General features: G+C 65.3%; 50 protein-coding genes and 1 pseudogene (2 of these 51 only partly in view). 31 read left to right on the top strand and 20 right to left on the bottom strand.

The genetic code is table 11. The features are described 5' to 3' along the window. The 5 genes from ACIGJG_RS08965 to ACIGJG_RS08945 form a co-directional block, all read left to right on the top strand. Window positions 1-618: the 3' portion of an HlyD family secretion protein gene (locus ACIGJG_RS08965; protein WP_011297902.1), read on the top strand. The gene continues 528 nt to the left of window position 1, outside the view; the window shows 618 of its 1,146 coding nt (coding positions 529-1,146); the start codon falls outside the window, past its left edge; its stop codon occupies window positions 616-618. Further along, a complete protein-coding gene (locus ACIGJG_RS08960; RefSeq protein WP_011297901.1) occupies window positions 608-1,657 on the top strand; it encodes a DUF2955 domain-containing protein in 1,050 nt (349 codons plus the stop codon). Before ACIGJG_RS08965 ends, ACIGJG_RS08960 begins: the two co-directional genes overlap by 11 nt. Window positions 1,658-1,671: 14 nt before the next feature. Then, window positions 1,672-2,145 carry a potassium channel family protein gene (locus tag ACIGJG_RS08955; RefSeq protein ID WP_011297900.1) on the top strand — a complete coding sequence of 158 codons (474 nt, stop codon included), beginning with the start codon at window positions 1,672-1,674 and terminating at the stop codon, window positions 2,143-2,145. Between the two features lie 65 nt (window positions 2,146-2,210). Then, entirely contained in the window at window positions 2,211-4,235 is a 2,025-nt protein-coding gene (locus tag ACIGJG_RS08950; RefSeq protein WP_235679959.1) for a putative bifunctional diguanylate cyclase/phosphodiesterase, read from the top strand. Between the two features lie 8 nt (window positions 4,236-4,243). Next, on the top strand, window positions 4,244-5,677 hold the full coding sequence (locus ACIGJG_RS08945; protein ID WP_483673039.1) for an HDOD domain-containing protein: 1,434 nt from the start codon (window positions 4,244-4,246) through the stop codon (window positions 5,675-5,677). Between the two features lie 167 nt (window positions 5,678-5,844). Here ACIGJG_RS08945 and ACIGJG_RS08940 read toward each other — a convergent pair whose 3' ends face one another. Then, complete coding sequence (locus ACIGJG_RS08940; protein ID WP_235679960.1) at window positions 5,845-6,480, bottom strand: response regulator transcription factor; 636 nt, start codon at window positions 6,478-6,480, stop codon at window positions 5,845-5,847. A 640-nt stretch (window positions 6,481-7,120) separates the two neighbouring features. Here ACIGJG_RS08940 and tssB point away from each other — a divergent pair. From tssB to ACIGJG_RS08830, 22 genes and pseudogenes are all read left to right on the top strand, one after another. Beyond that, on the top strand, window positions 7,121-7,669 hold the full coding sequence (gene tssB, locus ACIGJG_RS08935) for a type VI secretion system contractile sheath small subunit (protein WP_011297896.1): 549 nt from the start codon (window positions 7,121-7,123) through the stop codon (window positions 7,667-7,669). Window positions 7,670-7,712: 43 nt separating this feature from the next. Continuing rightward, window positions 7,713-9,215: a type VI secretion system contractile sheath large subunit gene (gene tssC / locus ACIGJG_RS08930; RefSeq protein ID WP_011297895.1), complete on the top strand. Its 1,503-nt coding sequence runs from the start codon at window positions 7,713-7,715 to the stop codon at window positions 9,213-9,215. Between the two features lie 101 nt (window positions 9,216-9,316). Next, window positions 9,317-9,799 carry an Hcp family type VI secretion system effector gene (locus ACIGJG_RS08925; protein WP_011297894.1) on the top strand — a complete coding sequence of 161 codons (483 nt, stop codon included), beginning with the start codon at window positions 9,317-9,319 and terminating at the stop codon, window positions 9,797-9,799. A gap of 41 nt (window positions 9,800-9,840) precedes the next feature. Continuing rightward, a complete protein-coding gene (gene tssE, locus ACIGJG_RS08920) occupies window positions 9,841-10,305 on the top strand; it encodes a type VI secretion system baseplate subunit TssE (protein WP_220631624.1) in 465 nt (154 codons plus the stop codon). Beyond that, window positions 10,298-12,058 carry a type VI secretion system baseplate subunit TssF gene (gene tssF, locus ACIGJG_RS08915; RefSeq protein ID WP_220631623.1) on the top strand — a complete coding sequence of 587 codons (1,761 nt, stop codon included), beginning with the start codon at window positions 10,298-10,300 and terminating at the stop codon, window positions 12,056-12,058. The genes tssE and tssF overlap by 8 nt, the downstream gene beginning before the upstream one ends. Next, on the top strand, window positions 12,013-13,086 hold the full coding sequence (gene tssG, locus ACIGJG_RS08910) for a type VI secretion system baseplate subunit TssG (RefSeq protein ID WP_245001950.1): 1,074 nt from the start codon (window positions 12,013-12,015) through the stop codon (window positions 13,084-13,086). The genes tssF and tssG overlap by 46 nt, the downstream gene beginning before the upstream one ends. 12 nt (window positions 13,087-13,098) lie before the next feature. Next, window positions 13,099-15,795 carry a type VI secretion system ATPase TssH gene (gene tssH / locus ACIGJG_RS08905; RefSeq protein WP_140950544.1) on the top strand — a complete coding sequence of 899 codons (2,697 nt, stop codon included), beginning with the start codon at window positions 13,099-13,101 and terminating at the stop codon, window positions 15,793-15,795. Between the two features lie 4 nt (window positions 15,796-15,799). Next, entirely contained in the window at window positions 15,800-17,728 is a 1,929-nt protein-coding gene (locus ACIGJG_RS08900) for a type VI secretion system Vgr family protein (protein WP_140950543.1), read from the top strand. A gap of 8 nt (window positions 17,729-17,736) precedes the next feature. Further along, the gene (locus ACIGJG_RS08895; RefSeq protein ID WP_011297888.1) at window positions 17,737-18,453 is read left to right on the top strand and encodes a toxin-antitoxin system YwqK family antitoxin; all 717 of its coding nucleotides are present in this window, start codon (window positions 17,737-17,739) and stop codon (window positions 18,451-18,453) included. Window positions 18,454-18,457: 4 nt separating this feature from the next. Then, window positions 18,458-18,844, top strand: a complete 387-nt coding sequence (locus ACIGJG_RS08890) for a DUF4280 domain-containing protein (protein ID WP_011297887.1) — start codon at window positions 18,458-18,460, stop codon at window positions 18,842-18,844. A gap of 7 nt (window positions 18,845-18,851) precedes the next feature. Next, complete coding sequence (locus ACIGJG_RS08885; RefSeq protein ID WP_011297886.1) at window positions 18,852-19,112, top strand: hypothetical protein; 261 nt, start codon at window positions 18,852-18,854, stop codon at window positions 19,110-19,112. Window positions 19,113-19,132: 20 nt separating this feature from the next. Further along, window positions 19,133-20,152 carry a substrate-binding periplasmic protein gene (locus ACIGJG_RS08880; protein ID WP_245001949.1) on the top strand — a complete coding sequence of 340 codons (1,020 nt, stop codon included), beginning with the start codon at window positions 19,133-19,135 and terminating at the stop codon, window positions 20,150-20,152. A 20-nt stretch (window positions 20,153-20,172) separates the two neighbouring features. Continuing rightward, a complete protein-coding gene (locus tag ACIGJG_RS08875) occupies window positions 20,173-21,447 on the top strand; it encodes a dicarboxylate/amino acid:cation symporter (RefSeq protein WP_140950541.1) in 1,275 nt (424 codons plus the stop codon). 22 nt (window positions 21,448-21,469) lie between these two features. Beyond that, window positions 21,470-22,171, top strand: a complete 702-nt coding sequence (gene cuyB / locus ACIGJG_RS08870) for a cysteate racemase (protein WP_140950540.1) — start codon at window positions 21,470-21,472, stop codon at window positions 22,169-22,171. Further along, on the top strand, window positions 22,168-23,601 hold the full coding sequence (locus tag ACIGJG_RS08865) for a dicarboxylate/amino acid:cation symporter (RefSeq protein ID WP_140950539.1): 1,434 nt from the start codon (window positions 22,168-22,170) through the stop codon (window positions 23,599-23,601). The genes cuyB and ACIGJG_RS08865 overlap by 4 nt, the downstream gene beginning before the upstream one ends. A gap of 31 nt (window positions 23,602-23,632) precedes the next feature. Further along, on the top strand, window positions 23,633-24,145 hold the full coding sequence (locus ACIGJG_RS08860) for a hypothetical protein (RefSeq protein ID WP_011297881.1): 513 nt from the start codon (window positions 23,633-23,635) through the stop codon (window positions 24,143-24,145). 66 nt (window positions 24,146-24,211) lie between these two features. Continuing rightward, window positions 24,212-25,540 (top strand): type VI secretion system baseplate subunit TssK, encoded by a 1,329-nt coding sequence (tssK, locus tag ACIGJG_RS08855; protein WP_011297880.1) that lies wholly within the window; start codon window positions 24,212-24,214, stop codon window positions 25,538-25,540. Window positions 25,541-25,565: 25 nt separating this feature from the next. Beyond that, entirely contained in the window at window positions 25,566-26,318 is a 753-nt protein-coding gene (locus tag ACIGJG_RS08850) for a DotU family type IV/VI secretion system protein (protein ID WP_011297879.1), read from the top strand. 37 nt (window positions 26,319-26,355) lie between these two features. Further along, window positions 26,356-30,504, top strand: coding sequence for a type VI secretion protein IcmF/TssM N-terminal domain-containing protein (locus ACIGJG_RS08845; RefSeq protein ID WP_483673038.1), 4,149 nt, complete (start codon window positions 26,356-26,358; stop codon window positions 30,502-30,504). 13 nt (window positions 30,505-30,517) lie between these two features. Next, complete coding sequence (gene tssA / locus ACIGJG_RS08840; RefSeq protein ID WP_308813414.1) at window positions 30,518-31,663, top strand: type VI secretion system protein TssA; 1,146 nt, start codon at window positions 30,518-30,520, stop codon at window positions 31,661-31,663. A gap of 52 nt (window positions 31,664-31,715) precedes the next feature. After that, window positions 31,716-32,630 (top strand): hypothetical protein, encoded by a 915-nt coding sequence (locus ACIGJG_RS08835; protein ID WP_011297876.1) that lies wholly within the window; start codon window positions 31,716-31,718, stop codon window positions 32,628-32,630. Window positions 32,631-32,948: 318 nt separating this feature from the next. Continuing rightward, window positions 32,949-33,209, top strand: a pseudogene (locus ACIGJG_RS08830) (helix-turn-helix domain-containing protein); the annotation flags it as partial. 251 nt (window positions 33,210-33,460) lie between these two features. On the opposite strand, the gene ACIGJG_RS08825 reads toward ACIGJG_RS08830, so the two are convergent. Next, a complete protein-coding gene (locus ACIGJG_RS08825) occupies window positions 33,461-34,294 on the bottom strand; it encodes a TrmB family transcriptional regulator (protein ID WP_011297874.1) in 834 nt (277 codons plus the stop codon). Between the two features lie 112 nt (window positions 34,295-34,406). Between ACIGJG_RS08825 and ACIGJG_RS08820 the strand changes: the two genes are divergently transcribed. Together ACIGJG_RS08820 and ACIGJG_RS08815 are read left to right on the top strand one after the other, a co-directional pair. Then, window positions 34,407-34,772 carry a RidA family protein gene (locus ACIGJG_RS08820; protein WP_011297873.1) on the top strand — a complete coding sequence of 122 codons (366 nt, stop codon included), beginning with the start codon at window positions 34,407-34,409 and terminating at the stop codon, window positions 34,770-34,772. Next, window positions 34,769-35,983 carry an MFS transporter gene (locus ACIGJG_RS08815; protein WP_483673037.1) on the top strand — a complete coding sequence of 405 codons (1,215 nt, stop codon included), beginning with the start codon at window positions 34,769-34,771 and terminating at the stop codon, window positions 35,981-35,983. The genes ACIGJG_RS08820 and ACIGJG_RS08815 overlap by 4 nt, the downstream gene beginning before the upstream one ends. Window positions 35,984-36,115: 132 nt before the next feature. Here the strand turns inward: ACIGJG_RS08815 and ACIGJG_RS08810 are convergent, their stop codons facing one another. Together ACIGJG_RS08810 and ACIGJG_RS08805 are read right to left on the bottom strand one after the other, a co-directional pair. Beyond that, a complete protein-coding gene (locus tag ACIGJG_RS08810; RefSeq protein WP_011297871.1) occupies window positions 36,116-37,276 on the bottom strand; it encodes a monovalent cation:proton antiporter-2 (CPA2) family protein in 1,161 nt (386 codons plus the stop codon). Between the two features lie 136 nt (window positions 37,277-37,412). Further along, a complete protein-coding gene (locus tag ACIGJG_RS08805) occupies window positions 37,413-37,607 on the bottom strand; it encodes a hypothetical protein (protein ID WP_483673036.1) in 195 nt (64 codons plus the stop codon). Between the two features lie 373 nt (window positions 37,608-37,980). Between ACIGJG_RS08805 and ACIGJG_RS08800 the strand changes: the two genes are divergently transcribed. Next, window positions 37,981-39,243 carry a hypothetical protein gene (locus ACIGJG_RS08800; protein WP_011297870.1) on the top strand — a complete coding sequence of 421 codons (1,263 nt, stop codon included), beginning with the start codon at window positions 37,981-37,983 and terminating at the stop codon, window positions 39,241-39,243. Window positions 39,244-39,328: 85 nt separating this feature from the next. Here the strand turns inward: ACIGJG_RS08800 and ACIGJG_RS08795 are convergent, their stop codons facing one another. The 8 genes from ACIGJG_RS08795 to ACIGJG_RS08760 all read right to left on the bottom strand — a co-directional run bounded on the left by ACIGJG_RS08795 (window position 39,329) and on the right by ACIGJG_RS08760 (window position 45,644). Next, a complete protein-coding gene (locus ACIGJG_RS08795; protein ID WP_041679605.1) occupies window positions 39,329-39,721 on the bottom strand; it encodes a hypothetical protein in 393 nt (130 codons plus the stop codon). 259 nt (window positions 39,722-39,980) lie between these two features. Continuing rightward, complete coding sequence (catA, locus tag ACIGJG_RS08790; protein WP_011297868.1) at window positions 39,981-40,898, bottom strand: catechol 1,2-dioxygenase; 918 nt, start codon at window positions 40,896-40,898, stop codon at window positions 39,981-39,983. A gap of 45 nt (window positions 40,899-40,943) precedes the next feature. Then, window positions 40,944-42,002, bottom strand: coding sequence for a 2Fe-2S iron-sulfur cluster-binding protein (locus tag ACIGJG_RS08785; protein WP_483673035.1), 1,059 nt, complete (start codon window positions 42,000-42,002; stop codon window positions 40,944-40,946). A 16-nt stretch (window positions 42,003-42,018) separates the two neighbouring features. Then, window positions 42,019-42,381, bottom strand: coding sequence for a phenol hydroxylase subunit P4 (locus ACIGJG_RS08780; RefSeq protein WP_011297866.1), 363 nt, complete (start codon window positions 42,379-42,381; stop codon window positions 42,019-42,021). 19 nt (window positions 42,382-42,400) lie between these two features. After that, window positions 42,401-43,993 (bottom strand): aromatic/alkene/methane monooxygenase hydroxylase/oxygenase subunit alpha, encoded by a 1,593-nt coding sequence (locus ACIGJG_RS08775; RefSeq protein ID WP_011297865.1) that lies wholly within the window; start codon window positions 43,991-43,993, stop codon window positions 42,401-42,403. A 37-nt stretch (window positions 43,994-44,030) separates the two neighbouring features. Then, on the bottom strand, window positions 44,031-44,303 hold the full coding sequence (locus ACIGJG_RS08770; protein ID WP_011297864.1) for an MmoB/DmpM family protein: 273 nt from the start codon (window positions 44,301-44,303) through the stop codon (window positions 44,031-44,033). Window positions 44,304-44,319: 16 nt separating this feature from the next. Next, window positions 44,320-45,342, bottom strand: a complete 1,023-nt coding sequence (locus ACIGJG_RS08765; protein WP_483673034.1) for an aromatic/alkene monooxygenase hydroxylase subunit beta — start codon at window positions 45,340-45,342, stop codon at window positions 44,320-44,322. A 47-nt stretch (window positions 45,343-45,389) separates the two neighbouring features. Next, window positions 45,390-45,644 carry a phenol hydroxylase subunit gene (locus ACIGJG_RS08760; RefSeq protein ID WP_011297862.1) on the bottom strand — a complete coding sequence of 85 codons (255 nt, stop codon included), beginning with the start codon at window positions 45,642-45,644 and terminating at the stop codon, window positions 45,390-45,392. Window positions 45,645-45,982: 338 nt separating this feature from the next. Here ACIGJG_RS08760 and ACIGJG_RS08755 point away from each other — a divergent pair, with 338 nt between their 5' ends. Beyond that, a complete protein-coding gene (locus ACIGJG_RS08755) occupies window positions 45,983-47,605 on the top strand; it encodes a sigma-54-dependent Fis family transcriptional regulator (protein WP_011297861.1) in 1,623 nt (540 codons plus the stop codon). Between the two features lie 16 nt (window positions 47,606-47,621). On the opposite strand, the gene ACIGJG_RS08750 is transcribed toward ACIGJG_RS08755, so the two are convergent. The 8 genes from ACIGJG_RS08750 to ACIGJG_RS08715 all read right to left on the bottom strand — a co-directional run. Beyond that, a complete protein-coding gene (locus tag ACIGJG_RS08750; RefSeq protein ID WP_483673033.1) occupies window positions 47,622-48,659 on the bottom strand; it encodes a fimbrial protein in 1,038 nt (345 codons plus the stop codon). Further along, the gene (locus ACIGJG_RS08745; RefSeq protein WP_483673032.1) at window positions 48,656-51,274 is read right to left on the bottom strand and encodes a fimbria/pilus outer membrane usher protein; all 2,619 of its coding nucleotides are present in this window, start codon (window positions 51,272-51,274) and stop codon (window positions 48,656-48,658) included. The genes ACIGJG_RS08750 and ACIGJG_RS08745 overlap by 4 nt, the downstream gene beginning before the upstream one ends. A gap of 63 nt (window positions 51,275-51,337) precedes the next feature. Beyond that, window positions 51,338-52,111 carry a fimbria/pilus periplasmic chaperone gene (locus ACIGJG_RS08740; RefSeq protein ID WP_483673031.1) on the bottom strand — a complete coding sequence of 258 codons (774 nt, stop codon included), beginning with the start codon at window positions 52,109-52,111 and terminating at the stop codon, window positions 51,338-51,340. A 64-nt stretch (window positions 52,112-52,175) separates the two neighbouring features. Next, window positions 52,176-52,733, bottom strand: a complete 558-nt coding sequence (locus ACIGJG_RS08735) for a fimbrial protein (protein WP_041679602.1) — start codon at window positions 52,731-52,733, stop codon at window positions 52,176-52,178. An 84-nt stretch (window positions 52,734-52,817) separates the two neighbouring features. Further along, window positions 52,818-53,462 (bottom strand): response regulator, encoded by a 645-nt coding sequence (locus tag ACIGJG_RS08730; RefSeq protein WP_011297856.1) that lies wholly within the window; start codon window positions 53,460-53,462, stop codon window positions 52,818-52,820. 411 nt (window positions 53,463-53,873) lie between these two features. Further along, a complete protein-coding gene (locus ACIGJG_RS08725; protein ID WP_211955797.1) occupies window positions 53,874-55,319 on the bottom strand; it encodes an IS1182 family transposase in 1,446 nt (481 codons plus the stop codon). 305 nt (window positions 55,320-55,624) lie between these two features. Then, window positions 55,625-56,434 carry a 3-oxoadipate enol-lactonase gene (gene pcaD, locus ACIGJG_RS08720; RefSeq protein ID WP_011297855.1) on the bottom strand — a complete coding sequence of 270 codons (810 nt, stop codon included), beginning with the start codon at window positions 56,432-56,434 and terminating at the stop codon, window positions 55,625-55,627. A gap of 33 nt (window positions 56,435-56,467) precedes the next feature. Next, window positions 56,468-57,090, bottom strand: the 3' portion of a protein-coding gene (locus tag ACIGJG_RS08715) for a tripartite tricarboxylate transporter substrate binding protein (RefSeq protein WP_011297854.1). 373 nt of this gene lie beyond the right edge of the window; only the last 623 of its 996 coding nucleotides appear in the window; the start codon falls outside the window, past its right edge — the gene reads right to left on this strand; the stop codon is at window positions 56,468-56,470.

The following is a 57,090-nucleotide window of genomic DNA, read 5'->3' as shown; positions in this document are numbered from 1 at the left end:
GCCGTCAGCCAGGTCGACGCAGCCCGCGCCGAGGTGGTACGCGCGCGCGAGCAGCAGGGCGGCAGCGAAGAGGACAACGCCAAGTTACGCAGCTCCGCCGCGGCGCTGGAGAAGGCCGAACTGGATCTCGCCAACTCCCGGGTCCGCGCTCGCATCGCTGGCCTCATCACCGATCTGCGCACGGAAGCGGGCCAGTATGCCGCGGCAGGCAGCCCCGTCATGACGCTGATCGCGATTCATGACATCTGGATCAGTGCGGACATGACCGAAAACAATCTTGGCCGCGTCGAGCCAGGTACCCCGGTGGGAATTGTGCTCGATGCCTTGCCGGGCAGGGTACTTTCCGGCCGGGTACGCAGCATCGGCTATGGGGTGAGCGTCGGCCAGAGTCCGCCACCGGGCAGCCTGCCGACCGTCCAGAACAGCCGCGACTGGCTGCGTCCGGCCCAGCGGTTTCCGGTGATCGTCGAGATCGACAAGGGGGAACTGACGACGCTGCGGGGTGTCCGCGTAGGCGGGCAAGCCGAGGTGATGGCCTTCCCGACCGATGGCAATCCGCTCAACCCGCTCGGCCGGATATTCCTGCACCTGATGAGCTGGCTGTCCTATGTCTACTGATGGCGGTGCGGCCAGCGCGGCAGGCATCCGCGGGCGGCGAGCGCTGCGGCTGGCCATCGGTACAGCGATCTGCCTGGCGACGAGCTTCGGCCTTGGCTGGGCCATTCCGATGGTGGCACCCGTCATGGGCGCATTCGTGCTGGCTTCGTTCGACCGGCCGTTGCCCGCGAGGGCCGGCGTGGGGCTGGCGTTGGTGGCCATGCTGGCCACCGGCAGCGGCCTGCTGATCGTCCCGTTCCTGCGCCACTACCCGTTCAGCGGCGTGTTGATGACAGGGCTGGGCTTGTTCCTGGCCTTCCGCCATGGCCTGCGTGGTGGCAACAGCCTGGTCGGCACGCTGCTGGCAGCCGGCCTGACCATGATTTCGGTGGCTGGCACCGCGGACATCGGCCTGGCCGTCACCGTCATCGCCGCGCTGGTCAAGGGGCTGCTGCTGGCGGTGGCGGTCCTGGCGCTCTGCTACTGGCTGATTCCGGAACCGGCAAAGAGACCCGCCGCGCCGCGCGGCCCGGCATTTTCGGTGCACGATGCCAATTGGATGGCGCTGCGCTCGGCCCTGGTGGTCATGCCGACCGTCCTGCTGGCCCTGGGCGACCCAGCCGCCTACATGCCGATTCTCATGAAGGCCGTCAGCCTGGGCCGCCAAAGCTGCACGATGGCGCGCGGCGCCGCACTTGAACTGATCGGCTCCACGCTGCTGGGCGGGCTGCTGGCGATCTTGTTCTGGTGGGCCCTGGGCTTGTTCGTGCATCTGTGGATGTTCTTCCTGTGGATGCTCCTGTTCGCGCTGTTGCTGGCGCGCAAGCTGTTTGCAGGGCCACCCGCGCGGCTTTCGCCGGGCTTCTGGCTTAATACGCTGGTGACCCTGATCATCCTGCTGGGTCAGTCCGTCGAGGACAGTGCGGCAGGCAAGGATGTCTACCATGCCTTTGCGGTCCGCATGGGGCTGTTCATCGGGGTGACGCTGTACGCGTGCCTGGTGCTGCGACTGCTCGATCAACGCCGCCGGGACTCGCACGCCGTGCGCCCCACGACCTGACAGGGAAAACCACCGTGCGCATTCATTTGCTTGTCGCCATCCCGGTCATGCTGACCTGCCTGCTACTGCAAAGCCTGGTCGTGGCGCTGTGCCTGCGCCGCTATGCGCGCTTCCGCAATGACTGGCACGGCGGTGAACCGCTCTGGGTGGACGTCGCCATGTTGTCGGCAGTGATGCTGACCACGTTGTGCGGCAACTTCGCGCAAATGGCCATCTGGGCAGGATTGTTCTTGCTGCTCGGCGAATTCACTAGCTTCGGCGTTGCTCTGTACCACTCGGCGGTCAACTTCTCCACGCTTGGCTATGGCGATATTGTCATGTCCGAGAACTGGCGCATGCTGGGTCCGATTGAAGCGGCCCACGGCATCCTGATGTTTGGCGTGTCGACCGCGGTGATGACCGCCGCCGTACTGGACGTGGTGAAAATCAGCGCAGCAAAGTTGTCACGGGACGCTAAAGACGAGACAACGGCTGCCGATAACCACTGACGTACCGAAATCTTTACCCTTGTCCGTGGCGCGCGATATCCACGTGCTTCCATAGATCAAGGGTTTTGTCTACCCCACACCTTAGTGAAACGGGAAGAGTGCGTTGTGAATGTCAATACCGTGACGGGTTTTGCAGCGCGATTCCGCGAGGCCGTAATAGAATTGGATTCCCGTCAATTCACACTCATGGCGGCCAGTCGTGTTTTCGGACCATTAATGCTGTCCTCTTTACCGGCTTTTCATGCGTTAACGCCGACCCCCGGGGATCGGCACGGTGCAGTCGTCAAACAGGCCAGGCCAACAACCACATGACGTCGTTTACGTATGATGCTGTGCACGCAGGCAATGCGCCGGGACCGGTCCGTTCCGGCAGCGTTGCCACAGCGACGACGCTTGCCGGTAACCGGGATGCCTGGGCGCTGCTGGAAGCCTGGGGTGGGTTGGCACTGCATGTCAGCGAGACCGGGAATATTCTCCAGGCCACCAGTGCTTCCGCGGATTTGCTGGCTTTCCCGCGCGAATATCTGCTGGATGCGTCGATCAAGGACATTATTGCCTTCGACGAACGCGAGCGCGCCGCCCATCTGCTGCAGGCCTGTTTTCGCGATGGCGTGTCCAGACAAGCCGATATCCGTTTTGCCAACGCCATAAACGGCACGCGCTGGATCGACCTGCGCATTTGCCGGCATGTCACTGCAGAGGGCAGAGCTTCGCTGCTGCTGTTTGGTGCCGACGTTACCAAATGGGCCCAGAAGCTCCATCAATTGACGGAACAGTCGCTGACCGATCCACTGACCGGTGTAGGAAACCGGGCGCTGATCCGCAACCGGGTGGAAGCGTATTTCACCGGCGATGCCTCGCAGCGCGGCCGCTTTGCCATTGCGCTGATGGATCTTGATGGATTCAAGAAGATCAATGATTCGCTCGGCCATGAGATCGGCGACATCCTGCTCAAGGAGTTGAGCCAGCGCCTGGTGGCAACCGTGCGCTCTCGCGACACCGTTGCGCGCCTTGGCGGCGATGAATTCGTGATCCTGCTTGACGACGTCAGTTCGGAAGAGGCCGCGGTGGGGATGCTCGAGCAGATCATGCGTGTCTGCAGGCAGCCGTTCCATCTGGCCGGCTGCCAGGTCCGTGTGACGACCAGCATCGGGCTGGCGTTTGCGTCGGGCGTGCGCGAGACCGATGCACAGCTGCTGCGGCGGGCCGACCGCGCCATGTACGAGGCCAAGGCCCAGGGCAACAACCGCTATTGCCTGTATTCGTCGGAACTCGACCATCGCCTGAACGAGCAATTCCGCATCGAGCAGGACCTGTTCGAGGCGGTCCTCAACGGCGAACTGTTCCTGCATTACCAGCCGATTTTCAGGGTCGGTCCGGACACGGTCTGCGCGGTCGAGGCGCTGATGCGGTGGGAACATCCGGCCGGATCCATCTCGCCCGAGGTGTTCGTGCCGCTGGCCGAAAGTAACGGCCTGATCAATCATCTCGGCGCCTGGGCCATCCGCTGCGCGTGCGCGCAACTGGCTGCCTGGAAGGCCAACGGTGTCGCACTCGGTTATGTGTCTGTCAACGTGTCGCCGGTGCAGTTCAGGCATCCGGGCTTTATCGACAGCGTACGCACTGCCATCCGCGATACCGGGATCGACCCGCACCGGCTGGTGCTGGAGATCACCGAAGGCGCGCTGATGACCGACCCCAAGGCTGCCGGGGACCTGCTGACCGAACTCGGAGCACTCGGAATCCGTTTCGCAGTCGATGACTTTGGCACGGGCTATTCGAGCTTGTCTTATCTGCGCCGTTTCCCCTTGTCCGCCCTGAAAATCGATCGCAGCTTTGTCGCCGATATGGTCGATTCTCCGCACGCCCGGACCATCGTTTCGGCGGTGCTGTCGCTCGCACGTGAACTCGGGCTCGTGGCGATTGCGGAAGGCGTCGAGACCGAAGCGCAATGCGATCTGCTGGCCGCACAGCGCTGTGAGTTGGCACAAGGCTGGCGCTTTGCCAAGGCAATGGCGCCCAATGATTTCGAGGATGCTGTCCGCACGGGCAGGTTCCGGCTTGACGCCGCGGACGCATTGGCTGGCTGATTGAGACTATGTCAAAGAAACAGTTCCTCGATCAGCTTTGGGCCAGGATGGCCCAGAAAGGCGATTTCCCGACGCTCCAGTATTGCATCGACAACGTCTTCAAGACGCTGAACAGCGACCTGAGCGTTGGTGAAATGGCCAGCACGGTGCTGTCGGACTTCAGCCTTTCCCAGAAAGTCATCCGGCTGGCGAACTCGGCCATGTACCGATCGTTCGGGGGCGAGGTCACTACCGTATCGCGCGCCATCATGGTGCTGGGCGTGGACACGATTACCCACCTCACGCTGGGAGTCCAGGTCCTCGACTTTTTTCAGGGCGTTGCGCCCAACCGGCCTCAAGCGGCGAGGGCGCTCAAGCAGGCCATCATGGCCGGCGAGATCACGCGCGCGCTCAACGATGCGCGCGGCATCCTTGGTGGAGAAGAAGGCGTTGTCTGCACGCTAATGCACCATGTCAGCCGCCTGCTCGTGATCTTCTACTTCCCGGACGAATGGGACCGCATCATGGCGCTAAGCGCCGACGGTGCCATGAGCGAAAACGACGCCTGCCGAGAAGTCATCGATATTTCGCTCGACGATCTGGCGAAAGCCGCAGCGTTTCGCTGGCGTCTGCCGGCACTGATCGCCGACGGCATGCTGGGCCGAGAGCTCCACGAAGAAACCGTACTGGAAACCCATGCCGACTGGCTCGGCGCGGTGGCAAGCCTGTCGTCCGATGCGGCAGCGTCGATCCTGGCCGAGCAGCCCGAGGAAGTCGTCCTGGAACCGCTGCTGACCCACGCGCAAAAGCTGGGACTGGAGCCGTCGCACGTCAACGTGGCGATTCAGCAGGCCGGGACACTGAAGGCGTCGATGGCGCGCTCGGAAGCACCGGATACTGGGGTGAGCAGCCTTCCCGACGACGGGGGCAAGCCCGCCGATACGTTGACGCGGCTGCAGCAGGCACTGGCGGAAATCCGGCAGGAAGGCGCGGGAATGACCGTATCGCAGCTTGCCCCGCTGGTGCTGGAATCCGCCATGCGGGCGCTGAACTTCTCGCACTGTTTCCTGATGCTGCTGCACCCGACGAACAAGCGTTTCGGCGCGCGTCTCGGTTTTGGCGAAGGCATGCGGGACAAGCTTGAGAAGTTATCCTTCGAAGAAGGCTTCGTGCCGGACGTCTTCCATTTCGCGATGATTGCGCCCAAGCCCTTGCTCATCGAGGATTTGCGCGACAAGGCCGTGTCGCACCGCGTCCCGCGCTGGTATCGCGATGCCATGCCCGACACGCGCTCGGTGCTGCTCATTCCCGTCAAGGTTCGCAACAGGTGCGTCGCCATGATCTGCGGCGATTGGGGAGCCACGCGCATCGCTGGCGGGCTGACTGATGGCGAACTGATTGCTGCGGGGGACCTAGCTGGCGAAATTGCCACGGCTGTGTTGCGTTCGGCGCCGCAGCGCTAATGGCGCAAGGGCGCAGATCCCCAATACTGGCTCGCTCCGATGGGCGGCGGGACGCTCCCCGTAGGCCTGCCTCCCATACGTAATGCCCAGCTTGCCACGCAAAGTGAACACAGCGTGCGAGGCGGCATTGCCGGAACTCATCTGCAGCGAATTTTCAGAATGGCGTCTTAGTTTAGCAGCCCATACCGGCGCGCTTCAAAGGTGGCCTGGGTACGCGTCTTGACGCCCAGCTTCTTGTGGATGTTCTTGACGTGCGATTCGATGGTCAACGTGGACAGCGACAGCGCGGCGGCGATTTCGCGGTTGGTCGCGCCGCGGTCGATGCAGCGCAGAATCTCCAGTTCGCGCGTGCTCAGCGGGCTCCTGGCCTCGGGCCCCGCGCAGCCGGCCGGCGGGCTGCAGGCGGCGTGCGGGTCGGCAGGCACGAGCGACCGCAATACTTGCCTGGCGATGAACGGATCGATCGGCATGCCGCCGCGCAGGGCACTGCGCAGAGAGACCGAGAGTTCAGTGTCGTCGCGCTCCTTGAGCAGGTAGCCGCTTGCTCCGGCGCGCAAGGCACTCATTACGTCGGCTTCGGCGGCTGGATCGGAGATCACCACGATCGGCATGCGCGGATCGCGCGCATGCAGCGCGCCGATCAGGTCGATGCCATTGCCGTGGGCCAGGCTGCTGTCGACCAGGACCATGTCGAACGGGCGCTCGACCAGCTGGGCATGGGCTTCCTCGGGGCAGCAGGTGTAGGTGAGTGCGTCTGCCGTGTAGTCGAGATCCGAGAGGATCGCGCAAAGGCGGGCGCGCATACGCTTTTCGTGACCGACCAGCAAGAGGTTCCCCGTCAGCGCAGGCTTCTTGTTGGTAATTGTTGGATTCATTTGGAAATGAGGGTTGACGGGCGAGCCACACTTTTGCCGTCCACGCCGCAGGCAGAAAACTGACATAAATGCATCGCTCTCAGAATACCCAAAAATGAGCAATTCGATGCCATCGACTTTCGCGTTTCTGGCAACTTTGCGCGAACTGTAGAAAATACCGGATTACAGGTATTGTCCTGTCCAAGTCGCACAGCGTAAATTTCGCCTGACTTCCGTTGCGCAACCAACAGAAACACAAAGATTTAGGGGTCAAAAGCGCGGAAGTAGGGGTTTTCCCGGGGATGTCGTGTTGTTTCTGACACAACATGTTCCGGGGCAAAAAGAGAGCCTGACGGGGCGAACGAGCTGGCAGCGCCCGCTGCCTGTGCACGCCGTCCCGATAGGAACGGGTAGCTAAAACACAAAGATTGCCAAAGAAGGCTTGCCTTGCGGCTGATGCGGCGTAGGCCGTCTTCGACCTCGGCGTGGGACGATGATTTCGTCTACGCCGGGGGGCTTTGCCATGCGCACGATATTTGTGCGAATTCGATGATTGTTCGGACGCATTCAAGTCCTTCCGGAGAGTTCCATGTCCAATAGCCTGCAGAAGTGGGTCGGGCGCAATCGCCCGCCCCGTGTCCAGATCTCGTACGACGTCGAAGTGGGTGACGCCATCGAGAAGCGTGAATTGCCCATGGTGGTCGGCCTTCTGGCGGACCTGTCGGGCCATCCCGCCGAGCCGCTGCCCAAGCTGAAGGAGCGCCGCTTCGTCGAGATCGACCGCGACAACTTCGACGAGATCATGGGCAAGATCGCGCCGCGCCTGGAGCTGTCGGTTCCCGACACCATGAAGGACGGCCAGTCCAACCTGAAGGTCGAACTGAACTTCGAGAAATTCAGCGACTTCCATCCGGAAAGCCTGGTGGGTCAGATTCCGCGCCTGGCCAAGCTGCTCGAGGCGCGACAGCAACTGCGCGACCTGCTGGGCAAGCTCGACGGCAACGACGAGCTCGACTCGCTGCTCGAGCGCATCGTGCGCGATGCCGATGAGCTGAAGAAGGTGCGCAGCGAAGCCGACGCCGGCCAGCCGGCCGCAGCGGACGAGCAAGCCGCAGAAACGCCGGCCGACGCCAGCTAAGTCCGAAGCATAGGAAGCAACGAATTCCCTGAGGGTGATCCAGATGGCAAGCAATCCTATCGCCGAAGCGGCGACCGAATCGAAGGCGGCCGCCGCCGCCGCAACCGAACTGACCCTGCTCGAGCGCATCGTGCAGGAAGGCAACATGGCCGTGGAGCCGTCGCAGAGCGTCTACGCGAAGAAGCTGATCGGCCAGCTGGCCTCGCAGATTCTCGACGAAGGCATGCGCACCAGCCCCGACAAGAGCCTGGTGGCAACCATCAACGAGCGCGTGGCCGAGATCGACCAGTTGATCTCCGACCAGCTCAACGCGATCATGCACGACGCGGACTTCCAGGCGCTGGAAGCGTCGTGGACCGGCCTGCATGACATGGTGTACGGCACCGAGACCGGCCAGAACCTGAAGCTGCGCCTGCTCAACGTCAGCAAGCGTGACCTGCTGAAGGACCTGGAGTCGGCGGTCGACCACGACATGAGCGTGCTGTTCAAGAAGGTCTACGAAGAGGAGTACGGCACCTTCGGCGGCTATCCCTACACCGTGCTGATCGGCGACTACAGCTTTGGCCGCCATCCGCAGGACCTGGCGCTGCTGGAGCGCGTGTCGAAGGTGGCCGCAGCCGCCCACGCGCCGTTCATTGCCTCGGCCGCGCCGAGCCTGTTCGACCTCAAGACGTTCACCGACCTGGGTGTGGCGCGCGACCTCTCGAAGATCTTCGAGAGCGCCGAGCTGGCAGCCTGGCGCTCCTTCCGCGAGTCGGAGGATTCGCGCTATGTGTCGCTGGTGCTGCCGTCCTACGCGGCACGCCTGCCGTACGGCGCCAAGACTAACCCGGTCGAGAACTTCAACTTCGAGGAAGATGTCGACGGCACCGATCACGGCAAGTACCTGTGGGCCAACTCGGCCTACCAGCTCGGTCTGCGCATCACCGGCGCCTTCTCGCGCTACGGCTGGGCTACCGCGATCCGCGGCGTGGAAGGCGGCGGCAAGGTGGACGGCATGGTTGCCCACGCCTACAAGACCGACGAAGGCGACGTGGTGCTCAAGTGCCCGACCGAGGTGACCATCACCGACCGTCGCGAGAAGGAGCTGAACGACCTCGGCTTCATCGCCATCGTCAACGCCAAGGGCTCCAACAGCGCCACCTTCTTCGGCAGCCAGACCGCCAACAAGCCCAAGATCTACAACAAGGACTCGGCCAACGCCAACGCGCAGCTGTCGGCTCGCCTGCCTTACGTGCTGGCGGCATCGCGCTTCGCGCATTACCTGAAGGTGATCATGCGCGACAAGGTGGGTAGCTTCCAGAACCGCACCGACGTGGAGAACTTCCTCAACAACTGGATCGCGGATTACGTGCTGATCAACCCGTCGGCATCGCAGGAAGCCAAGGCGCGGTTCCCGCTCAGCGAGGCACGCGTGGATGTGACGGAAGTGCCGGGCAAGCCGGGCGCCTATCGTGCGACCTGCTTCCTGAAGCCGCACTTCCAGATGGAAGAGCTGACCGCATCGATGCGCCTGGTGGCCGAATTGCCGGCCGCAGCCGCCTGATCGACACCGCCGCGCGGTGCAAGGCGGCCGGACGATTCCGCCCCCTTGCACCGCAGCCAGCCTGCTGACATTACCCGAGTTTCTCCGGAGCCAAACAAGCCATGGACACCATCATCCTCGAGATCACTGATATCAAGGGCAACACCAAGATCACCGGCCATGAAGACAAGATCCAGATCATGTCTTTCAGCAATGGTGTATCGATGCACATGAACCGGGATGTCTCGAATTCCGAGCGCACCATGGGTCGCCCGGACTTCCAGAACATCACCCTCAGCAAGATGACCGACCAGGCCACCCCGGGCCTGTACGGCGCCTGCGCCGGCGGCAAGGACCTTGGCGTGGTCAAGCTGCTGATGGGTCGCAACGAGGGCGACACGTTCATGCCGCTGATGACCTACACGCTGAAGAACACCATGGTCAGCAACATCAGCACCGGCGGTGGCGGCAGCGAAGCGATGGACACGTTCTGTCTGGATTTCACCGAGATCAAGGTCGAATACACCAAGCAGGGTTCGGACTCGAAGAAGCAGGGCACGGCCGCTTTCGGCTGGGACCTGGCTACCAACAAGGCCGTTTCCTGAGCGGCAGGCCTGCCTGGCGGACCTGAGCCCGAGGCGATTCCATGGCGACGATCATCAGCGGCGCACCCGTGCCCCTGTTCGAACGGCTGGCGTTCGGCGGCACCGAGCCGTCGGCGCACCTGCTCGACGGGGCGCAGTTGCGCCAATCGGTGGCGCGCGAACTGGGACGCCTGCTCAATACGCGCTCGCGCCTGTGCGCCGAGGCTTTCCTCGCCAGCGAGGGCACGGTGCTTGATTACGGCGTGCCCGACTGCTCTTCGCGTTCCCTGCAGTCCGGCCCGGACCGCGCGCTGATTGCCGCGCTGGTGCGGCATGCCGTGACTTTGTTCGAGCCGCGGCTGCGCAACGTGAACGTGCAATTCAGTACCTCTTTGAACACCGCATTGGCGCAGCCGGTCCTGCTGATCGACGGTGAGCTTTGTCTTGGCCAGGCGCCCGAGCGGGTTTCGTTCGAACTGGCCGCAGGCGACGAGACGGCCCAGCTGCGCGGGGCCGATCATGGCTGAGCTGGGCGAAGGCGACATCCTGCACTACTACAAGCGGGAGCTGTCCTATCTGCGTACGCAGGGCGCGGCTTTCGCCGAACGCTATCCCATGGTGGCGTCGCGCCTGGCGCTGCACGGCACCGAATCGCTTGACCCGCATACCGAACGCCTGATCGAGGCGACGGCCTTCCTGGCCGCACGTGTGCACCGCGATCTCGACCAGTCCTTTCCGCAGGTCGCTTCGTCGCTGCTGGAGAATGTCTGCCCGGCGCTGGTGCAACCGCTGCCCTCGATGACCGTGGTGCAGTTCGCGCTCGACCCGAGCCAGGGCAAGGTCACCGCAGGCTACCGGGTACCTCGCCATACCGGACTGCAGGCCCGTACCGAGGACGATCAGACCTGCCGCTTCCGCACCAGCTGGGAAACGACGCTGTGGCCGCTGACGGTCGAGCAGGCCCAGTTCGACCAGGACCATACCCTGCGCCTGACGCTTGCCTGTGCCGACGGTGTCGACTTCTCGGAGCTGGAACTCACCACGCTGCGCCTGCACCTGCACGGCGACTGGATGGTGACGATGCCGCTTTACGAACTGCTGTTGAGCGGGGTGGCCGGCGTGCGCATCGAGCCGAGCGACGGCGAGGCCTCGCTGCTGCCGGCTTCGGCCTGGCGCGAGGTCGGCTACGATGCCGACGAGGCCGTGCTGCCGCAGCCGCCCAATGCGCAACCGGCTTATGGGTTGATGCAGGAGTACTTCGCCTTTCCGCGCAAGTTCCACTTCTTCGATCTGGCGTTGCCCGCGGGCCGGCTTGGGCGCGGCACGCGCTGCGATATCGTGCTGCGTCTGGCGCGAGTGTCGCGCGGCATGGCGCGCATTGGCGCCGGCAATTTCCGCCTGGGCTGCGTGCCGGCCATCAACTTGTTCTCGCAGACCAGTGAGCCGATCGTGCTCGACCAGCGTCACTACGAGTACCGGCTGGTGGCGGACCAGCGGCGCGAGGCCGCCACCGAGATCCATTCGGTCAGCTCGGTGGTGCTGTCCGATCCGGCCAGCGATCGAACCCAGGCTGTGCCACCAGTTGCCGCGGCCAGCGGCGACGCGGGTGCCGACGGCGTGTACTGGTGGACCCGCCGCGAGCCGACCCTTCGGCCCGGCCTGTCCGGCACCGACACCTACCTGACCTTTGTCGATGCGGGCAAGACAAGCAGCCAGCCGGCAGCGCCAGTCGCCTATGCCAACGTGCTTTGCACCAACCGGCGCCTGGCCGAGCAGGTCCCGGTGGGCGCGCGCATGCTGGTGGAAAACGTTTCGCAGAACGCGCGCGTGCGTTTGCTGTACGAGCCGACGGTTCAGCGCAATCCGCCGCTGGGCGGCGAATCGCTGTGGCGGCTTGTGTCGTTGCTGACGCTGCATCACGGCACGCTGGCAAGCGGTGCCACCGGTCGCCACGAGGTGCAGCAGATGCTGCGCCTGTTCGCCGCCGACGGCAGCCGCGAATTGGAACAGATCCGTGGCATACGCAGCGTGCAATCGCGCGGTGTCACCGCACATATCGGCGGGGATGCCTGGCGCGGCTTCTGCCGTGGCACCGAGATCGCCATCGAGTTCGATGCCGACGCCTTTGCCGGGGGATCGCCGCTGTTGATGGGCGCCGTGCTGGCGCGCTTCTTTGCGTTGTACACCTCGGTCAATTCCTTTGTGCGGCTGGTGGTGCGCCGCGGAGACGAGATATGGAAGCAATGGGAGCCGATGACCGGCTGCCAGACGCTGCTGTGATCGACCGTCTCGCCGCCAACCCCGCCGCGTTCAACCTGTTCCAGGCCATCGGCCTGCTGGAACGGGCCACGCCCGGTGCGCATCCGCTCGGCCACGGCGACGGCAGCGGCGAGGCCGTACGCCTGCGCGGGCTGGTTTCGCTGGCCTTCCAGCCGCGCGATGTGGCATCGGTGGTTGCCGGTGCGCCGCAAGATGCCGACCATGCCGACAACGAGCCGCCCCGTGAGGCCGGCCAGCCGCCCTACACGCTGACCACGCCGGCCCTGTCGCTGGCGGGGGCAAATGGGCCGCTGCCGCTGCCATACACCGAGCTACTGCTGGAGCGGCGCGCGGCGCGCGACCATGCCATGGCGGAGTTGCTCGACATCTTCAATCACCGCTTCCTGTCCTTCCTCTATCGCGGTCGTGTCAAGCACGCGCCGGGGCTGGGCGCGCAGGCACCTGCCACCACGACGCTGGCCGGCTGCCTCGACGCGCTCAGCAACCTGGGCCTGCGTGCCGGCCCGCGCGGTCCGGGCGGCGCTGCGCCCTGGCTGCGCCACGCCGGCCTGCTGGGCGCCGCGCCGCGCTCGATGGAAGGGCTGCTGGCCTTGCTGGGCGACCGGCTCGGGCTGCGGGTGCGCGGCCGCCAGTTCGTCGGCGGCTGGCTGGCGGTGGAGCGCACCGACTCGGTCCGCCTGGGCGCGCGTGGCGCACCGGGGACGCAGCTCGGCGGAGGCGCGGTGCTGGGACGGCGGTGCTGGGACCAGTCCGCCGGCATCGGCCTGGACCTGCAGGTGCCGGACGCGCGCCGGCTGGAGGGGCTGCTGCCCGGTGGCCCCGATCACGGCCTGGTGGCATGGCTGGTGCGCAGCCATGCGTCGCAACCCTTCGACGTGCAGCTCGCGCTGCAGGTTGCCGAGCGGCCGGCCACGCGCCTGGGCGGCGGCGCCCGGTTGGGCTGGACTGCGTGGCTGGCCGGTGGTGCTGCTGCACGTCCCGCACCGGTGCGGCTGTCGCTGCGTGTCGGTGCCGACACGCTTTCATGATCCGAGACAAGCATGGACATCGATATCCGCACACTGCTGAGCCGGCTTAATCCGGAATGCCGCCAGGCCATGGAGGCCGCGGCGCAACTCTGCGTGCGCCACACCCACTACAACGTCGATGTCGAGCACCTGTTGGTGCAGCTGCTGGAGGTCGAGGCGCGCGACCTGCACGTCATCCTCGAGCACTTCGGCATTGCGCGCGAGACGCTGCTGGCGCAGCTGCACAAGGCCATCGACGGCTTCAAGCGCGGCAATGGCCGCACCCCGGCGCTGTCGCCCAACTTCTCGCCGCTGTTCCAGGAGGCCTGGCTGCTCAGCTCGATGCTGCTGGGCGAGCAACAGGTGCGCGCCGGCACGCTGATGCTGGCGCTGCTTGAAGTGGAAAGCCTGCGCGGCCTGCTTCTGGAGTCGGCGCCGTCGCTGCTGAAGATTCCACGCACGGCATTGCGCGAGGCGCTGCCCGTGCTGCTGGGCGCTGGCGCTGGCGGCGGCGCGCCGGCCGATGTAGCCGGGCGCGCCATGCCGGCAATGCCGCAGGCCAGCGCCGGCGGCGCACAGAAATCCGCGCTGAACCAATACACGATCGACCTGACGGCGCTGGCGCGCGAAGGCGCGATCGATCCGGTGCGCGGGCGCGACGGCGAGATCCGCCAGCTTGTGGACGTACTGCTGCGCCGTCGCCAGAACAACCCCATCCTGACCGGCGAGGCCGGCGTCGGCAAGACCGCCGTAGTGGAAGGCTTTGCCCAGCGCATCGTGGCCGGCGACGTGCCGCCGGCACTGCGCAATGTCTCGGTGCGCTCGCTCGATCTGGCCTTGCTGCAGGCCGGCGCTGGCGTCAAGGGCGAGTTCGAGAACCGGCTCAAGTCGGTAATTGCCGAGGTCGCGGCCTCGCCGGTACCGGTGATCCTGTTCATCGACGAGGCCCACCAGCTGATCGGCGCGGGTGGCAGCGAAGGGCAGGGCGATGCCGCCAACCTGCTCAAGCCGGCGCTGGCACGCGGCGAGCTGCGCACCATCGCCGCGACCACTTGGGCCGAGTACAAGAAGTACATCGAGCGCGATCCAGCACTGGCGCGCCGCTTCCAGATCGTCAAGGTGGAGGAGCCCAGCGAGCCGGTGGCCGTGGAGATGCTGCGCGGCATGGTGAAGAAGCTCGAAGCGCACCATGGCGTGGAGATCCTCGACGATGCCGTGCGCGATGCGGTCAAGCTGTCGCACCGCTATGTGTCGGGACGCCAGTTGCCGGACAAGGCGATCAGCGTGCTCGATACCGCTTGCGCGCGCGTGGCGATCGCGCAGAACGGCGTGCCGGCAGAGATCGAATCGCTCGGGCGCAGCATCGAAAACACCGAGAACCAGTTGCGCATTCTTCGGCATGAGGCGGCCACCGGTGCCAGCCGTGCCGACGAGATTGCCACTGCCACGCGCCAGCTCGAGGAGGCACGCAGCCAGCATGCGCGCCTGTCCGACAAGCTGGTGATGGAAAAGCGCGTAGTCGACGAGATCCTGGCATGGCGGCGCAGGATTGCCGCGTGCCTGGCCGGCCAGGCGGGTGGCGAAGCGGGCGTGGATGCACAGGACAGCGAAGACAGCGACGACAGCGCGGAATCGCTGAGCGCCAACCTGCTGCGGCTTGAAAAGGGCCTGGAGGCCGTGCAGTGCGACGAGCCAATGGTGCCGGTGTGCGTCAATTCGGCAGCGGTGGCCGAGGTCATCTCGAGCTGGACTGGCATCCCGGTGGGCCGCATGCTGGCCGACGAGCTTCACACCGTGCTTCACCTGCACGACAAGCTGGCCGAGCGGGTGGTCGGCCAGGACGAGGCGCTCGATGCGATCGCGCGGCGCATCCGAACCTTCCGCGCGGATCTCGACGACCCCGGCAAGCCGGTGGGCGTGTTCCTGCTGGTCGGTCCGAGCGGCGTTGGCAAGACCGAGACCGCCTGCGCGCTGGCGGACTTGTTGTACGGTGGCGAGCGCAACATGATCACCGTCAATATGTCGGAATTCCAGGAGGCGCACAGCGTGTCGGGGCTCAAGGGCGCGCCCCCGGGCTATGTCGGCTACGGGCGCGGGGGCGTGCTGACCGAAGCGGTGCGGCGGCGCCCCTATAGCGTGGTGCTGCTCGACGAAATGGAGAAGGCGCACCCCGACGTGCTGGAGCTGTTCTTCCAGGTATTCGACAAGGGCATGATGGAAGACGGCGAAGGGGTACCGATCGACTTCCGCAACACGGTCATCCTGCTGACCTCGAACGCGGCCCAGGACGTCATCACCGAGGCCTCGCAAGGCGGCCGGCGCCCGCCACCGGAAGAACTTGTAGAACGCCTGCGTCCGGCCCTGCTGCAGCGCTTCAGCCCGGCCTTCCTGGCGCGCATGGTGCTGGTGCCGTACTACCACCTTGGCGATGCGCAGATCACCGCCATCGTCGACCTCAAGCTTGGCCGGATGGCGCAGCGCTTCGAGCGCAACCACAACGCCCGCCTGACCTGGGACGACGCGCTGGCGCGCACCATCGTGCAGCGCTGCAGCGAAGTCGACAGCGGCGCGCGCAACGTCGACCATATCCTGACCCAGTCGGTGCTGCCGGAGCTCGCGCATCAGGTGCTGGAGCGCATGTCGATCGCCGAGCCGTTCGGCGGTGTGCATCTCTCGCTTGACGCGCAGGGCGGCCTGGCCTTCCGTTTCCTGCCGCCTGCGGAGGCCTGAGGCAATGATTCCGGCCACCGCCACCCAGTCCGACAGCTTCGCCACGGTCACCACGCCGTTTGGCGACGATGTGCTGCTGCTCGACGGATTTGCCGGGCGCGAGGCGCTTTCCGAGCTGTTTTCCTTCCAGCTGCGCATGCGCTCGGCGGACAAGGCGCTCGATGCCAGCCGCATCGTTGGCCAGAAGGTCACGGTCAGGGTGCAGCGGCCGGGCGGCTTCCTGCGTTGTTTCAACGGCATCGTGACGCGCTTCGCCCATACCGGCGCCGACCCCAGCCACGCGTTCTACAGCGCCGAGCTGGCGCCGCGCCTGTGGCTGCTGACGCTGGCGCGCGACCGCAGGATCTTCCAGAACCAGAGCGCGCTCGACATCATCCGCACCGTGCTGGGCGAGTTCGAGGTGGCATTCGACGCGCGCGTCACCGCTTCGCGCTACCCGGTGCGCGAGTACTGCGTGCAGTACGACGAAAGCCCCCTGCAGTTCATCTCGCGGCTGATGGAGGAAGAGGGCATCTTCTACTACTTCACCTTTTCCGACGGCGCGCACACCATGGTGCTGGGTGACAGTCCCTCGGCCCACGCCGCGCTGGCCCACGAGGCCGAGCTGTGGGGCGGCCAGCCGGGCGAGCAGGCGGCGGGCCTGCCGATGCTGGCGGCCTTCCGCATGGAACAGGGACTCGGTCCGGCCAACCACGTGCTGGTCGACTATGACTATGTGCAGGCGCAGACCAGCGAGGGCAGTGCGCAGCCGGACTCGAGCGCGCCCGGCGCGCGCCAGTACATTTTCCCGGGGCGCCACAAGGATGCCTCGGATGCCGCGCGCAAGGCGGCGGTGCGAGTGGCCGCACAGCAGGTCGAGGCTCGCTCCGGCAGCGGCGAGAGCAACTGTCACGACCTTGCCGCAGGCAGTACCTTCACCCTCAACGGCCACGTCAATGCGGCACTGAACGCCGAGTACGTGGTGCGCGCGGTCGAGCACTCGGTGGCCGGCAGCCACTATGCCAACAGCTTCACGGTGTTTCCGCTGGCGGTGCCATTCCGCGCGCCGCTGGTAACGCCGCGTCCGCTGGTGGCCGGCACCCATACCGCAACCGTGGTCGGCTCCCAGGGCGAGGAAATCTGGACGGACCAGCACGGCCGTATCAAGCTCAAGTTCCACTGGGACCAGGCGCCCGGCGCCGACCAGGACAGCTCGTGCTGGGTCCGGGTGGCGCAGGGCATGGCTGGCCAGGGCTGGGGCCATCTGTTCCTGCCACGCGTGGGGCAGGAGGTGGTAGTCAGCTATGTCGACGGCGATCCCGACCGGCCGCTGGTGACCGGCAGCGTCTACAACGGCCAGGTGACGCCTCCGGTGACGCTTCCCTCGATGCAGACCCAGAGCGTGATCCGCTCGCGCACTTCCAAGAACGGCAGCGCCGGCAACGAGCTGCGCATGGAGGACAAGGCCGGCGCCGAAGAGCTCTACCTGCACGCGCAGCGCGACATGAACGTGGCGGTGGAAAACAAGCTGTCCACCACCGTGGTCGGCGCTGGCGAGTCGCATGTTGTCCAGAAGGGTGACCGGCTGGTCGAGGTGCAGTCGGGCAACGAAACTCACAAGGTGAGCGGCACCCGTAGCCTCGAGGTGACCGGTGACGAGACCCGCACCAACGGCGCCGCCTTCACCCAGGAGGTCAGCGGGGCCTACAAGCTCAAGGTGTCTGGCGATCTGGTCATCGACGTGACGGGCGCCATCACCATCAAGTCGGCAGGCTCGGTGGCGATTGAGGCTGGCACTTCGCTGAGCAACAAGGCGGGCACCACGCTGGCAAACAAGGCAGGCACTACGCTGAGTGGCGAGGGCCTGACCGTGCAGCAGAAGGCGTCGGCCTCGCACACGGTGGAAAGCGGCGGCATGCTGGAGCTCAAGGGCGCCATGGTGAAACTGAACTGAAGCCGCCGATGCACGCCACCGCCCCCCTGGACATTGCCGCCAACGCGAGCACCGCCCCCGCCGACACGCAAGTCGTCGAGGAGCGCGATGCCGCGGGCCAGCTGCTGTCGCGCTGTAGCGTGGCCGACGGGCTGCCGCACGGCCGCATGGAGCGCTTCGCCCCGGACGGTACGCGGCTGCTGGAAGCCAACTATGTAGCGGGCAAGCTGTCGGGCTGGCTGCGCAACTATGACGCGGCCGGCGAGCCGGTGCTGGCTTCGCACTATGCCGGCGGCCTGCTCCACGGTCCCAGCGAAAGCTACCAGCAAGGCCGTCTGGCCTGCCGCGAGCACTACGTGAACGGCGTGCTCGAAGGCGAGCGCAGCTGCTATGGGCCTGCGGGCGAACTCGTGGCGCAGGCAGTGTTTCGCCGGGGCCTGCTCGAGGGCGAAGCGATCTGGCTGCACGAAGGCGTGGTGGTGCGGCGCAGCCGCTTCCGTGCCGGCAAGCTGGAGGGCGAGACCCGCAGCTATGCGGCGGACGGGACCCTGACGCTGTCCGAGCCCTTTCGCGCCGACCTGCTGCATGGCACCGCACGCCGCTTCGACGAGGCCGGCCGTGTCAGCTGGCAGCGCGACTACACCGATGGCAAGCCGCGCGGCCAATGGCGCGCTGCGGCCGCGACCGACAATGGCGCCGCCGCGCCGAGTTTTTCCCAACGCCTCGAGCGCTGGGTCAGGGGCTGAAACCATGGGCATTCAGGTCAATACCGGCACCACCATGCAGTGCAGCTTTGGCGCAGCGCCGTCGGCGTTGTGCGTGCTGCCGGTCAATCGCGTTATGGCCGGCGCGCCGGCGGCCAACGTGATGGACAACAAGCCGATCGTCAATATTCCGCCATTCGGCAGCTGCAACTCGATGGCCAATCCGGTGGTGGCCGCAGCCACTGCTGCAGCGTTGGGCGCGCTCACGCCGATGCCCTGCGTGCCGGTGACCACCGCGCCGTGGATGCCGGGCTCGCCTACCGTGCTGATCGGCGGCATGCCTGCGCTGCAGAACTCATCCAAGCTGATGTGTGCCTGGGGAGGGGTGATCCAGATTGTGGCGCCGGGCCAGACCACCGTGATGACTGCCTGATACCAATATGACCTACGTCTTTTCCATGACTTCGCGGATGGTAGCCATCGCCGTGAGCTGCGCGGTGGTGCTGTGCGCGCTGTTGTTCCTGATGGGTATGGAGATCGGCGCCCGCCTGGCGCATCCAGCCCCGGCCGCCGCCCCCATGCAGATGCCGGCGCAACAACCGGTGCCGGAGTCAGACCAGATGCCCGCGCAGGCACAGACCAGCGCGCCCGGCGCTGTCGCCGAGGTGGCGACGGTTGCCAGCCCCCCCAAGATTCAATGAAACCGAGCGGATTTCGCCCCATGTCATTTGCTGACTTTCCCGTTGCGCCGACGCTGTCACGCGCATTCTCTTCGCGCCTGAGCCAAGCCGCCGCGAGGCTGCGCTCACCGCTGGCCTGCTTGCTGGCCGCAGTGGTGGTCTGCCTGCCGGTAGCGGCGGCGGCCGCGGGCACGCCGGCCGCCGCCCGCCCGGTGCCGGCAAGCACGTCGGCTAATGCGTCGGCCAATGCGTCGGCCAGCACGTCGACTACCGCCGCATCACCGGTGGTGACCTCCACCGGCCTGGTGCAGATGCCTGACGGCCGCTTGCTGGCGCCGGAGTTCGCCCGTATCTACGAGCGCGGCGAACTGGTGGTGGCGGTGCTCAAGGTCGACCAACCTCCGTTCTTCCAGGAGCGCGACGGCCAGTTGCTTGGGCTCGATATCGACCTGGCCCGTGAACTGGCGCAGAAGCTGAATGTCCGGCTGCGCTTTAACCGCGATGCCACCACGTTCGACGGTGTGGTCAGCCTGCTGGCGCAGGGCAAGGCCGATATGGCCGTCAGCAAGCTGTCGCGTACGCTGCCACGCACCCAGATCATCAGCTTCAGCACGCCTTACCTGCGCCTGAACCGCGCGCTGCTGCTCAACCGCGTCAAGTTCGCCCAGATGGCGCGCGGACGGCCGGTGCCCGACGTCATCCGCGCCTATGACAGCTCGATCGGCGTGGTCGGCAATTCGTCCTATTCCGAATACGTGACAAGCAACTTCCCCAAGGCCTTTGTCACCCGTTACCCGACCTGGGACAGCGCGCTCAAGGCGCTCGACGCCGGCCAAGTCACCGCGGTCTACCGCGACGAATTCGAGGTCAAGCGCGTGCTCAAGGCCGACCCCACCGCGGCGCTGCGCCTGCGCGTGGTGACGCTGCACGATCTCGAGGACACGCTCGGCATTGCCGTTAACGTGTCTGCGCCGGCGCTGCTGGCCTTTGTCAACCAGTTCCTGGCGGAGCGGCCCAAGCACCTCGAAGTGGCTGATGTGCTCGAAGCCGCCGCGCAATAAACACCAGGAGAGAAACCAAGATGAACACGACCAAGCTATATGCCTTTGCCCTCAACCCGTGGGTCGTGATCGGGAGCCTGACGCTGGGCGGCGCCATGGGCCTCCTGTGGCCCGCGATGGCGCAGCCGCTCGGCGTGGTAGGTGATCTGTACGTCGATCTGCTCAAAATGACCACGCTGCCCTTCATGGTGTCGGCGGTGATCTTCAGCCTGCAGCGCCTGTTTCGCGACGGCGGCGCCTCGCGCCTGCTGATCCGGGTGGTGACGGTGTTCGTCGGCGCCTCGGTGCTGGTGGCGCTGGTGGCCGCGGTGGTGCTGATGCTGCTGAGCCCGGGCACCAACCTGTCCGCCGCCACCATGCAGACGTTTGGCGCCATGGTCGGCCATGACAGCAATTCCAGCGATACCGTCATGAACCTGTACGGTGCCGACATTCCGGAGAAGTCGCTGCGGTTTTCCGATGTGCTGACCAGCCTGATTCCGACCAATATCTTTGCCGCGCTGGCCAACGGCGACGCGCTCAAGGCGCTCGTGTTCGCGCTGCTGTTCGGGCTGGCGGTGGGACGCGTGCCGGAACGCATCTCGATTGGCCTGAGCCTGTCGCTGGAGACGATCTATCACGCCTGCCAGAAGCTGATGCACTGGCTGAGCTACCCGCTGCCGGTGATCCTGTTCTGCATGAGCGCGGCCCAGCTCGGCAAGTCCGGCTTCGAGCCGCTGCAGGCCATGCTGCAGTTCGTCATTGCCTTCTTCGTGGCGTCGGTGCTGCTGCTGGCGCTGGCGGTGGCCATCATCTGGAAGCGTTCCAGCCAGAGCCTGAGTGACACCCTTAACGCACTGCGCGCGCCGTTCGCCCTGGCCTTGGCCACGCGCAACAGCGCTGCGTGTATGCCCAGCATGATCGAAAGCCTGGTCGACAGGTTGGGCTTTGCGCGCGCGCGCGTGGAGCTGCTGGTGCCGCTGGCGGTGTCGCTGCTGCGGGTGGGGCCGATGGTGTACTACGTGTGCGCCACGCTGTTCATCGCACAGCTCTACGGGCGTGCGCTCGGCCCGGTCGAGATCGCCACGGTGGTGATGGCCTCGGTGCTGGCGGGCTTTGCCTCGGCTGGCATGACCGGCCTGGTCACGGTGTCACTGGTCGGCATGACCTGCGCCTACCTCGGCCTGCCGTTCGAGGCGGCCTTCATTCTGTTCCTGGCGGTCGATCCCGTCTGCGACATGCTGCGCACGCTGATCCTGGTGATCGGTAATGCGGCCGCGGTCTCGGTGATCTGCCCGCGTCCTCTCAAGATCTGACTCTGACAGCACGAGGCGCGTCATGGCGATGATTGGCATTCTGGGCGGCATGGGGCCGCTGGCGACGGTGGACTTCATGGACCGCGTGGTTCGGCTGACCGATGCCTCCTGCGACCAGGAGCATCTGCCCATGGTGGTGGCGCACCTGCCGCACACGCCGGATCGCTCGCGATCGATCCTGGCTGGCGACGAGTTGCCGCTGCCGCATCTGCTGGCGGGAATCGACCTGCTCAACCGCAACCAGGTCGGGCTGGTGGTGATTCCGTGCAATTCCTCCCATCACTGGTACCGCCAGTTGCGCGAGCGCAGCAGCGCGCCGATCCTGCATATCGCCAGTACCTGCGTGGCGGCGCTGCCGCACGGCACCCGCCGCGTGGCAGTGCTGGCCACGCGCGGCGCACTGGCTTCTCGCATTTACCAGGACGCGCTGGCTGAGCGCGACATTCAGCCGGTGGTGCCGGACGAAGCCGAGCAGGTCCAGGTCGACACCTGCATCCGCTCGGTCAAGGCCGGCGCGCTCGAGGCCGCGGGCGAAGCCCTGCAGGCTGTGCTGGCGTCCCTTGCCGCACGCAATATTGGCGTGGCCATCATGGGTTGCACGGAAATCCCGGTGGCGCTGCGCCAGCTCCGCTCTGCGCCGCTGACGATGATCGACAGCACCCTCGAACTGGCGCGCGCCACCGTGGCCTTCGCCATGGAGCGCGGCTGGAACAAGGCCCAATGAAAGCCCTGCGCTGGCTCTCCAACTCCTTTCCGGGCCTGCTGCTGTGCCTGGTGGCCGGCGCTGGCGCGGGCATGGTGATGGCGCCGCTCGGCACGCTGGCATGGCTGTTCGGACAGCTTTACCTGTCGGTGGTCAACATGGCGTCGGTGCCGCTGCTGGTGGTGGCCACCTTCTTCGGCCTGCGCCAGGTGCTGACGCTGCCACGGCCGGGCCTGCGCACCGGCACCTTGCTCGGCGTCGGCGTGGCGCTGCTCGCACTGTGCGCGGTGGCGGGCACGCTGGCCGGCGTGCTGATGGCGCCCGGTGCCGGCCTGACACACAGCGCGGGCGGCGAGCTGGGCCAGCTGATCATGAAGCAGGTGGCCGATGGTGGCGAGGTCCGCATGGACCTGGCCGGGCGGGGCGCGGACGACAGCGCGGCAGGGAGTTCGGGAGTGCCGGCGGCGGAGCTGGAAGACATCGTCCCCGACAACTTCTATCGCGCGCTGGCGCAGGGCCACACGCTCGGCATCCTGACCGGCACCATCCTGTTCGGCCTGGCGTTCGCGGCCCTGTCGCGCGAGCAGACCAGCATGCTCAGCAACGTCTTCGAGGGCATCTACCGCACGTTCGAAAGCATCATTGCCCACGCCAACCTGTTGCTGCCGGTACTGGCGTTCGGGCTGGCTGCACACCTGACCATGCATAGCGATTCGGCCACGGTACAGGCCATGGCCGGGGTGCTGTGCAGCTTTACGGTGCTGTGCCTGCTGTTGAGCGTGGCTGCGGCGCTGGCTATCGCGCGCTGCGCGCGGCTGCCGCTGGCGCAGGTAATGACCGAACTGAAGGGGCCGATGATGGTCGGCCTGGCGTCGGGCAGCGCGACGGCGCCGATCCCGCATGCGATCGAGGTAATGAGCACGCGCCTGGGCTTTCCGCGAGGGCTGGTGGAACTGACGGTGCCGTTCGGGTCGGTCTTCCTGCGCGCCGGCTCGGCGCTGTATTTCGGGCTGGTGGCGGTGTTCGTGGCCAACCTGTACGGGCACCCGATCGGTGCCGGCGAGCTGGTCTGGATTGCCGGCGCTGCCACCGTTGCTGCCTGCCTGTCGGCCGGGCAGAACGGCGTTGGCACGGTGGCTTACGCCGGTGTGGTGATGTCCGCGCTGCAGTTGCCGGTAGAAGCCGCCGGCGTGCTGCTGCTGGCGGTGGACCCGATCTGCGACGGTCCGCGCAACGCGCTCAGCCTGATCTGCACTTGCGCAGTCGTGGCGCTGGTGTCGGTGGGCCTGCCCAGCGAACGCCCGGCGCCGCAGCCGGTACAGATGGAGCAGCGCGGCGGCGTGGTGCTGCGGCTGGTATTTACACGCGCGCAAATGATGCTGCTCGGCGCCTGCGGGCTGGCCGCGGCGGCACTGATCGTGCTGATGGGAATCGGGGTGGGCGCCAAATGATGGCCGTCTGCCGACAGTCTGGAGACATGCAATGAAGGTAGTGTCGATCTGGCGTGGCATTGCGCGTGGGGCCGGCGGGCTGCTCCTGGCGGGCGCGCTGGCGGCTTCAACGGTGCTGCTGGGCGGCTGCGCGGCACCGTCGTTCCTGAGTTTCAAGGGCGAGCGCGTCAAGTGGAAGCAGGTCGTCCTGAATGCTGCCGACGACGCCAACGGCAACAGCCCGGTGGCGGTCGACGTGGTGCTGGTCAGCGACGAGGCGCTGCAGGGCCGGCTGGTCGATCTGCCCGCCTCCAAATGGTTCGCGGGCCGGACCGACCTCAGCAATACCTATCCTGGGAGCCTGCGCATTCGCAGTTGGGAACTGGTGCCGGGACAGCGCCTGGAAGTCCCGCCCCAGGACTTCGAGGGGCCGCGCGTGACGGCCGTCTTCGTATTTGCCAACTACCCGGAACCGGGCGCACATCGCGTCCGGATCGATCAATTCAGCGGCACGCTGGCAGTCCAGCTGAACAGCAGTGCCGTCAGCGTCTCGACAAGCAAATGAATGTTCTGCAATTTTCTTCCCATGGCCGGCATCGCGCCGCAGCCGCGTTAGCTGGTGGGGCCGTCCATGCGTGACAACCTGACGCTGGTTGACCGTGTCGAATGGCACGAAGGGATGCTGCTGGCACCGCAGCATTTCCAGTTGTTGGCAGCCCGCCTCGATTCGCTGGTGGCCTGGCAGACGCTGGCAGCAGCCCCGTTCAGCTGGGGCGTTCGGCGCCTGGTGTTCGACACGGGCCTGCTGCCGGTCGGCATCGTGCGCGTGCTGCAACTCGACGCGGTGATGCCGGATGGCACCGCAGTCTCCTACAGTGGCGACGATGAACGGCTAGGGCCGCTGGAACTGTCGCTGGCGCCGTTTGCCGAGCAACTGGCCAGTGGCACGGTCGACATCCACCTGGTGCTGCCGGTGGCGGGAACCATGCGGCGCGACGCACAGGTGCGGCGCTTCCGCTCGGTGCTCGGCGCCCCGGTCGAGGACGAGGTATCGCAGGCGCCGCCGGCGGACATTGCACGGCTGGTGCCCAACCTCGCCCTCAGTGCCGGCGCACAGCCATCCTCGCTCTATGTATCGCTGTGCCTGGGCACCGCCTACAAGGACAACGAAGTGGTGCGGCTGGGGGAGCGCCTGCCACCGCTGCTCGAGGTGGGGCGCGAGACCCCTTTGTGGACGGCGGTGGCGTCGATGCTCGGGCAGTTGCGCAGCAAGGCCGCATTCGTTGCCAAGCAGACCGCGGTGCCATCGTCCAAGGCCGACGATCGCCTGACCCAGCTTGAACTCCGGGACCGGCTGCGCTGCCTGCTGAGCGAGCTGCCGCTGGTCGAGGCGGTGCTGCGCACGCCCCATCTGCATCCGCTTGCGCTGTACCTCGCGCTCGCCTCGCTGCTGGGCTCGCTCAGCATGCTGCGCCCCGGTGCGCTGCCGCCGGTGCCGCACGATTACGACCACGCCAACCCTATGACCGCGTTCGCGCCGCTGCTGCGTGCGGTGCGCGAGTCGCTGGCAGAGGTCAGCGAAGCCTACCGCGAGCACAAGTTCGAGTTCCGCCACGGCGCGTTCGAGATCGCGTTGCAACCTGACTGGATCGGCGAACACCTGGTGGTGGGGCTGCGCGGCCAGTCCGAGCGCGACTTGCGGACATGGATGGATGGCGCCATGGTGGGCTCGCAGTCGGCCTATCCGTCGTTGCGTGCGCACCGCGTGCTCGGCGCCGCGCGCCGCGTCGTCGAGCATGCCGACGAACTCGGCGTGCGCGCTGGCTCCGGCTATGTGTTGTTCGAGATCGAGACCGATCCGGCGCTGATCCACGGCAACGAGGCCCTGGTGATCGGCAATCCGAACGAAGGTGCCAGCGCGCAGCGGCCGCAGGAAGTACTGCTGTTCGTCAAGGGATGACAGACAACATGAAGGCAATCTGAAAATGGCACGCTATCGACCCGAAGCCGAGGACGACGATCTCGCCGGCGAGCAGTTCCGCGCCTTCCTGGACGAACTGGTCAATGCCCAGGCGCGCCTGTCCGAGAGTGCCGACGCCACGCCCGAGGCGGTGGCGCAGGGCATGAGCCGCCACCTGCTGAACCTGCTGGAGTTGCAGACTTTGCAGTCGCGCCGCGACAGCACGCGCTTCGAGATGGAGGACGTCGCCGACGCCCGCTACCTGAAGGCGGTGCTCGCCGACGAGATCCTGCTCAACACCGATTGGGCGGGCCAGGCGCAGTGGCATGCCCACCTGCTGGAATCGACGCTGTTCCGCACCAATATCGCCGGCGATGAGGTGTTCCGCCGCATTGAGCAGTTGCTGCTGGATCGCGAGCCATCGCGCCGAAAGCTGGCCCGGCTGTACTTGTCTGCGCTGGCGCTGGGCTTTCAGGGGCGCTTTCGCGGCGCTGATGCCGACGCACGCCTGCGCAGTCTGCGCGAGGAGCTGTATGAGTTTGTCTACCAGCGCCGTCCCGACTTGAGCGGGCGCGACCGCGTGGTCAGCGAGGCCGCGTACGCGCACACGCTATCCCATATCGCGCCGCGCAAGCTGCCTACCATGACGCGCTGGACCGTGGTGTTCGCGCTCAGCCTGGTCAGCCTGCTGGCCCTGTCCGAGGTGCTGTGGCTGTGGCAGTCGTGGCCGCTGCGCCAGGCATTGCGCGCCGATACGGTGGTGGGAGCCAATCCATGAGCCGCGTCCAAGCTGAAGCCAGCAGGGGAGCCATGGCATGCTGACCAGTAATCTCTTCCTGATCTCGATCGGCGTGCTGACGCTGGTCGCATTCGCCGTGCTTGGCCTGGTGCTGTACTACGCGGCGCAGGGCGGTCGCGCCAAGCCCGCCGGCGAGCGCAAGATCGTGCGGCTGCGCACCGATACGCTGCGCGCGGCGTTTCGCCAGGCGATCGAGCTGATCGAGGGGAATCTCGTTTCGCGCGCAGAGCGCTACAACATTCCCTGGATCATGGTGCTCAACGAGGGCGACGATGCCCGGCCGTTGCCGATCGCCCAGTCGGGCGTGTCCAGCGCGCTTGGTACCGACGCCGCCAATGCGGCCGCCACCCAGGGCATCTCGTGGCACTTCTTCGACCGTGGCGTGGTGATCGACATCAACGCCGGCTACCTCGGTTCGCCCGACGATGATGGCGATGAAAAGCCCTGGGACGAGTTCCTGGGGCTGTGCCGCAACTACCGTCCGCAGCGCCCCTTCGACAGCGTGGTGATAACGGTGCCGGCGGCGAAGCTGCTGGCGGACGACACCGACGCGCAGCTCGAACTGGTGCGGCGCGCCAAGCTCGTGCACCGGCGTCTGTGGCTCGCGCAGAACCGCTTCGCGGTGCGCTTTGCCGTATACGTGGTGGTGACCGGCGCCGAAGCGCTGCCGGGGTTCGCCCAGTTCGCGCGGGACCTGCCCGAGCCGATGCGAGCCAGCATGCTGGGCTGGTCCTCGCCCTACGACCTGTCCGCCACCTACCAGTCGGACTGGGTCGAGGCTGCCTTGTCGTCGATTGTGCGCAGCGTGTCCGACAGCGCCGCCGAGTTGCTGGCGGCGGCGCCGACCGACCTCGACGCGCGCCAGTTGCTGCTGCTGCCAGCCCGCATCGAGGCGATGCGGGCGCAGCTGCAGCGCTATATCGACGAGCTGCTGCGCCCGAGCGCCTATCACGAGCCGTTCTTCTTTCGAGGCGTCTACCTGACCGGCGACAGCGGCGAGCTGGCGGCGCAGGGCCTGAGCGCGGTGCCCCGCGGTGAGACGGAGCCGGAACGCGAAGACAGCGAGAGCCTGCCGGAGCGCATTGAGCCGGTGCTGGACGCCGGCGAAAGCAGTGTCGCTGGTGGCACGCATTTGACCGAGCTGATGCTGCAGCCGGCCTTCCTGCGCGACCTGTTCGACAAGAAGATATTCCTGGAATACGGCCTGACCCGGCCTTCGCGCTCGCAGCATCTGGCCCGCCCGGTGGTGCACCGCGCGCTGCGCTGGGGCGGCGTGGCGCTGTTGGGGTTGTGGGGTGTCGGTCTGGCGGTGAACACCTGGCAGCTCGGGCAACGCAAGGCGGAGCTGCTGGCAGCGCTGGGTGGGCTGCGCAATGCTAGCCAGCAGCGTGCGCAGGCGGAGCAAGCCGGCCAGGAGCTGCCGCCCGAGTGGTACCGGCGCCAGACGCTCGGCCTGATCGATATGAACCAGCGCCTGATGGCGCAGTCGACCTGGTCCGTGTTCATGCCGGGTTCCTGGAGCCCGTTCGACGATCTGGACGAGCGCATGCGCGAGCATTTCCAGCGCGAATTCGGCAAGGTGGCACTCCCCACGATCCACCGCGAGATGCTGGCGCGCGTCAGCCAGCTCACCGGTGTCGTGCGCGACCCCAGCACCGCCGAGCTGGTGATCGGCGACGACTGCGCGGTGCCCGCCGGTGCGCGTGGTGACGCGGGCGGTCCGCGCACCCTCGCGATCGAAGACCTGCCCGAGATGCGCGCGCTGCAGCAGTACGTGGGGGCGGTCGACCAGTTCGACGCCGCTCTGTCAGCGCTGCAGCGCCTGGAAAACGGCGGGGAAGGGCGCAGCGAGGCGCTGCGCACGGTGGTGCGCTATGCGCTGGGCGCGGAACTGCATGGGGATGTCTCCGGCACCTTGTCGTATTTCCGCACCGACGGCGGCGCCGGGCGCGGCGCACACGCCATGGTCGGCAGCGCACCGGCTGTAGGCCCGGCGCAAGTGGTGCAGCCGCTGCGCTGCAGCTACGACAAGGGCGCGCGCCAACTGGAGGCGCGCCTGTTCAGCGACAACGCCCTGCTGGTGGCGGAGCGATCGGTTCGGGACGGCCTGGAGGCGCTGAGCGGCGCCGGCACGGACTTCAGCCATGTGCTGGGCGACTATCGCGGGATCGTGGCGGGCATTGGTACGCAACAGGAGTTGCTTGCGGGCGGCAAGGCCGGCTGGCTCCGGCAGCCGCAGTTCGCGCCCGGCCCGGCCTACGAGCGCCTGCTGGCGCAGGCCACGCGCAGTCGCCTGCTGGGCGAGGATCTGGTGGCGCGCCAGCGCGAGCGTTCGCGGGCCGGCTTCGCCGCGCTGCGCGAGGAACTGGCGCAACGCTTCAGCGGTCCCGAAGCGGGCATCGTCTGGCAGGACAAGGAGGGCCGCTACGCGGTGGCGCCCGAACGGCTGGCGCTGCGCGACCGCCTGGCCGCGCTGGTCAGCCAGCCCTTCATGACTGCGCCGCGTGACCTGCCGCTGCCCGCGCTCGGTGCGCGCACGGTGGTGAACTGGGACCGCCAGCAGCTCGACCAGGCCATGACCCTGGCCGAGACCCGCAAGCGTTTCGTGGGCGAGGGCCTGGCCGACCTGCCGGGCGCCTCGCGCGATACGGTGGCGCGCAGCATCGACGCGCAGTTCACGCGGCTGATGATGGACCAGGTGGCGGCAGCCGCGGTGGTAGCGCCGGCCGGCGCCGCGGGCAGCGCAGGCAGCACGGGCAGCGACAGCGCCGCGTTCGAGGCCGCGCTGGGCCGGTTGGTGAAGATCAAGACCGCCCTGGCCGAGATGCACGCCACGGCGCGCGTGGAAGATCTCGATGCGCTCATCTCGCGCGATGCGCTGGCGCATCTGCGCGCGGTTGACGAGGCCCTGCAACAGTCCGAACTCTATGCCATCCGCCAGTCCGGCGGCGATGCCCGCAGCAGGTCGCCGATGCTGGCGGCGTTCGGCCTGAGCGATGCGGCCGGGCTCGGCCCCTACCTGGACCAGCAGTCGGGACGCGCGCTGGCGTTGGGGCGCGAGGCCTCGCTTTACCTGGGCGTGCTCAATTCGGGCGATGCCGCCTCGCCGCTGGCGCAGCGCTGGCTGGCCATCACGCGCGACCTCGAACGCTACCGGCTGAAGAACCCGAACAGCCACCTGCTGATGCTCGAGCAGTTCATCCAGGGAATGGCCGCCGATGGTGGCCGCGGGGGCTGCTTTGGCCGCTTCGCCAGCCGCCTGCCGCGCGGTGCCGACGACTACTTCGCCACGCTCCAGGCACGTGTCTACGAGGGCTTGCTGGCGCGTTGCGCGCAGGGGTACTTCGCCGAACTGCAGCGCCAGTGGGACGGCTTCTCCGCGATCTTCAATGAACGCGTGGCAGGGCATGCGCCCTTTGGCGCGGCCGTGCAGGGCGGGCCCAACCCGGCCGATCAGACCATGGCCGACTACGGCGAACTCGGTCGCGTGCTCAAGCGCTACGAGCAGGTCTCGACGGTCTATCGCGAGCCACGCGGCGACGGCCCGCTCAAGGGCCTGTCCGCTGGCATGCCGGTGCACCAGTTTATGGACAACTTCGAGCAAGTCCGGACACTGCTTTCCCCGCTGTATCCGGCGGATGACAGCACACCCGGCGGCTACGACATCAACGTCGACTTCCGTGTCAATCGGAGTGCCGAACTGGCCGGCAACCAGATCATCGACTGGAGCCTGAGCGTGGGCGCGCAGAACCTGTCTCAGCAGGAGGCTCCGCGCTCGCTGCGCTGGGAGTACGGCATGCCGGTGATGCTGACACTGCGCTTCGCCAAGGATTCGCCGCTGCAGGCCACGGCGGACCCGCGCCAGCGCGCGTTGTCTACCGACGGCAGGTCGATGACCTGGCGCTTTGCCGATCCCTGGGCGCTCATTTCCTTTATCGGCCGCCAGCGGGTGGCGGATCCTTCGGTGCGCGCCGAGGGTGCCGCCTCGCTGCTGCGCTTCGATTTCCCGCTGGCGCCGGCCACCCCGGCAGATTTGACTGCCGTGCCGAAGCAGGGGCAGGGCCGCGTGTTCCTGCGCCTGGCGCTGACCCCCGCCGGCAAGAAGACGCCGCTGCCGTGGCCGCGCAGCTTCCCGACCCGTGCTCCCGACTGGAACCCGCTGTGAGATCGCTATGACCATGAGACCGCCGAATCTGGCCGAAGCCGCGGGCGTGCCGCTGCTGGACCTTGAAGCCCTGATCAGCCCGGTTCCGGGCGACGCGCGCGCCGGCATCTCGCTGCGCTACGACGCCCTCTATCCGGCAATCCGCGCCGCGCGACATCAGGATGACGCCACGCTGCCCATGGGCGAGTGGGAGCGCCCACTGGCCAAGGCTGACTGGGGCCGCGTGGCCGCGCTGTGCAGCGAGGCGCTGGTCGGGCGCAGCAAAGACTTCCAGCTAGCCGCCTGGCTGTGCGAGGCCTGGACCCACATGCACGGTGTGGCCGGCGTTGTGGCCGGCACGCGCGCCCTCAGCGCGCTGGCGCAGCACTACTGGGACGACGGCCATCCCGCCATCGAGCACGGCGACAGCGACGCGCGCTGCGCGCCCTTCGCCTGGCTCAACGAGACGCTGCCGCTGGTGCTGGCGCTGCACGTGCCGCTGCTGGTCTTGCCCGATCTGGATGTGCCCACGGTCTCTCTGGAGCGCTGGGAACGGACGGCCACGGGCGGTGAGGAGGGGCTGAGCCGCGACTCCCTGGTGCGGCGCGCCGGCGAGGGGCGCAACCAGGCTGCGCTGGTGGCAATGCGGCGCCAGCTCGACGCTGCCATGCAGGGTTGGCACGAGTTCGATCTCGCCATCGATGCCCGGCTTGGCGGCGAAGCCCCCAGCCTGCGGCGCGTGCCGGAGGCGCTCCAGCGCCTGCAGCGCGCTGTCGCCACGCTGCTGCAGGGGTATGACGAAGTGCTGCAGGGACAGGCGCCGGACGCCGGTGCGTCGGCGGTCATGGATGCCGCAGCGGACATCGCAACGGAGGCCAGCATGAATGAATGGCAGGAGCCGATACGCACTGCGACTCAACCCTTGGCCACGGCCTCAGTGGCCGGCGCCGGCTTGGCCGCAGGCCAGCCGGCGAACGGCATTGCGAACCGGACCCATGCCTACCGGCTGCTCGAGGAAATCGCTGATTTCCTGGCGCAGAACGAGCCGCATAGCCCTACGCCTTACCTGCTCAGGCGCGCGGTGAGCTGGGGCCAGATGCCGCTTGCAGAACTGATGCGCGACATCCTGCGCGAGGACGGCGACGTCCATCGCTACCTGGCGTTGCTGGAACAGCAATAGCCTGAACCGTGGAATCCATGCGGAAACACCGCTTTTTCTAAGGACAACAACCATGCCGACAACTCGCGACATCTGGGTCTACGCAGCCGAGAAGGTTTCCAACAAAGGCGTTATGGCCCGGATCGGGCATTCGGCTCGCTTCCATGGCCTGCGCAGCGCGATCAACTCAAAGGGCTCCTTCGCTTCGAAGGCGCTGGGCGGGCTGACTGCGATCGGCCGGGCCTCGCTGAGCCTGATCCCCATCCCCGTGATCGGCGGCCTGATCTCACAGGCCGAGACGGCGATCGAGGGCAAGCTGCGCAGCTACATGCACACCCGCAAGCTGAACAGGGGAGGGCCGATCACGGTGGAGGAACATGTCAAGTTCTCGCTCAAGGAAGCAAGCGTTGCCGACATGGACCGCTACCGTTTCAAGGTGTCCCATTCGGTGGACGAGATGAAGGCCGCCGGCGACGCGTGGAATGCAACCGGGCGCGTGGGCACGGAGAACGGCACCGCGCGCTGCGCCGGCAAGCTGGACCTGGCCCTCAAGGTCGCGCAAGCGGAGCGGCGCCTCGACATCTTCGACACCAAGGTTGCCGAGCTCCAGGCGCTGCTGAGCGCCTGCTCCACGTGGTCGCAGCAATGCCGCAGCAGCGTGACCGACTACAAGAACCAGGTGCGCGAGCACTTCCTGGAGTCCGCCAGGGCCGAGGACTACCTGGCCAACTCCGCGGCTACGCCGGCCGCCAAGACCCAGGTGGCCGCCATCATCATGTCCCACCACAAGGACTGCGGCGACTTCTGCGTGCATCACGACAACAAGACCAACACCACCTGGGACCGCGTCCGCTCAGTCGGTGCCGACGTGGTGCGCGAACTGCAGGCACCGTTTTCTGCGGAGTCGTTCCTCAGCCTGAACCGCGCCAGCTTCGAGTCGGCCAACCAGGTCGACAACTACAAGCCTAAGGATCAGCGTTCGTCCTGAGGCCAACGACCCTGCCGCTCGGACCCCGCAGCTTCCGAAGCCGCCGTGCGCGATCACGGGGCGGCACGCAGGGGCGCGCGTTCCTGGCCCCATGGGGCCAGGAACGAGATTCTGCAAAATCGAGGAACAGGCTTGTGCAAGTCGGCGTCATGTCACTTTCGGCATCGTTTTTTTGAATTTAACATAATACGCATTATGCGGACAATGGTTGTTACGCCCAAATAGTAATGTCGTACTTGAGCCAAATAGAAATGTCGTACCCCCTTGCCAAGGCTGGCATGCTGGCGGCTTTCCGTCCGTCCGAGACCGGAGGCCGCGATGCCCAAGCCCGAGACCATCACGATGACGATGCGCGAACTCGATCGGCTCAAGGTGATTCAGGCCGTGGTCGACCATGGCCTGGCGGTCTGGCGCGCCGCCGAGAAGCTCGGCTTGTCGCGGCGTCAGGTGGAACGTCTGGTACTGCGTTACCGTGAGGACGGTCCTGGCGGCCTGGGCTCGCGCAAGCGTGGTCGTGACAGCAACCGCCAGCTCCCGCCTGGGCTCGAAGCCCGCGTGCGCGGCCTGATCCGCGACCGAGGCGTCATCAGCCCAACATAGGTCAGGCCATGACCGACCGGAGTGGACGCGATCTCGCCTCGCCTCGCCACGACCGATCCTCCCATCCGCCTTAAGACGGATGTCAGCGTCGCGCCATCCAGCACCGACTGAGCCTGCGTCCTGGCGCACACTACCGACCCACTTCGGCCGCTTGCCCGCGTGCGGGCGCAAGAACCGCTGCCGATTGGCTGACGGTCATCTCAGTGCTGGCGCGCAGCAATCATTCGCTGTCACCGAATAGTTTTTGCGGGCTTAGTTGCAACAGGGCTTAGCATTGCCTGCATGGGCGGGGTCGTCAGCAACTTCTTGTATGCCGTTGAGGACATCGCGCTGATCATAAGGCGCCCGCTGACATCGGCTTTGATGTACTCGACGGCGAGCAGTGCGATGACCGGATTGGTGGTAACAGTAGCCTGATCGCTGGTGTAGTCGCCGAACTCCGCCACCACTGCGTCGTCCTCGTCTGCCACCACCACAGCAAGGCGACGGCCGGATAGGCGCAGTCTCGCACTTGCCCCACATGCGGCCATGTCATATGTGTGAGGACCTTTCAAGGCCTTGTGGCCATAGATGGCGACATGGGTGTCAATTCCCCGCGCGCTGGCCGCGTCAAGCAACGGACCCAATTCGTCGAGCTCCTCGTCCCAGATACCGGCGAACAGGCTGGCTTTCGCGTTCGAAATCGTCCGTGCGAAAGCCAGGAGGATTGACTCCCTGCCGCTGAGCGACCAGACCATCCCGGGTTCTTGCTGAACCGGCAGGCGATCCAGCGCCGAGGCCGCGGCGTCGAGGTCAGCATTGAAACGTGAGCGCAGCTCGGCCAGTAGCGCCGTGTGCGGAACCGCCGCGTAACGCACGGGCTCGGAGCGGTGAACGAGTACGGCACCCCGCGTTTCCAGGCGGGCCAGGGTCTCATACACCTTTGAAGCAGGCATCGATGCCCGGCGGCCCACTTCGGCTCCCGTGAGCGGGGCCTGCCCCACCAGGGCCGTGTATGCCTGCGCCTCGTACTGGGTGAATCCCAGCCGCGTCATCGAAGCAATCAATTCTGCGTCTGCTGTCATGCGTGACTCATGTTTTGTTCAGAGGGTTGACTTACTACTGAAGTAGTATACGATCCAACATAACTACTACCCAAGTAGTTATTCCACACCATATCGTCAAAGGACAAACCACATGCGTCAAAGGATCAGCACAGGCTCCCCGTGGGAGCCCAAGGTCGGTTACTCGCGGGCCGTGATCGTGAACGATACGATCTACATTTCAGGAACGGCCGGCCAAGGGCCCGATGTCTACACGCAGACTCGGGATGCACTTGCAACTGTCGAGAAGGTACTCACCGACAATGGCTTCCGGATGTCGGATGTGGTCCAGAGCCGTCTGGTCGTCTCGGACTTTGAACACTGGGAAGACGCTGCGCGAGCACATGGCGAGGTCTATGGCGACATTCGGCCGGCCTTTTCGCTAGTACATGCCCTGCCGTTCGTCGATGAGGCGATCCTCGCAGAAGTCGAGGCCATTGCCGTAAGGGTCGGCAAGTGAAGGCCACGGCCGAGCGGAACGCGCGGCTGTCGGGCCGCGCAGTGGCTGTGCTTTCGATTGCTGCTGGTGGTGCCATCGCGAACAACTACGCCATGCAACCGGCCTTATCGGTCATCGCCGCCGATTTTGGGGTGCCCGTTGCACCGGTTACGGCCGTGGTCTCCGGTGCAATGATTGGCTATCTGCTCGGACTGGTGTTCCTCGTGCCGCTGGTGGACAAGTTGAGCGCACGCGCCTTGATTCCAGTACAACTATGCGCGCTCGCATGCGCCCTGGTACTTGCGGCATGGGCGCCAGGCCCGGAATTGCTCATTGGGTGCTTCGTGCTCATCGGTGCCACGACGACGGTTGCTGCGCAAAGCAGTGCCATCATCGGCAAGTACGCCGAACCAGAACGCCGGGCGCAGCGCGTGGGGACGATCTCTGCGGGCATATCCGCAGGGATACTACTGAGTCGATTCGTTGGCGGGGTGCTGGCGCAGTGGTGCGGATGGCGAGGCGCACTGTTGGCATTCGCGGCCTTCGCCACCGTTTCGGCGCTTTGCGTTTTTCCATTGCTGCCATCCGGGCGGTCACAGGAGAAAACCGGATACTTCTCGACGTTGCGTACTATGCCGCCCTTGATACGGGCATCTCGAGAGCTACGTTTGCGAACCTACGCCGGGATGTTGTGGTTCTTCTCTTTCAATTTAATCTGGGTCGGCCTTGCAGTACGTCTCACCGCGCCGCCGTACAACTCAGACGCAGCAACCATTGGACTGTACAGCGTTGCTGGATTACTGGGCCTGGTTGTGACCCGTGTCGCCGGGCGCTTGGCGGACCGGTTCGGCAGCCGCACCGTGATCGCCTGCGGCCTCGCACTCGCAAGCTCATCCTCGTGTGCACTCACAATCGCACTAGGGCACCCAGTTGCCACTGCTGTCGCGCTGGCCGTATTCGACGCCGGCTGTTTCGCCGCGCAAGTCGCCAATCAAGCCAGCGTCGTTGCTATCCATCCAGCGCGCGCAGGTGCATTGAACTCGATATACCTAACCTTCTACTACGTGGCGGGGGCGATTGGTGCGGCAGTGGCGGGTGCGGTAGCGGTCAATGCTGGTTGGGCGGCGCTTGCGATGTTGGCGGCGATGACAACGGCGACTGCAGCCGTCACCAGCACCCTCATTCCATCCATCCCGCTGCGTAGAGAAATCGCTTCGGGCGACCGCTATTGAGGACCCGTTGCGAATGGCTGCTTCTGGCCGCCGTTAGCGGACTTCGACGGGAGCGTCATGCCACCAAGCCCTGCCACCCGGATCGATGTCTCAGATCGGCCAATCAAAAAGAAATGTCGTACCCCAGTCGTATCAAGCTGGCTGCACCGCCATCAGCTTCCGAAATGCCAGAAGCAGCAACGGAGTCGTCGCCATCGACAACGCGACCACCACCGTGACGATCGACAACTGCTCGTTGTCGAGCAGTCGCGCGGCCTGCGCCGCAGCCGTCACGACAAAGGCAAACTCGCCGCCCTGCGACAGCAGGATTGCGAAGTAGATGCGTTGTTCGCGCGGCAGGTTGATCTTGCTGGCCAGGAACATCAAGGCCAGCAGTTTGCCGCCGACAAGCACAACGACCAGTATCGCGACCAGCCATGGCCGTTCGGCCAGCACGCGGAAGTCGATCGACATCCCCACCGCAATGAAGAACAGCCCGAGCAGGATGCCCTTGAACGGTGCCATGTCGGCTTCGATTTCGTGACGCGATTCGGAGCCGGCGAGCAGCATTCCGGCGACGAAGGCGCCGAGAGACATGGACAGGTGCACCACATGCATCAACAACGCAATCCCGATGACCCAAAGCAGCGCGAAGATGGTGAAAATCTCGCGGGTACCGCTTCGCTGGATGATGCGCAGCGCATGCTGCAGGATAAAGCGGCCACCAAAGACCACGGCGGCGAGCATGGCCAGTGCCCTGGCCGTCATCAACCAGCCGCTGGGATCGTTGTCTTCGATCGGCGCCGGGGCAAGCAGCGGCAGCAGCGCGATCATCGGTATTGCGGCGATGTCCTGGAACAGCAGGATGCCGAAGCAGGTCTGGCCCACCGGCGTATCCATCTCGCGGTTCTGCTCCAGGATCGCAATCACCATGGCGGTCGATGACAGGGATAGCGCGAAGCCGGCAGCGACACCGACGCGCCACGGCGCGCCGAATATCGTGAAGATCGCCGCAAGCAGCGCTGCGCATAGCGCGACCTGGATGCCGCCATAGCCAAAGATGGCACGGCGCATGGCCCAGAGCTTCTTGAGGTCCATTTCAATGCCGATGATGAACATCATCAGCACAATGCCGAGTTCGGAGATGTCGAGGATGGAATCGACATCCGTTACGAGCCTGAGAACCCAGGGCCCGATGACGACGCCTGCGATAAGGTATCCCAGTACAGAGCCAAAGCCTGCGCGTACGGACAACGGTACAGCGATCAACGCTGCTGCGAGGAATACAACCGAATCCACTAGCAGTTGCTCCATCATCGTCCTCCGGAGTCGATACCAGGCATCGGATTTGATGCCGGTCAGCGCTTGTACTGTTGACAGTCACAGTCAAGCACATCGCGGTGCGACTTAAAAGAACGAATGACTGTGGTCTGCAGGCGCGCAGCATCCGCTACCGGCGCGGATTTCGCCAGACCGCGGTCAGCGCTTCCAGACGGCGCCGCGCCGCCGACCAGAAAGACACGCGCGCATCGGGCGTTGTGGTCTGCGCTTGCCGGGCCGGATCCGCCAACGCGGCGGCCGGATAGTGGTCGGGGTGTCTGTCGATCGGAACCCCTCCGGTGAACGTCGTAAAGAAGGATGTCATGGTGTCCCCTCGCGGAAGCCAGGCGCGTTAAGTGTTCTCAATGTAAGGCCGGATGTGACTTCCCAGCATCAGAATACCCGACTTTTTGGCGCGCTTTTCCGGGGATTTCCCCTTAGTAATACGTCGGCAAAGCGACTTCGTCGTTTTGTATGCATGCCGCCCAGAGCATTGGCGGACTACCCTATTCCGAAGCGCAAACTCAATGTGAATCTGATTTCCCGAATGCGATGAGGCGTTTCATCTCTGATTCACACTTTAATGCTCGTCCAAAGAGCGTATTTTCGCCTTCCTCGCCGGTGACTAGATTGAACGCATCGCGGGCATCGAAGAAATGCCAGCGAATCTGATCATTCGCACAAATCCGGGGAGCGTCATGAAAATCGTCCACATGAGGTTAGCGGCAGTGCCGCTCGCATGCCTGGCCATTGTCATTGCAGGTTGTGGCGGAGGCGGCGGCGACGCAGCGCCTGCTGCTACCGCGGCCGTACCAGGCCCGGGAACCACGACGCCTGCGACAACGCCAACGGCTGCCACGAGCGCCTTGCTGTCGGGCACCGGCGATCCGACGCCGGACATTGGCAAGGATGGGGACTTCTACCTGAACACCACGACCGGGATGCTGTTCGGACCGAAGGCGAACGGGGTGTGGCCGGCAGGCGTTTCCGTCGCCGGAACGGGCAGCACGGGAACGAAGAACGACCCAGGGGTGCCGGCCAATACCGGTACGGCCGGGAACACCATCCTGTCCGGCTCGGGGGATCCGACCGCCACGGTCGGCAACAACGGCGACTACTACATCAACACCACGACCTCGACGCTGTTCGGACCGAAGACCGATGGCGCGTGGCCTCCGGGCGTCCCGCTGGGCGGCGGGGGCAGCGGCGGCACGGTCCTGACTGGAGCTGGGGCGCCGGACAGCAGTATTGGCGCCAATGGCGACTACTATCTCGACACCACGACCTGGACGCTCTACGGGCCCAAGGCCAATGGCCAATGGCCTCCAGGCGTGGCGCTTGCCGGCCAGCCCGGCGGCAGTGGTGCCAGCGGTGGCAGTGGTGGCGCCGGCGGTACCGGTGGCACTGACGGTGGCACTCCTGTCGGCAATGGCAACCACGTGCTCTACGGCACCGGTGCGCCCAGCGACAGCGTGGGCGTCGACGGCGACTTCTACTACGATACTTCGACTGGCACCTTGTATGGGCCGAAGGCCAGCGGCCACTGGCCGACCACCGGCACCACCGTGCCGACCGTCTACAACGGCAACTTCAACGTGCCGAACACGCTCAGTCGCGGTAAGTATGTCATGACGGGTGCAGGTGGAGCGGTTGCCTTGCCGTCGGATTTCGGCGTCATCATTCCCTACGATTGCGCGACCGTCACGCTTACCGCGTCCACGCTTGGGAAGGCGACTGGCACGCTCAATATGGCCGTATATAAGGTCACCGGGTCCGGTGTGGCGGCAACAATCGCGCCGGTGGGCAACCTGAGCTGCAAGATCAGCAACGGGCAACAGAGCTGCAGCCAGCAAATGCCGGCAGGGACCGTCAACCACAACGATAAGCTGCAGGTGCAGCTCGATACTAACCAGGCGACCGACTGGGGCGGGCTCAGGGTCAATCTGGCCTGCGCGAAGTAGACCCCCCGGACGTGCCACAACCGTGGCGCGTCCGATCGGGACGGCGGCGGCACGCTATCGTGCCGCCGTTTTTTTTCTATCTGATTCAGAAGTTGGCCTCGATGGCCGCCCTCGCCCCTGCAGGCACTTCGTTCGGGATGACCTGATGTCCCAGGATTTCATAGCTGCGGGCTGTCGCGACCTCTTTCGGATCGACGAGCCGCTTCGGGCCGCCAAGCCAGGCAAAATGATCTACGCCGTCGTCGCTGCGGAACCACGCGAAATCGCCGATGCGGTCGAGGCCACGCTTGACGACCTTCAGCAGCGCCAGCGCCTCTTCTGAAACGCCCAGGTACCGCCGCGTGTCGTGGACAATCGTGCCCAGGTTGCGGAGCTTTTCAAGGTTGGAGCGGACACCGGTGGCGCCCGCTTCCGGCGCCGGGTTCTGCACCAGTTCGACAACCAGGATCCCCTTGTGAGCGGTGATGCGTGCGTGCATGGAACCTCCAGACTGTGCGAGTGGCTTCACACAGGAGGAGAAGCAATTTTCCCGCCAGCAAGGAGCGTTCGTGCCTTGCACGCCCCCTCGGAAATGGCGGGATGCCTTTGAAGGCAGGCAAGTGTGGAAAACGCCACGCATTACGGGCGGCTTCTGACCGTAAGGGCTGCCGCTCTGTTGGCTCGGTACTGACAACACCGGGACGCCGCAGACTTGCGCGCGCCAGCGTGCTGTCGCCGCGCACGCTGGCGCCCTTCTCTCAGGCTGTCACGGCCGCGCGCTGACGCGCGACCTCCGCCTGCGGTGCATCGGCCCTGTCGGCATGCAGCGTGAAGTTGAACCGGATCAGTGAGAACGGCTTGTCGACGCCCAGCGCCTGCAGTGCTGCAGCGTCCTCGACGCGTGTCACCGGTGGCACCAGCCCTTCGCGCGTGGCGAACGCGAAGTCATCCCACAGGTACGGATCGCCATCGATGTTGATCTGCGTGGTCAGCTTGCGGTGACCGGGTGCCGACACGAAGAAGTGGATGTGGGCCGGCCGCGTGCCGTGTCGGTCGAGCTGCTTCAGCAGGCGGTCGGTGGCCCCATTCGGCGGCACGCTGTAGCCGACCGGAACAATGCTGCGCAGGCGGTAGCGCCCTTCACTGTCGGTCACGATGGTACGGCGCAGGTTGAACGCACTCTGGGTCGGATCGAAGTACGAGTAGTTGCCCATCGAATTCGCGTGCCAGACTTCCACGTTCGCGCCGGGCAGCGGCTTGCCGGCGTTGTCGAATACCTGCCCTTCCATCACCAGCACCTCGCCGTCGTCGGTGCCGTCGTCAAGCCGGGCTTCACCTTGTGCAACCGGTGCGCCGGCCACGTACAGCGGGCCTTCGATGGTACGCGGCGTGCCGCCTGCGATGCCCGCGCGCGCCTCGGCCTCGTCCATGCGCAGGTCCAGGAAGTGGTCAAAGCCAAGTCCTGGAGCGATCAGGCCCAGTTCGCCGCTGCGGCCAGCCTCGGCCAGGTAGTTGAGGCCGGCCCAGAACTCCTCGGGCTGGATGTCGAGGTCCTCGATCATGTAAAAAAGGTCGCGCACCATCCGGTGCACGATGGTAGTGATACGTGGGTTGGCGTTCTGGCCCGTGGTTTCCTCGATGCGGTTGAGCACGGTGTCGATGGCGATCTTGTCCATGGTTGTCTCCTATGGCCTTGTGGGAATGCGGCTGATGCTGCGGTATCAGAGCGAGCGGAACAGCGGGCTGCGGGTGGCCTGGCTCGCGTCGGCTGCCGACAGGAACTTCTCGGTGAAGATGTCTTTCTCGAACAGGCGGCCTTGCATCAACGTGGCGATGCAAGCCTCGATCATCGGCGGCGGCCCGCACAGGTAGGCACGCCAGCCGCGGAAGTCTTGGCTGAAATGACGGCTTGCAAGATCGTGTACATAGCCGCGCTCGCCGCCCCAGTCGCTTTGCTCGGGCTCGCCCGACAGCACCGGCAGGTAGGTGAAGTTGTCATGCTGCCGTGCGAGCGCTTCGAAGGCATCGCGGTAGTACAGTTCGCCGGCATTGCGTGCGCCCTGCACCAGCACGATTTCGCGTTGGTCACCCGATTCCAGCAGGTCCAGGATCATCGAACGCGGGCTTGACAGTCCCGAGCCGCCCGCCATGAACACCAGCGGCCGCGGATCGCTCTTGCGCACGAAGAACCGGCCCAGCGGGCCCGACAGCTGCAGGCGCTCGCCCACGCTAAGTTGTTCGTGCACATAGGTCGTCGCACTGCCGCCGGGCACGAGCCGGATGTTCAGCTCGATCTCGCCCGCGGTCGGCGCACTGACGATGGAGAAGGCGCGTGGCGCGGCCTCCTTGCCGATCCACACGTTGACGTACTGGCCCGGCTGGAACTGCAGCGGCTCGCCTTCGATGCGCAGGAACACGCCCTTGATGGTCGGCGTCAGCGCCTCGATGCGCACGACTTCCGCGGTGAAATCCATCAGCGGCAGGCACTGCGCATCGGGATCGGGCTCGATATCGGCCTCGATCACCATGTCGGACATCGGCGTCGCGCAGCAGGCCAGGCACTTGGCTTCTTCGCGCTCGAAATCCATCAGCGCGAATGGCGATGCTTCGCCGTGATCGAGTTCGCCTTCGAGCGTCTGCACCTTGCAGGTCCCGCATAGACCGTGGCCGCACGCATGCGGCAACCACACGCCGGCGCGCAGGCACGCGTCGAGCACGGTTTGGCCTTCCTCGATGTCGATGGTCTGCCCGAGGGGCTCGATGGTCAGTTGGTAGGTCATGGCAGCCTCCGTGAGGTCAGTTGCATGAGCCGGCAATGCCGCGGAGTTCCGGCGTGCGCAGGCGCAGTAGCGACTTGTGGCCGAGCCCGTTGACGGCCAGGCTGGCGTCCGCATCCGGCGCAAAGGGCTCGCCGCCGAGCAGCCACTGCACCTGCGTCCAGTCGATAGCCGCGCCTTCGGGATGCGCGGCGAGCAGTGGCGCGATGACGTCGCTGACCATGGTGCCGAACGGCATGTCGGGCGGCAGCGGCAGCGTGAACGGGCTGCAGAACAGCAGGTGCTGGTCCCAGCCGAAATACACGAGCTGGTTGCCGTGGAAGTTCTCGACGCGGTCGCGGGTTTCGCCCGCGTAGCCCGGGTTCAGTGCGATGACTGGCATGGTGGTCTCCGGTTCGTTCTTAGTCGTGTTTGTGGTCGCAGCACGCGGCGCCACTGCCCTGCTCCGCCGGCTGCGCGCTCTGGGCCCCGGTCCAGCGCTGCCAGTTCGCGCGGTCCTGTGAATCGGCATAGTCGCCGCGGTCTTCGGGACGCAGGTGGTACCAGTCCAGCACTTCAGGCAACGTGGCGCCGCCGCAATTGCCCTGGAAGATCTGGTGCACCGGCAGCCAGGCCTGGACGTATTTCTCGGGTTCGCCGAGGAAGATGTCGCGGCAGCCGTCGGAGCAGAAGTGATAGTGGTCGCCGTCGTGCTCGGCCTCGCGGTAGCAGATCTGGGTGGGGTCACCCGGCTCGGTGAAGGCCATCGGGATCTGGCACACCTGGCACAACATCGGCAGGCCAGGGTTGAACCAGCGCTGCCCTGCCTCCTGTTGCTGCTGCCAGTAGTCGAAGCGCGGGCGGTAGTGCTTGTCGAAGCTGTCGGGATACTTCTCCGCGAGCCAGTCCATTTCCGATGGTTCAGGCACCCAGGTGTGGATCGCCGCGGCGTGGTTGAAGTTATAGAAGATCGACCATGCGATGTGCGACAGGTGGTCCTTCTCCTTGGCGGCCTGCTCGTGGTACTTCGGCATGCGGATGCCATAGCGTGCCAGGTCGGCGAACAGCGCACCGCCGTTCTGCTCGAAGTAGATCTCCCACGCTTCCTTCCAGCTCATCACGCGTTTGGGCAGCATGTAGTCCATCATCATCGCCACCAGCGTGAGCAGCCTGTAGCCGCGCCAGAACCACTTGTCGATCCACTTCTGGATGATCGGGCGATTCGCCGGGTCCTGTTCCAGCATGAACTTCACCACTTCGAGGCCGAGGGTCATGTGGCGCGATTCGTCCGACTGCGCCGAGAAACCGAACGTCACGGTGGCCATGTCGCCGTTGTACGCCGCGCCCGACATGAACGGCATGAACAGCAGGTTGGTCAGCACATATTCGAACGAGAACGAGATCGCCGTGATGAACTCGAACGGCCCCGCCGTCATGGCGTCCTCGAAGTACGACTTCGGCACCGACAGGTACCACAGCCGGTCATGCAGGTGGCGCCAGTCGGCAAAGCCGTTGAAGTACTTGTTGTAGTGGCTGATGGTGTGGATCTGGGTCTGGCAGTGGCGCAGCTCGTCGACCGACTGCATCTGGCACGCCACGCGCGCGCCGACGCCGCGCAGCGTGCGGCCGGCCATCGCGAAGCCGCGGTGCGCGGCATATTCCAGTGGCGACACGCCGGTCAGGAACAGCTTCAGTGCGTTCACGTAGCGCGCATCGGTGACGTTGAGCTGGCCGTTGTTCTGCTGGAACGCGTCGATGATCGCGTACAGCTTGCGTTCCTTCTCGGACTGGAATTTCCAGTACGCGTCCATGGTCAGGCGGAACGGGTCTTCCCACCCATCCCAGTCATGGATCACGATGCCTTCGAACTTGTCTTGCGGGAATACGGCATCCATCGGCTGATAGGTCGTTTCCCAGCCGAGGTCGCGCGTGAGGATGGCGTACTTTTCCTTGAGCGACAGCTTGGGCCTGGCGGCTTGCCGAGCGGCGGAGGCGATTGCGGTGGCGGTGGTCATGTCCTTGTCTCCTGGTATGTCGGGTTTGATGTCCGGCTCAGTGCCAGGCCAGCACGAACTGGTCTTCGGTCTCGTCGATGTTGCCGGCCAGCGAGATCAGGCCGAGCTGCAGTTCCTGCACGTCCCACGCGCGTCCCATGCGCTCTTCCACGCTGGCGCGGTTGATCTCGAGCCGTCCGGGCGCGTCGATCTTGACCATGGCCGGGTAGCGGTTGACGGTGGCGTGCGGGTTGTCGGCCTCGATGGCGTCGATGACGGGACGCATCTCCTCGTTGGCCTGCAGCGCGATGAATACGATCTGTGCGGTCATGGCGGTCTCCTCGGTGTCAGGCAGCGGCTTTAGCCGGTGTTTCGTCAGTGGCACGGGTCAGACCCAGTCCCGCAAGCCGCTTGGTCAGAGCGGCCACAGACTCGTCCAGCGCAGCTCCAGCATCGCCAGCGAACAGGCGGCGCGCGAGCGGTGCCAGCGCATGCTCGAAGCGGTCGAGCCAGGTGAAGGCATAGCCGGCGATCACGCTGGCGTTCTCGGGCGACTCCTGCGCAGCGGTTTTGACCGTGGCATCGACCCAGCGCGCCGTCTCGGCGTACCAGGCGTTCATGAAGTCGGTGACCAGCGAGAACGCCGGGCTTTCGGCGGACAGGCGTGCATCGAGGCGCTGGTAGATCAGTGGGTACAGCAGCCCGTCCATCACCAGGTTCTGCGCAACGTGCAGTTCGAACCAGTCATCGCGCACCAGCAGGTCCTCGATCGCATGGCGCAGAGGCTGCCAGGCCAGGTCTTCCAGCCATGCCGCCTTGGCCGCGTCGACGGCGGCCTTGTCGCCCACCAGCAGGCCGATGCGGGTCAGGTACTGCGCGATGCCGAGGCGATCCATCGTCTGGAACATCGCCGCTTCGGTGATGGCGGAGCCAAAGCCATACGCGGTGATGGCGGCGTTGTTCATGTTGGCCGCCCATTCGACATGGCGCAGCGGCACCACGCCGCTCGTCAGCACCTCGCGCAGCGGCTCGGGCAGCGATGCCAGCAGGCCGCGCTTCTCCACGAACTCCAGGTTCTTTTCCATCGTTTCCTGCTGGCGTGCGCGGGCGTTGACGTAGCTGCCGTAGTAGAACTGGCGCGGGTCCTTCAGCGCGTACCAGTCCTGCATGACCACCTGCGTGCGGCGCGCGTCGTACAGCTCGTACTGTGGCTGCCACAGCGGGCGGTAGTGGAAGCTGGTTTCCGGCTGCAGGTCGTACATTGCCTCCTGGTAGCGCGTGGCCGGCTTGTCTGCGCCGAGGCGGCGCGCCAGGTTGGCGAAGGTCTGGCGGATCGGGCTGACGCTGTCCGTGCGGATATCGATTTGCATGATGTGGGCTCTCCTGTCTCCCTGGTGGATGTCGTGCCGCCGCGGCTTCAGGCCACGGTCTCGCACCATTTGTCGCGTTCGCGTTCCAGCGCACGGCCGAGCTGATGCGACACCGTGATGGCGCACTGCGCCGCGCAGAACGCGGTGAACTGGTCAGGGCGCATGACCAGCTCCACATACAGCGCGGGGTCTCCGAGCGAGAACTCGAACTCGACCCATTGCTGGCCGTGCGAGGTCACCCGGACGTAGGGCTGCGACCGGCGGGAAGCTGACGAGGCGGAATGGACGATGGGCGTGGTCATGTCTCGCTCCTTTTGCGCTGCACACCGGCTGGCGTGCGCTGTTTTTGGTGAGGAGACATATAGCGAAGGCCGTGCCACGGGACACGAGCCCATATGCCACAAGGGCTGGCGGGAGGTCGCGCGCGGTTGGCGCGCCGAGGTCGCTTGACGATTTGATGAGATGAAAAAGCCGGTTTTCACCAAATGATCAAATCCGTCGCTATTGCGGTGCAACACGCGAATCTGGCATCGCGGCAGCGTTTGCGTAGGCCCCGAACGCGCGTGTTAGGCTACGGAAAACCGAGGCCAGGACGCTCCCCTCCGGATCGATTCGCGCCCGCAGGCATTCTGGAGATGAGATGACCGCGCCCCCCAAGCAGCCGCCGTTCGACCTGGCTTCGCTGCTGACGATCGACCCCAAGGCCGCACAGATCCGGCTGGGCGATTCCCGCATGGTGCTGATGCACACGGAGGCCCTGAGCTACTTGCGCAAGGAAATCCTCGACACGCTTGGCCTGGAGCGCGGCAAGGGCCTGCTGATCCGCATGGGCTACGCGCAAGGCATGCGCGATGCCGAGATGGTCAAGCGCGAGCGCAAGGAAGAACTCGAGCATTCGCCGAACGACGCCTTCCTGCTGGGCCCGCAGCTCCACATGCTCGAAGGTGTGACGCGGGTCGACCCCGTGCGCCTGGAGATCAACCGCGACACCGGCCACTTCTACGGCGAATTCCTCTGGCAGGATTCATGGGAAGGCGAAGCGCCCTTCAACGAGTCGCTGAGCCGGGAGGAAGGCGGCTGCTGGGTGCAGCTCGGCTATGCGTCCGGCTACAGCAGCACGTTCATGGACCGCCTCGTCATCTACAAGGAAACCGAATGCCAGCGGCGGCTCGACGCACTGTGCCGCATCGTCGGCAAGCCGGCCGAGGAGTGGAACGATCCCGACTACCTGAAGTACTTCGAGCCCGATTCCGTCATCAGCGATCTGCTCACCCTGCAGCAGGAAGTCAGCACGCTGCGCGAAACGCTGTGCGGCGCCAACCAGGGCAACCTGATCGGCCAGTCCCCTGCTTTCCGCGAAGCGTTTGGTCTGCTGTCCGCCGCTGCCGACAGCCACATCACCGTGCTGCTGACCGGCGAAACCGGCGCCGGCAAGGAGATGTTCGCGCGCTGGCTGCATGACCACGGCCCGCGCAGCGAGCAACCGTTCATCGCCGTGAACTGCGCGGCGATCCCGCACGAGCTGATCGAGTCCGAGCTGTTCGGCGTGGAGAAAGGCGCGTACACCGGCGCGCAGCAGTCGCGCCCCGGCCGCTTCGAGCGCGCGCACGGCGGCACGCTGTTCCTCGACGAGATCGGCGACCTGCCGCTCTCGGCGCAGGTCAAGCTGCTGCGGGTGCTGCAGAATGCAGAGGTCGAGCGGCTGGGCGGTGTCGAGACACGCAAGATCGATGTGCGGCTGATTGCAGCCACCAACGTCAACCTGGCGCAGGCGATCCGGCAGGGGCAGTTCCGCGCGGACCTGTTCTACCGTATCAGCACGTATCCTGTCGCCATCCCTGCCCTGCGCGAGCGCCGCGACGATATTCCGGAGCTCGCGCAAGCCTTCATCCAGCGCTTCAACGCGCGCTACCAGAAGCAGGTACGCGGACTGAGCCAGCGGGCGCGTGATGCGCTGATGCAGTACCAGTGGCCCGGCAATATCCGCGAACTCGAAAACATGATCGAGCGCGGCGTGCTGCTGGCGCCCGCTGCCGGCCTGATCGATACGTCCCACTTGTTCGCGAGCCAGCAGGCCGCTGTCGAGGCGCCCGAAGATGCCGATGCGCTGATCCAGAAATTGCTGGATCAGCAGGTGTCGTTGCCGCAGATCGAGGCGCGGCTGATGCAGCTTGCGATCGACACGACGCGCGGCAACCTGTCGTCGGCGGCGCGTATGCTGGGCATCACGCGGCCGCAGCTCGCGTATCGGCTGAAGAAGTAGTGGCGGAGCTGTTTGCCTATTCGTAATCGAACGTGAACGTCGCTGCGCTGGTCACCGTACCGGCCGTCACAGGCAAGCCGTTGTTCAGCCTGGTGTAGCGAACCGCATAGCTGTACGAGGCCGGAACGTTGGCCTGGATATTGCCCAGCGCAGTGCGACCCTGCAGCGCCACGGGCTGATCGCTGCCTCCGGTCACGATCTGGAAGCCAACACCAGCGGCGGTGCCCTGCGCACCGGCTTCCGACGCCCCGAGCACGCCCGCCTGCGCCGCCTGTATCGGTGTGCCGGGCGCCGCGTCGAAGGTGACGCCGATGATGGCTGGTGTGTCGCACGTCACCCCTATGGAGAATGGCACCGACCCCGCTGTCGCCCCCGGCGAGCGCAGATCGGCCGCGCGAACAGGCTGGAGCGTCACGGTCGACGGGTAGTTCACGTTGCAAGTGATGGGCCGTGGCACGGCATTGCCGCTGAAGCCGATATAGTTGTTCCCGCTCCCGCCAAGCGCACCCGCGGTCGAGCCCTGGTAGACCCCGAAGCCAAACCGGGTTTGTGACGGGTCCAACGTGCCACCGGTGACGGGGCCGGTCTTGACGAACTCGATCGAGACTGAAACCGCGTACGTCATGTCCGCGTTCAGGGTACCGAGCCCTTCCCCTGTCGTGTTGCACCAGACGCCCGCAGCATGAGCGATGGGCTGCCCCGCGGCATTGCGCATGCGAATGCCGATACCCGGCACGCCTGTCGAGTAAACACCGTCCGAGCCTTCGGTGCCCGAGCCGTAGTAGCAGGCCACGATCTGCGCACCAGGCACCACGTGCGATGGCACGTTGTCGCACGTTCCGCTGAAGGTGTAGTTGCGCACGGTTCCCGGTATGGTGCTGCCCACCGGCAGCGTGGTCACCACGGCCATATCGTTCATGGCCTGCAGGTACGGCATGGCGGGCGTTGCGGTGCAGGCCGCATGGGCTGCCTGCGATACCAGCAGCAGCATCGCGGCGAGCAGGCTGCGGAGCGCCGCCTGTGCTCCCGCGCTGACGTCGGGCACGGCCATCATTGCGCTCCTTGTGCATCCGGATGATTGCGCTTCATGGACACCGTAGCCGAAGCGTGGTCGCCGCATACACCGTCGGCGCGGGGTAATGCGCGTCCCGGATTGCCCGTAGACGCCGGCAGTGCATAGCGGAAGGCGCAAGTGTCCGCCTGCAGCGGTCCCCATTTTGCTGTCAGCACACCGGCGTCCCGTGTCAGCCCGCGCGCCAGGAGTTGCCCGTCCTGGCCGACGGTTCCCGCAAGGTTCCCGTCGGCATCGAATACCTCGGCGGCGAACGGCAACGGCGTGCCGTCACTCATGCGCACGCGCAGGATCGCCGCCCGGCCACCTTTGCCGGTATCGAACCGTACACGGACCACGGCCCCCGACGTTGGCGCCACCTGCTGCAGCGTCGAACGCAGCTCCACATCGAGCGGAAGGCCCTTGGGGTCGATCTCGACGGGATTGCGCGAGAACGGCATCAGGTTTGGCACGATCGCATGGCCCCACGGATCGAGCCGCAGTCCATTGGCATTGGCCACGCGCGCGCCGGTAGCGTCCGCAGCCTCCACGATGGCGACGGTATCGCCGAGCGCCGACGAGAACGTCACCCCGCCGGCATAAGCGACGATGCCGCCGGAGATGCCGGCGCCGTACTGGCTGTAGTGGTTGCCGTGGCTCGCGTTGGCGGTCAGCGTCGCAATTGGCGAGACATAGCCCGCATTGCCGGCGACGCTGCTGGTGACGGTGCCACCGCCACTGCTGTGGCTCGCGTTGAGTCCATACGTGAATTTGCTGTCCGCGCCGAGCGTGCCGGTCAGGGATTCCTGAACGCCCATGACACCGGAGGAGTCCTTCTGCAGACTCGTCATCGCATACGGGGCGTGCGGTGTCCTGCCCAACGGTATGCCGACCGTGAGCATGACGCGGTTCTCCCACCTGGCGGTGCCCAGGTTAATCTGCCGTGCTGCCGAGATGACGTAGCTGACACGCTTGTAGCTGTTGTTGTACCCGGCCTGGTACTGGGTGTCCCGGCCGCGGTGGTTCCAGTAGTCCTGCGCGGATCCTGACAGGTAGACGTTGCCGTATCCTGCCGGCATGCCCTGGCTGATGGTGACTTGCAGGCGCCCGCGCCGGACGCCGCCAGGCACGGGGACGGCGCCCGCGTCATCGAGGCTGCGCGTTGCCACTGCATCGGCAAAGTTCAGAAAGCCGCTGGTGGAGTACCGGTAGGCGGCCAGCGTCACGTTGGTGCGCGTGGGCGAGACCATTTTGCTGTAGGACAAGCGCATGCTCTGGCCACTACGGTCGGGCTGGCTGACCAGGCGCGTGGTGGCATGGGTAGCGTCAGCGCCGAATGCGCCGTAGCGCGTGTTCATCGCCATGCCGAGGACGATCGAGAAATAGCCTTGAGCAGCGAGCATTCCGCCATAGCCAGTCAACAGGTTGGAGATGCCGTGCTGCACGGTTGCCTGCAGGAAAAGCGGCGTACTTTGCACGCCGGTGTTGCGATACTGGCCCGATGTCACGCTATAGCGCCAGATGCCGGGGCGCAACGCGTTCACGACGGGCGCGTAAGGCACGAACGAGGCACGGACACTGCCGTCCGCCTCGGTCACCAGCACTTCCAGGTCGCCGCCGTAGCCGGTTGCGTAGAGATCGTCGATCTCGAACGTGCCTGGCGCGACGGTGGTCTCGTAGATGATGTTGCCGTTTTGCCGTACCTGCACCCGCGCGTTGCTGTTGGCGATGCCCCGGACTGTCGGCGCGTAGCCGCGCTGCGATTCGGGCAGCATGCGATCGTCGGTGGCGAACTGCACGCCGCGGAAGCCGAAGCTGTCGAACATGGCGCCGTCCGTAAACGCATCCCCCACCACCAGTTGGCTGCGCATCGGCGTGATCGAGCGCTGTACGCTGGTCTGCACCGACTGGTAGCGATTGCCGGCGACCGCATCGTACGAAAGGCTGCCATAGTGCCGGAAACGCCAGGGACCGATGTTGATGCCCGCATTCAGGCCGAGATAGCCCTGCGTTGACGAAACTCCGGTGCTCTCCGTGTGATACACGTTGGCGTTGTACGCCAGGCGCGCAGCAGTGACACCCTCGTCCCAGTAGCGCGGATCGACATAGCCACGCGCGCTACGGCTCAGGAACGACTGCGGCACGCTCAGATCGAGCCGCAGTTCGCCATTGTCAAAGGCGGCGTTCGCGCCGGGAACCAGCTCCGGCAACGTCACGCAGTCCGCCATGGCTGCATGAACAAGACGCTCGGCGGATGGGGCCGGCAACCGCGTAACGTCCACCCCTGCGCGTTCGATCAGCATGCGGTCAAAACAGGGTTGGACATCGCGTGCATCATTCCCCGCCTGCCGCAGTGTGATCTCGGCCATGCCAACCCACGCCCCGTTGACCTGCAAGTCGGCACGATAGGTCCCCGGCAACGGCACGTTCCCTCGGTTGAAGCGCGACACATCAAGCTTGCCGCCACCGGGCTGCCGCAGGAATACGTCGTTGAATTCCACGTCCCCGGAGCCAGTCGTGGTTGCACGGGCGGTCGAAATGCTGATTAGCGAGAGCACCACCACGCAGCACGGGCGCAGACGGGAAGGAAACAGGCGCTGCCTTCTTCTGACTTGCATTGAGATTTCCTGGAGCCGGTCGGTTCGGCGCGCGGCCGTCGCGGCACCTGCGGACCAGCACGGCTACCTGGCGTCGTCCAGTGGCGCTTCGCCATCGTTCGAACTGCCCCAGTCATTGAGCGTGTGGTAGCGGACCTTGGTGCCGGGGACGGACGGGACGTCGCCGATGAGCGGGAACTGGCGCGTTTCGCCGGGCGCCACCATGGCGCCGCGCTCGTTGACGGCACGCTTGCCGCCGGACGACAGCTCGACGCTGACGACCGAAACGTGGAACGCCGTAGGGTTGTGGCATTCGATCAGCAGCCGGCCATCGGTTCGTGCGAGTCGCCAGACAAGTTTCGCCGGCGCCTCGCCCGGCGTACCCTTGAGCCCTTCGGGACGGTAAAAAAACTTGATGCGCGAGCGGAATGCGAGTTGCAGCTTGTTAGGACCAGTCTGTTCCGCGTTGGGCTTGGGCGGTATCTCCAGCACATTGAACCAGAAGACCGATTCGCGATCCTCGGGTAGCGGTTCGCCGGTGTAGACGATGCGCAGGCTCTGACCCTTTCCTGGATCGATACGCGCGACCGGTGGCGTCAGCACGAACGGCACGCCGATGCTTGCCGGCGGCGCTGCGGGATCGCCCTTGTCGAACCATGACTGCACCAGCGCCGGCGCGTTGCCTTCGTTGGTCAGCTTGATCGTGACTTCGCGATCACGGGCGTTGTAGACGGCGCGCGTGCCGGCGATGACCACCGAGCCGAACGCAGGGGTGACTGGGCTCACGCCGACGGCGACCAGCGCGGCCAGCAGCACGGCCATGAAAGGCCGCCGTGAGTTGAAAAGGTGGCTTGGCATGGGTATTTCGGCAGAGCCGGAATACAGGGCCGCCAATAGCTGCCCCTGTTCCGGCCCCGTGGCCTTACTGATACGACAGGATGTAGGTGACGCTCGACGAGACCGACCCGGCAGCGGCCGCGCCGCCTGTCGCCACGTACTGGGCTGCGTATGGCAGCAGTGCCGTGCCATCCGGCTTGATCGGCTGCGCCATCGAATTCTGCGCAGCGCCGTCGGAGGCGCCAATGGAAATCAGGCTGCCGCTCGACGGATTGAGCAGCCCGATCTGCACGTTGGCTGCGCCGCCGCTGCCAATATCATCGGTGTTGACGAGCCGTCCGGTCGCGGGATCGACATTGGCGCCCGCTTCGAAGAAGGCATGGACGTTCCCACTGGCAGGATTGCAGTTGCTCAGCGCTATCGAGAAGCCCGTCGTGCCGGCCGTACTACCGGCGGCGGCCAGATTGGTCTTGGACACATTGGGCAGCGTCACGGTGAAGCTGCCCGCGTTGCCCGTTGTAATGGTGCAGGTGGTGTCGGTGACTTGGCCCTTGAAGGTGATCGTGCCGTCCGACGCATGCGCGTATGACGCGCTGGTTGCTGCACCGGCCATCATCAGTGCGGTAAAAAGCCTGGTATTCATTCTGTCTCTGTGCTGGGTTAAAAAAACGGCGCGCGGCCGTGGAAATCGGGAAGGCGCATTCATGCCATTCATGCCATTCACGCCTTATTGCCTGCCCGGCAGCAGGCCATGCGCGATGGCGTACTGACACAGCTCGTAGCCGGTGCTCAGGCCGAGCTTCTTCATCGCCATGCTTTTCTGCACGCTGATGGTCTTGCGGCTGCGGTTTGCCTGCCGCGCAATTTCAACCAGCGAAATGCCCGCTGCGCATTTGCGCAGCACCTCAAGTTCTCGATGCGACAGCCTGGTTTCGGGCCCGCCCTCGCCTGTCACGGCCGTATCGGGCAGCTCGTGCAACGACGGCGGTACGTAGGTCAGATCGCTGAACGCAGCACGGATCGCCGGCGCCAGGTGGTGCAGCGGATCGGTCTTGGTGAGCACGACCGCAACCCCGGCGCTGCGGATATTCCGGATCGACAAGGCGTTTTCGATCATCGTGAACACCACGAGGCGCGTGTCCGGATAACGTCGTCGCAGCATCTCCAGCATTGCGATTCCATCGCCATGCTCGCCGTCGGGCATCGAGTAGTCGGTCACGACCACATCGCAGGGGACAGCGTCGAGCAAACGGACCAGTTCGGTGGAGTTGCGGGCCATGCCGATCATCTCTATTCCTGCGTGGCGGCTCAGTTCCTGGCGGAGGCCGCTGAGGACAATCGGATGGTCATCGGCAATGAGTACCCTGATCATCGCTACGTCTCCTTGGCAGATGGGATGCGAACCCTCAGCGGCTCGCGTACTGCCGGGATAGTAGGTTTCCTACCCTTTGCCTAACATTGGGCACGGGCTGATTGCCCTATCGGAAATTTCAGACCCGAGGGGTGGGTTTGTTCGATGCGAGGCCGGTGGCCGATGACGCCGCTTTGGCAAAAAGCGCTTTTTTACGCACAAGACCTAAAACGGCGCGCGGTTCGTTGTCACCCTGTCGGAGTGACATGGTGGTGACCCGACGTCGTCCGAAATGGATCGAGGCCGTGTGGAAACGTCTCTCGAATCGGACTAATGCGCGTCTCCTCCGGGGCGTAGCCGTAACGGGTGCGAACAGCGCTAGTGAGCTCCTGAGGGCGATCTTCAGCCCATTTTTTGGGCGCAAATGGGTGCTTACGCACCCACCAGGCGCATTGCCTTCATTGTTTTCGAGAACCCGAGAATTCGAAGGACGCGCTTCAGGTTGTACGCCAGAACATGCAGGCTCATTTCAGTACCTACATTCGGTAGCGTGCGCGTCAGGAAGTGCGTGTAGCCCATCCAATGTTTGAAGGTTCCGAAGACATGCTCGACGGTTCGCCTACGAACCGTCATTGCATCCGGCGTCTTGTCGAGCCGGCGCTGGACGGCCTCCAGCACTTCCTCATGCTCCCATCTGGAGATGCGCCGGTACGGACTCGGCGTGCAGTGAGATCGCATGGTGCACTGAGGACAGGCACTACTCCAATAGCGGCGTAGCTGCAGTCCATGTTCTTCTCTGGTGAAGCGGTATATCGCACGTTCACCGGCGGGACATTGATATTCATCGTCCCGGGCAATGTAGATGAAGTCCGCCCGATCAAATCGACCTCCCGCCTTCGCGCTGGACGTCGTTGGCTTGGGCAAGATGGCAGCAACTCCCGTATCCGCGCATGCCTTGATCTCCTGCGCGCTGAAGTAGCCACGATCAGCTATGGCTTTAAGCCTGGTCTTACCCATCGCATCGCGAGCGGCTCGAGCCATCGAACTCAGTTGCGCCCGATCATTGCCAATATTGGTGACTTCATGAGCGACGATCAGATGGTGCTTGGCATCTACGGCCATCTGTACGTTGTAGCCGACCATTCCGGAGCCCTTGCCACTTGTCGCCATCGAACGCGCATCAGGATCGGTCATCGAGATCTGACCATCTGGAAGTGTCTTGAGCTCTTCCTTTATCTGGCCAAGGCTATGCATCTGCTGACGCAGTTGCGCAATCTTCTCGCGCAGTCGAGTTGTCTTGAGTTCCATCTCCGCCGGCTGCGTGCGATCGGCAGTCTCCAGCGCGCTCAGATACCGCTGGATGCTTTCCTCGATTTGCTGCTGGCGTTTGTCGACTTTGCCAGCCGTGAAATTGCGGTCCCGAGTATTGACTGCCTTGAACTTGCTGCCGTCGATGGCGACCAGGGCCTGCGAGAACAACTTTAAATCGCGGCACAGAACTATGAAACGACGGCAGACATTGCGAATGCCCGTGCTGTTATCCCTGCGGAAGTCTGCAATCGTCTTGAAGTCCGGCGCCAGTCGGCCGGTAAGCCACATCAGTTCTATATTGCGTTGGCACTCGCGCTCCAGACGGCGGCTGGACTGGACTCGGTTGAGGTAGCCATAGATGTAAATCTTCAACAGGACGGCAGGATGATATGAGGGGCGACCTGTAGTCGAAGGATTGGCACCTTCGAACCCGAGCGACTCGAGATCCAACTCTTCAACGAACGCGTCGATGATCCTGGCGGGGTTATCCTCGGCGATGAAATCATCGAGGCATTCTGGAAGCAGCGTAGCTTGCTTGCGGTCTTCTCCCTCTATGAATCGCTTCATCCGGTCCCCCAATCTGAATGCGTTGATCCAGTCTAGGTGATCGAACCGTTTTCACACAGCCTCGACCCATTCCGGACGAACTAACGAGATACCATTCCCAGTACATTTTTATGCACTCGGCTTCCCTCCGGACAGCCTGAGTATTTCCCTTGCTTGAGTCGGCGCCCGCTCCTTCCCAGGAGCGGGCATTTTTTGATTCTTCAGGGAACAGCTGCGATCAGGCGAGCGCATGGCCGCTGTGTAGCCGGCGTGGCCGGCGGGCGCGGTGTGCGGCGGGTGGGGCGCGTCAGCGGGTGGCGAGCGTCTTACGCTGCCTTGAGAAACCTCACCACGGCATCCGCGAACGCTTGCGGCAGCTCCCAGTTCGACAGGTGCGCTGCGTCGAGCGACAGGTATTCCGCGCCCGGCACGGCCTGCGCGACTTCACGGCCTTGCGCGGGCGTGGTAGCGGCATCCTGCTCGCCGGCGATGACCAGCACGCTGGCATCGATCTGCGGCACGATGGCGCGCAGGTCGGCATCTCGCACGGCGGCGCAGTTGGCGGTATAGCCTGCGGGATCGCAGCCGAGCAGCATGTCGCGCACGGGCTCCATGGCTTGTGCGTGCGACGCGCGGTAAGACGACGTGAACCAGCGCTCCAGCACGCCCGGAACGATAGCCGCCATGCCATCACGCAGCACGGTAGCAATGCGGTTGTCCCACACCGAGGCCGGGCCAATCAGCGCGGCGGTATTGGCCAGCACGAAGCGATCGAAGCGGTTAGCGTGATGCCGCGCCAGCCACATGCCGGTCATGCCGCCCATCGATAGCCCACAGAACTGGGCGCGTTCGACGCCGGCATCGTCCATCACCGCGATCACGTCCGCACCGAGTTCCGCCATGCTGAACGGCTGCGCAGGTACCGACGAGCGGCCATGACCGCGCGTGTCATAGCGCAGCACGCGGAAATGCCTGAGCAAAGCCGGCATCTGCGGGTCCCACATCTGTAGCGTGGTGCCCAGCGAATTGGACATGACCAGCACCGGCGCGCCGGCGGCGCCTTCGATCGTGTAGTGGATGGAAACGCCGGCGCTGATGGCCGTGCCGGTGCGGGCGGGATAAGCAGGATTGGTCATGTCAGGCTGCCCGCCGCAGCGGGCTTGGTTGGATCAGTCGGCGTGGATGCCGCGCTGGCGAATGAGCGCGCCCCACTTCTCGGTTTCCTTTGCCAGGTGGTCGCGCAGTACCGCCGGAGAGCTGCCGATCGGCTCGGCACCGATCATCGCAAGGCGCTTCTGCACAGCCGGCTTGCGCAGCGCTTCGAGCATGGCGCGGTTCAGGGTGTCGATCACGGGCTGCGGCGTCTTCGCCGGCACGAACGTCGCAAACCACGGCGACAGTTCATAGCCGGGCAGCCCGGCCTCGGCCACGGTCGGCACGTTCGGCAGCGCGCTGGAGCGCTTAGCGGTCGTCACAGCAATCGGCGTCAGCTTGCCCGAATCGATCTGCGGCTTGGCCGAGGTGATGCTGTCGAACATGTAGTCGACCTGTCCGCCCAGCAGGTCGGTCATGGCCGGGCCGCTGCCCTTGTACGGGATATGCAGCATGTCCACGCCGGCCATCGACGCGAACAGTTCCCCCGCCAGGTGGATCGATGTGCCGTTACCGGCCGACGCATAGGTGTACTTGCCCGGCGATGCCTTCGCGTGGGCGATCACGTCCTTGACGGTGGTCTCCTGGCGGCGCGCCTTGTTGGCGACGAGCACGTTGGGCACGACGGCCAGCAGCGATA

Source organism: Cupriavidus sp. C1SS-2L, from assembly GCF_057073735.1.
The sequence above is the reverse complement of the archived record's forward strand: the minus strand, read 5'-3'. Positions and strand labels throughout refer to the sequence as shown.

Bases quoted from the DNA above. Each gene is read 5' to 3' on its own strand.
- ACIGJG_RS08960 (WP_011297901.1), top strand. From the start codon at position 608: ATGTCTACTGATGGCGGTGCGGCCAGCGCGGCAGGCATCCGCGGGCGG.
- ACIGJG_RS08945 (WP_483673039.1), top strand. From the start codon at position 4,244: ATGTCAAAGAAACAGTTCCTCGATCAGCTTTGGGCCAGGATGGCCCAG.
- ACIGJG_RS08940 (WP_235679960.1), bottom strand. From the start codon at position 6,480: ATGCGCGCCCGCCTTTGCGCGATCCTCTCGGATCTCGACTACACGGCA.
- tssB (WP_011297896.1), top strand. From the start codon at position 7,121: ATGTCCAATAGCCTGCAGAAGTGGGTCGGGCGCAATCGCCCGCCCCGT.
- tssC (WP_011297895.1), top strand. From the start codon at position 7,713: ATGGCAAGCAATCCTATCGCCGAAGCGGCGACCGAATCGAAGGCGGCC.
- ACIGJG_RS08925 (WP_011297894.1), top strand. From the start codon at position 9,317: ATGGACACCATCATCCTCGAGATCACTGATATCAAGGGCAACACCAAG.
- tssE (WP_220631624.1), top strand. From the start codon at position 9,841: ATGGCGACGATCATCAGCGGCGCACCCGTGCCCCTGTTCGAACGGCTG.
- tssF (WP_220631623.1), top strand. From the start codon at position 10,298: ATGGCTGAGCTGGGCGAAGGCGACATCCTGCACTACTACAAGCGGGAG.
- tssG (WP_245001950.1), top strand. From the start codon at position 12,013: ATGGAAGCAATGGGAGCCGATGACCGGCTGCCAGACGCTGCTGTGATC.
- tssH (WP_140950544.1), top strand. From the start codon at position 13,099: ATGGACATCGATATCCGCACACTGCTGAGCCGGCTTAATCCGGAATGC.
- ACIGJG_RS08900 (WP_140950543.1), top strand. From the start codon at position 15,800: ATGATTCCGGCCACCGCCACCCAGTCCGACAGCTTCGCCACGGTCACC.
- ACIGJG_RS08895 (WP_011297888.1), top strand. From the start codon at position 17,737: ATGCACGCCACCGCCCCCCTGGACATTGCCGCCAACGCGAGCACCGCC.
- ACIGJG_RS08890 (WP_011297887.1), top strand. From the start codon at position 18,458: ATGGGCATTCAGGTCAATACCGGCACCACCATGCAGTGCAGCTTTGGC.
- ACIGJG_RS08885 (WP_011297886.1), top strand. From the start codon at position 18,852: ATGACCTACGTCTTTTCCATGACTTCGCGGATGGTAGCCATCGCCGTG.
- ACIGJG_RS08880 (WP_245001949.1), top strand. From the start codon at position 19,133: ATGTCATTTGCTGACTTTCCCGTTGCGCCGACGCTGTCACGCGCATTC.
- ACIGJG_RS08875 (WP_140950541.1), top strand. From the start codon at position 20,173: ATGAACACGACCAAGCTATATGCCTTTGCCCTCAACCCGTGGGTCGTG.
- cuyB (WP_140950540.1), top strand. From the start codon at position 21,470: ATGGCGATGATTGGCATTCTGGGCGGCATGGGGCCGCTGGCGACGGTG.
- ACIGJG_RS08865 (WP_140950539.1), top strand. From the start codon at position 22,168: ATGAAAGCCCTGCGCTGGCTCTCCAACTCCTTTCCGGGCCTGCTGCTG.
- ACIGJG_RS08860 (WP_011297881.1), top strand. From the start codon at position 23,633: ATGAAGGTAGTGTCGATCTGGCGTGGCATTGCGCGTGGGGCCGGCGGG.
- tssK (WP_011297880.1), top strand. From the start codon at position 24,212: ATGCGTGACAACCTGACGCTGGTTGACCGTGTCGAATGGCACGAAGGG.
- ACIGJG_RS08850 (WP_011297879.1), top strand. From the start codon at position 25,566: ATGGCACGCTATCGACCCGAAGCCGAGGACGACGATCTCGCCGGCGAG.
- ACIGJG_RS08845 (WP_483673038.1), top strand. From the start codon at position 26,356: ATGCTGACCAGTAATCTCTTCCTGATCTCGATCGGCGTGCTGACGCTG.
- tssA (WP_308813414.1), top strand. From the start codon at position 30,518: ATGAGACCGCCGAATCTGGCCGAAGCCGCGGGCGTGCCGCTGCTGGAC.
- ACIGJG_RS08835 (WP_011297876.1), top strand. From the start codon at position 31,716: ATGCCGACAACTCGCGACATCTGGGTCTACGCAGCCGAGAAGGTTTCC.
- ACIGJG_RS08825 (WP_011297874.1), bottom strand. From the start codon at position 34,294: ATGACAGCAGACGCAGAATTGATTGCTTCGATGACGCGGCTGGGATTC.
- ACIGJG_RS08820 (WP_011297873.1), top strand. From the start codon at position 34,407: ATGCGTCAAAGGATCAGCACAGGCTCCCCGTGGGAGCCCAAGGTCGGT.
- ACIGJG_RS08810 (WP_011297871.1), bottom strand. From the start codon at position 37,276: ATGGAGCAACTGCTAGTGGATTCGGTTGTATTCCTCGCAGCAGCGTTG.
- ACIGJG_RS08805 (WP_483673036.1), bottom strand. From the start codon at position 37,607: ATGACATCCTTCTTTACGACGTTCACCGGAGGGGTTCCGATCGACAGA.
- ACIGJG_RS08800 (WP_011297870.1), top strand. From the start codon at position 37,981: ATGAAAATCGTCCACATGAGGTTAGCGGCAGTGCCGCTCGCATGCCTG.
- ACIGJG_RS08795 (WP_041679605.1), bottom strand. From the start codon at position 39,721: ATGCACGCACGCATCACCGCTCACAAGGGGATCCTGGTTGTCGAACTG.
- catA (WP_011297868.1), bottom strand. From the start codon at position 40,898: ATGGACAAGATCGCCATCGACACCGTGCTCAACCGCATCGAGGAAACC.
- ACIGJG_RS08785 (WP_483673035.1), bottom strand. From the start codon at position 42,002: ATGACCTACCAACTGACCATCGAGCCCCTCGGGCAGACCATCGACATC.
- ACIGJG_RS08780 (WP_011297866.1), bottom strand. From the start codon at position 42,381: ATGCCAGTCATCGCACTGAACCCGGGCTACGCGGGCGAAACCCGCGAC.
- ACIGJG_RS08775 (WP_011297865.1), bottom strand. From the start codon at position 43,993: ATGACCACCGCCACCGCAATCGCCTCCGCCGCTCGGCAAGCCGCCAGG.
- ACIGJG_RS08770 (WP_011297864.1), bottom strand. From the start codon at position 44,303: ATGACCGCACAGATCGTATTCATCGCGCTGCAGGCCAACGAGGAGATG.
- ACIGJG_RS08765 (WP_483673034.1), bottom strand. From the start codon at position 45,342: ATGCAAATCGATATCCGCACGGACAGCGTCAGCCCGATCCGCCAGACC.
- ACIGJG_RS08760 (WP_011297862.1), bottom strand. From the start codon at position 45,644: ATGACCACGCCCATCGTCCATTCCGCCTCGTCAGCTTCCCGCCGGTCG.
- ACIGJG_RS08755 (WP_011297861.1), top strand. From the start codon at position 45,983: ATGACCGCGCCCCCCAAGCAGCCGCCGTTCGACCTGGCTTCGCTGCTG.
- ACIGJG_RS08750 (WP_483673033.1), bottom strand. From the start codon at position 48,659: ATGATGGCCGTGCCCGACGTCAGCGCGGGAGCACAGGCGGCGCTCCGC.
- ACIGJG_RS08745 (WP_483673032.1), bottom strand. From the start codon at position 51,274: ATGCAAGTCAGAAGAAGGCAGCGCCTGTTTCCTTCCCGTCTGCGCCCG.
- ACIGJG_RS08740 (WP_483673031.1), bottom strand. From the start codon at position 52,111: ATGCCAAGCCACCTTTTCAACTCACGGCGGCCTTTCATGGCCGTGCTG.
- ACIGJG_RS08735 (WP_041679602.1), bottom strand. From the start codon at position 52,733: ATGAATACCAGGCTTTTTACCGCACTGATGATGGCCGGTGCAGCAACC.
- ACIGJG_RS08730 (WP_011297856.1), bottom strand. From the start codon at position 53,462: ATGATCAGGGTACTCATTGCCGATGACCATCCGATTGTCCTCAGCGGC.
- ACIGJG_RS08725 (WP_211955797.1), bottom strand. From the start codon at position 55,319: ATGAAGCGATTCATAGAGGGAGAAGACCGCAAGCAAGCTACGCTGCTT.
- pcaD (WP_011297855.1), bottom strand. From the start codon at position 56,434: ATGACCAATCCTGCTTATCCCGCCCGCACCGGCACGGCCATCAGCGCC.